The 57671-nt window shown below is 67.1% G+C and carries 47 protein-coding genes, 1 tRNA gene and 2 riboswitches (1 of these 50 only partly in view); of the genes, 31 read left to right on the plus strand and 17 right to left on the minus strand.

Translation table 11 applies throughout. The features are described 5' to 3' along the window. The first annotated feature begins 92 nt into the window (after positions 1-92). The 19 genes from CXK94_RS09325 (at position 93) to CXK94_RS09415 (ending at position 21953) form a co-directional block, all read left to right on the plus strand. Complete coding sequence (locus CXK94_RS09325) at positions 93-1562, plus strand: methyl-accepting chemotaxis protein (protein WP_102894112.1); 1470 nt, start codon at positions 93-95, stop codon at positions 1560-1562. A gap of 359 nt (positions 1563-1921) precedes the next feature. Continuing rightward, positions 1922-2020: riboswitch (guanidine-I (ykkC/yxkD leader) on the plus strand. A 173-nt stretch (positions 2021-2193) separates the two neighbouring features. Next, positions 2194-3009 carry an ABC transporter permease gene (locus CXK94_RS09330; RefSeq protein WP_102894113.1) on the plus strand — a complete coding sequence of 272 codons (816 nt, stop codon included), beginning with the start codon at positions 2194-2196 and terminating at the stop codon, positions 3007-3009. Beyond that, a complete protein-coding gene (locus CXK94_RS09335; RefSeq protein WP_102894114.1) occupies positions 3006-3827 on the plus strand; it encodes an ABC transporter ATP-binding protein in 822 nt (273 codons plus the stop codon). Before CXK94_RS09330 ends, CXK94_RS09335 begins: the two co-directional genes overlap by 4 nt. A gap of 1 nt (position 3828) precedes the next feature. Next, positions 3829-4557, plus strand: coding sequence for an urea amidolyase associated protein UAAP1 (locus CXK94_RS09340; protein ID WP_102894115.1), 729 nt, complete (start codon positions 3829-3831; stop codon positions 4555-4557). Between the two features lie 10 nt (positions 4558-4567). Continuing rightward, complete coding sequence (locus CXK94_RS09345; RefSeq protein ID WP_037039330.1) at positions 4568-5203, plus strand: urea amidolyase associated protein UAAP2; 636 nt, start codon at positions 4568-4570, stop codon at positions 5201-5203. A gap of 103 nt (positions 5204-5306) precedes the next feature. After that, positions 5307-8906 carry an urea carboxylase gene (gene uca, locus CXK94_RS09350; protein WP_102894116.1) on the plus strand — a complete coding sequence of 1200 codons (3600 nt, stop codon included), beginning with the start codon at positions 5307-5309 and terminating at the stop codon, positions 8904-8906. A 117-nt stretch (positions 8907-9023) separates the two neighbouring features. Then, positions 9024-10823 (plus strand): allophanate hydrolase, encoded by a 1800-nt coding sequence (atzF, locus tag CXK94_RS09355; protein WP_102894117.1) that lies wholly within the window; start codon positions 9024-9026, stop codon positions 10821-10823. Between the two features lie 226 nt (positions 10824-11049). Then, positions 11050-12021: an aldo/keto reductase gene (locus tag CXK94_RS09360; RefSeq protein WP_037039326.1), complete on the plus strand. Its 972-nt coding sequence runs from the start codon at positions 11050-11052 to the stop codon at positions 12019-12021. A gap of 575 nt (positions 12022-12596) precedes the next feature. Next, positions 12597-12699, plus strand: a riboswitch (guanidine-I (ykkC/yxkD leader). Between the two features lie 48 nt (positions 12700-12747). After that, entirely contained in the window at positions 12748-13749 is a 1002-nt protein-coding gene (locus tag CXK94_RS09365) for an ABC transporter substrate-binding protein (RefSeq protein WP_102894118.1), read from the plus strand. A 45-nt stretch (positions 13750-13794) separates the two neighbouring features. Continuing rightward, entirely contained in the window at positions 13795-14817 is a 1023-nt protein-coding gene (locus tag CXK94_RS09370; protein ID WP_102894119.1) for a fatty acid desaturase family protein, read from the plus strand. Between the two features lies 1 nt (position 14818). Next, positions 14819-15607 (plus strand): SDR family NAD(P)-dependent oxidoreductase, encoded by a 789-nt coding sequence (locus CXK94_RS09375; RefSeq protein WP_102894120.1) that lies wholly within the window; start codon positions 14819-14821, stop codon positions 15605-15607. After that, positions 15607-16362: an SDR family NAD(P)-dependent oxidoreductase gene (locus CXK94_RS09380; protein ID WP_102894121.1), complete on the plus strand. Its 756-nt coding sequence runs from the start codon at positions 15607-15609 to the stop codon at positions 16360-16362. Before CXK94_RS09375 ends, CXK94_RS09380 begins: the two co-directional genes overlap by 1 nt. Beyond that, positions 16359-17243, plus strand: a complete 885-nt coding sequence (locus tag CXK94_RS09385) for a DMT family transporter (RefSeq protein WP_102894122.1) — start codon at positions 16359-16361, stop codon at positions 17241-17243. The genes CXK94_RS09380 and CXK94_RS09385 overlap by 4 nt, the downstream gene beginning before the upstream one ends. Next, complete coding sequence (locus CXK94_RS09390) at positions 17240-18001, plus strand: creatininase (RefSeq protein WP_013982704.1); 762 nt, start codon at positions 17240-17242, stop codon at positions 17999-18001. The genes CXK94_RS09385 and CXK94_RS09390 overlap by 4 nt, the downstream gene beginning before the upstream one ends. Continuing rightward, positions 17998-18657, plus strand: coding sequence for a cysteine hydrolase family protein (locus CXK94_RS09395; protein ID WP_102894123.1), 660 nt, complete (start codon positions 17998-18000; stop codon positions 18655-18657). The genes CXK94_RS09390 and CXK94_RS09395 overlap by 4 nt, the downstream gene beginning before the upstream one ends. Beyond that, on the plus strand, positions 18654-19436 hold the full coding sequence (locus tag CXK94_RS09400) for an N-acyl homoserine lactonase family protein (RefSeq protein ID WP_102894124.1): 783 nt from the start codon (positions 18654-18656) through the stop codon (positions 19434-19436). The genes CXK94_RS09395 and CXK94_RS09400 overlap by 4 nt, the downstream gene beginning before the upstream one ends. Beyond that, positions 19433-20242 carry a hypothetical protein gene (locus tag CXK94_RS09405; protein WP_102894125.1) on the plus strand — a complete coding sequence of 270 codons (810 nt, stop codon included), beginning with the start codon at positions 19433-19435 and terminating at the stop codon, positions 20240-20242. The genes CXK94_RS09400 and CXK94_RS09405 overlap by 4 nt, the downstream gene beginning before the upstream one ends. Positions 20243-20316: 74 nt before the next feature. Then, positions 20317-21111: an ABC transporter permease gene (locus tag CXK94_RS09410; RefSeq protein ID WP_423835238.1), complete on the plus strand. Its 795-nt coding sequence runs from the start codon at positions 20317-20319 to the stop codon at positions 21109-21111. Between the two features lie 2 nt (positions 21112-21113). Continuing rightward, positions 21114-21953, plus strand: a complete 840-nt coding sequence (locus tag CXK94_RS09415) for an ABC transporter ATP-binding protein (protein ID WP_177325803.1) — start codon at positions 21114-21116, stop codon at positions 21951-21953. Positions 21954-21960: 7 nt separating this feature from the next. Here the strand turns inward: CXK94_RS09415 and amt are convergent, their stop codons facing one another. Both amt and CXK94_RS09425 read right to left on the minus strand, forming a co-directional pair. Further along, positions 21961-25359, minus strand: a complete 3399-nt coding sequence (gene amt / locus CXK94_RS09420) for an ammonium transporter (RefSeq protein WP_102894127.1) — start codon at positions 25357-25359, stop codon at positions 21961-21963. A 167-nt stretch (positions 25360-25526) separates the two neighbouring features. Then, complete coding sequence (locus CXK94_RS09425; RefSeq protein WP_102894128.1) at positions 25527-26558, minus strand: alpha/beta fold hydrolase; 1032 nt, start codon at positions 26556-26558, stop codon at positions 25527-25529. A 143-nt stretch (positions 26559-26701) separates the two neighbouring features. Here CXK94_RS09425 and glnT point away from each other — a divergent pair, with 143 nt between their 5' ends. The 3 genes from glnT to CXK94_RS09440 all read left to right on the plus strand — a co-directional run bounded on the left by glnT (position 26702) and on the right by CXK94_RS09440 (position 29841). Then, entirely contained in the window at positions 26702-28066 is a 1365-nt protein-coding gene (gene glnT / locus CXK94_RS09430; protein ID WP_102894129.1) for a type III glutamate--ammonia ligase, read from the plus strand. A 16-nt stretch (positions 28067-28082) separates the two neighbouring features. After that, complete coding sequence (locus tag CXK94_RS09435) at positions 28083-29150, plus strand: putative urea ABC transporter substrate-binding protein (RefSeq protein ID WP_102894130.1); 1068 nt, start codon at positions 28083-28085, stop codon at positions 29148-29150. 64 nt (positions 29151-29214) lie between these two features. Beyond that, positions 29215-29841 (plus strand): TetR family transcriptional regulator, encoded by a 627-nt coding sequence (locus CXK94_RS09440; RefSeq protein ID WP_102894131.1) that lies wholly within the window; start codon positions 29215-29217, stop codon positions 29839-29841. Between the two features lie 61 nt (positions 29842-29902). Here the strand turns inward: CXK94_RS09440 and CXK94_RS09445 are convergent. Further along, positions 29903-29992: transfer RNA gene (locus CXK94_RS09445), tRNA-Ser, on the minus strand. Positions 29993-30117: 125 nt separating this feature from the next. Here CXK94_RS09445 and CXK94_RS09450 point away from each other — a divergent pair. The 7 genes from CXK94_RS09450 to CXK94_RS09480 all read left to right on the plus strand — a co-directional run bounded on the left by CXK94_RS09450 (position 30118) and on the right by CXK94_RS09480 (position 34443). After that, a complete protein-coding gene (locus CXK94_RS09450) occupies positions 30118-30786 on the plus strand; it encodes a Bax inhibitor-1/YccA family protein (RefSeq protein WP_102894132.1) in 669 nt (222 codons plus the stop codon). Positions 30787-30991: 205 nt separating this feature from the next. Beyond that, on the plus strand, positions 30992-31384 hold the full coding sequence (gene tusD, locus CXK94_RS09455; protein WP_102894133.1) for a sulfurtransferase complex subunit TusD: 393 nt from the start codon (positions 30992-30994) through the stop codon (positions 31382-31384). Beyond that, positions 31384-31743: a sulfurtransferase complex subunit TusC gene (gene tusC, locus CXK94_RS09460; protein ID WP_102894134.1), complete on the plus strand. Its 360-nt coding sequence runs from the start codon at positions 31384-31386 to the stop codon at positions 31741-31743. The genes tusD and tusC overlap by 1 nt, the downstream gene beginning before the upstream one ends. Then, positions 31743-32045, plus strand: coding sequence for a sulfurtransferase complex subunit TusB (gene tusB / locus CXK94_RS09465; protein WP_102894135.1), 303 nt, complete (start codon positions 31743-31745; stop codon positions 32043-32045). The genes tusC and tusB overlap by 1 nt, the downstream gene beginning before the upstream one ends. Then, complete coding sequence (locus CXK94_RS09470; protein WP_102894136.1) at positions 32042-32377, plus strand: TusE/DsrC/DsvC family sulfur relay protein; 336 nt, start codon at positions 32042-32044, stop codon at positions 32375-32377. Before tusB ends, CXK94_RS09470 begins: the two co-directional genes overlap by 4 nt. Further along, positions 32374-33357 (plus strand): glycosyl transferase family protein, encoded by a 984-nt coding sequence (locus tag CXK94_RS09475; protein WP_102894137.1) that lies wholly within the window; start codon positions 32374-32376, stop codon positions 33355-33357. The genes CXK94_RS09470 and CXK94_RS09475 overlap by 4 nt, the downstream gene beginning before the upstream one ends. 84 nt (positions 33358-33441) lie before the next feature. Next, the gene (locus CXK94_RS09480; RefSeq protein WP_102894138.1) at positions 33442-34443 is read left to right on the plus strand and encodes a glutathione S-transferase family protein; all 1002 of its coding nucleotides are present in this window, start codon (positions 33442-33444) and stop codon (positions 34441-34443) included. 150 nt (positions 34444-34593) lie between these two features. Here the strand turns inward: CXK94_RS09480 and nahK are convergent, their stop codons facing one another. From nahK to pqqF, 4 genes are all read right to left on the minus strand, one after another. Continuing rightward, positions 34594-37233 carry a hybrid sensor histidine kinase/response regulator NahK/ErcS' gene (nahK, locus tag CXK94_RS09485; RefSeq protein WP_102894139.1) on the minus strand — a complete coding sequence of 880 codons (2640 nt, stop codon included), beginning with the start codon at positions 37231-37233 and terminating at the stop codon, positions 34594-34596. After that, the gene (gene nosP, locus CXK94_RS09490; protein ID WP_102894140.1) at positions 37163-38326 is read right to left on the minus strand and encodes a nitric oxide-sensing protein NosP; all 1164 of its coding nucleotides are present in this window, start codon (positions 38324-38326) and stop codon (positions 37163-37165) included. Before nosP ends, nahK begins: the two co-directional genes overlap by 71 nt. 400 nt (positions 38327-38726) lie before the next feature. After that, positions 38727-39914 carry a porin gene (locus tag CXK94_RS09495; RefSeq protein WP_037039277.1) on the minus strand — a complete coding sequence of 396 codons (1188 nt, stop codon included), beginning with the start codon at positions 39912-39914 and terminating at the stop codon, positions 38727-38729. 226 nt (positions 39915-40140) lie between these two features. Next, a complete protein-coding gene (pqqF, locus tag CXK94_RS09500) occupies positions 40141-42666 on the minus strand; it encodes a pyrroloquinoline quinone biosynthesis protein PqqF (RefSeq protein ID WP_102894141.1) in 2526 nt (841 codons plus the stop codon). Between the two features lie 451 nt (positions 42667-43117). Here pqqF and CXK94_RS09505 point away from each other — a divergent pair, with 451 nt between their 5' ends. Further along, a complete protein-coding gene (locus tag CXK94_RS09505) occupies positions 43118-45739 on the plus strand; it encodes an EAL domain-containing protein (RefSeq protein WP_423835239.1) in 2622 nt (873 codons plus the stop codon). A gap of 32 nt (positions 45740-45771) precedes the next feature. Here CXK94_RS09505 and hemH read toward each other — a convergent pair whose 3' ends face one another. The 4 genes from hemH to CXK94_RS09525 form a co-directional block, all read right to left on the minus strand. Next, the gene (gene hemH, locus CXK94_RS09510) at positions 45772-46797 is read right to left on the minus strand and encodes a ferrochelatase (RefSeq protein WP_102894143.1); all 1026 of its coding nucleotides are present in this window, start codon (positions 46795-46797) and stop codon (positions 45772-45774) included. Positions 46798-46911: 114 nt separating this feature from the next. Beyond that, positions 46912-47829, minus strand: a complete 918-nt coding sequence (locus CXK94_RS09515) for a TIGR01777 family oxidoreductase (RefSeq protein WP_102894144.1) — start codon at positions 47827-47829, stop codon at positions 46912-46914. A 123-nt stretch (positions 47830-47952) separates the two neighbouring features. After that, entirely contained in the window at positions 47953-49368 is a 1416-nt protein-coding gene (locus CXK94_RS09520; protein WP_146032308.1) for a coproporphyrinogen III oxidase, read from the minus strand. Between the two features lie 203 nt (positions 49369-49571). Then, positions 49572-49886, minus strand: a complete 315-nt coding sequence (locus CXK94_RS09525) for a c-type cytochrome (RefSeq protein WP_037039266.1) — start codon at positions 49884-49886, stop codon at positions 49572-49574. A 330-nt stretch (positions 49887-50216) separates the two neighbouring features. Here CXK94_RS09525 and CXK94_RS09530 point away from each other — a divergent pair, with 330 nt between their 5' ends. Beyond that, positions 50217-50975, plus strand: a complete 759-nt coding sequence (locus CXK94_RS09530) for an SIR2 family NAD-dependent protein deacylase (protein WP_102894145.1) — start codon at positions 50217-50219, stop codon at positions 50973-50975. Positions 50976-51020: 45 nt separating this feature from the next. Here the strand turns inward: CXK94_RS09530 and CXK94_RS09535 are convergent, their stop codons facing one another. The 6 genes from CXK94_RS09535 to CXK94_RS09560 form a co-directional block, all read right to left on the minus strand. Then, entirely contained in the window at positions 51021-52973 is a 1953-nt protein-coding gene (locus CXK94_RS09535; RefSeq protein ID WP_102894146.1) for a UvrD-helicase domain-containing protein, read from the minus strand. Between the two features lie 428 nt (positions 52974-53401). Next, positions 53402-55363, minus strand: a complete 1962-nt coding sequence (locus CXK94_RS09540) for a PhoX family protein (RefSeq protein ID WP_102894147.1) — start codon at positions 55361-55363, stop codon at positions 53402-53404. An 11-nt stretch (positions 55364-55374) separates the two neighbouring features. Further along, positions 55375-56163 carry an energy transducer TonB gene (locus CXK94_RS09545; protein ID WP_102894148.1) on the minus strand — a complete coding sequence of 263 codons (789 nt, stop codon included), beginning with the start codon at positions 56161-56163 and terminating at the stop codon, positions 55375-55377. Positions 56164-56165: 2 nt separating this feature from the next. After that, positions 56166-56627: a protein TolR gene (tolR, locus tag CXK94_RS09550; RefSeq protein ID WP_102894149.1), complete on the minus strand. Its 462-nt coding sequence runs from the start codon at positions 56625-56627 to the stop codon at positions 56166-56168. A gap of 11 nt (positions 56628-56638) precedes the next feature. Then, positions 56639-57352 (minus strand): protein TolQ, encoded by a 714-nt coding sequence (tolQ, locus tag CXK94_RS09555; RefSeq protein ID WP_102894150.1) that lies wholly within the window; start codon positions 57350-57352, stop codon positions 56639-56641. Positions 57353-57419: 67 nt separating this feature from the next. Further along, positions 57420-57671, minus strand: partial view of a phytase gene (locus CXK94_RS09560; protein WP_102894151.1) — the final stretch only. Its footprint extends 1665 nt past the window's final position; the window shows 252 of its 1917 coding nt (coding positions 1666-1917); its start codon lies beyond the right edge, outside the window — the gene reads right to left on this strand; it ends in the stop codon at positions 57420-57422.

A 57671-nucleotide genomic window follows, 5' to 3' on the forward strand; every position in this document is an offset into this window, starting at 1 on the left:
TCCATTCAAGCTCCGCGCGCAGCGGCCGTTAAGCCTTGAGTCCACCGGAGCGTCCGCGGCGCTCCGGCAATCACCACAGAAGAAGAGCAGTCATGGCAGTCTGGATTCGCGATCTCTCGCTGAAGTACAAGTTCTGGGCCCTCAACATGGTGACCTTCGTCATTACGCTGTTACTGGTGCTCTACGCCATCCAGCTGGAACAGGGTGCCCGCAGCGACGACGCACGAGTCGCCGCCCAGGCCCGCGCCACCCTGCTGGCCGCCTGGCCGGAGGCGGCAGCGTTGCCGCAGAGCCAGGATCTGCTCGTCTTCCAGGCCGGCCAGCGGGCCGTGGTCGATGGCCGGCCCGTCGCCGACAGCGGCTGGACGCCGCTGCCCCATGACCGCCTGTTCGCCCGCCAGCCGCTGATCGGCGTGCAGACGGTCTCCCGCCCCGGCGGCCAGACGCTCGCCGTGCTGGCCCACGCACCCGGTACCCGGGAGGTCCTCGGCCAGCACTTCTTCAGCTATGCCGGTGCGGTCGCCGTGCTCATGCTCGGCCTGCTCGCCGCCTCGCAATTGCTGATCCGCTTCCTGCTCAGCCATCTCAACACACTCAAGGACGTCATGCTGCACGTCGAGCGCAGCGGCGACCTGCAGGCGCGCGTGCCGCTGGACAGCCGCGACGAGGTCGGCCAGATGGCCGGTGCCTTCAACGCCATGCAGAGCGGTTACCAGCGTATCGTCGGCACCGTCGCCCAGGCTGCCGCGCGCCTCGACGAAGGCGCCAGCCGCCTGGCCGCGAGCATGAATGACGTACGCCAGGGCATGCTTGGCCAACAGGGCGAAACCGACCAGGCCGCCACCGCCATCAACGAAATGAGTGCCACCGTCTACCACATCGCCGAGCATGCCGGCGATACCCGCGACCAGTCGCAGAACGCCGATCGACTGGCCGGGGAAGGCCATCGCGTGGTGGGGCGCGTGGAGAAATCCATCTCCAGCCTGTCGCAAGGCGTACAGCAGACCGGCGAGATGATCGAGCAACTGGCCGCCGACAGCCAGAAGATCAACGGCGTGGTCAACGTCATCCACAGCATCGCCGAACAGACCAACCTGCTCGCGCTCAATGCCGCCATCGAGGCGGCACGTGCCGGCGAGATGGGCCGCGGCTTCGCCGTGGTCGCCGACGAGGTGCGCAACCTGGCCAGGCGGGTGCAGGACTCGACCGACGAGATCACCCAGATGATCACCAACCTGCAGGCCATGACTCGCGATGCCGTGGAGTTCATGCAGGAAAGCTCGCTCAAGGCCGACGACTGCGTGCGCGAAGCGGGTGAAGCCGCGCTGGCGCTGGAAGCCATCACCGGCGCGGTGGCGCAGATGCGCGAGAGCAATACCCAGATTGCCGTCGCCGCCGAGCAGCAGAGCCAGGTCGCCGAGGAACTCAGCCGCTCGGTCACCGGCATCCGCGACGTCACCGAGCGGACCGTGGAGCAGACCGTCAACTCGGCCACTACCAGCGCAGAGCTGACGGCGCTGTCGGCGGAACTGAGCCGGGCCATCCGCCAGTTGAAGCTGTAACCGCAATACGTAGCGCGTAGGTTGTGTCGGGGCGCGCAGCCTGAGGAGCATAGCGACGAAGCCCAACATACCCGCCCTATCCCTGTTGGGCTTCGCTACGCTCAGCGCCAACCTACCGCGTGTGTGCCAACCGCCCGAATCCGGCCTTTTCGTAACAATCCCCTGCTACATAGCAGGACCAGCGTCCCCGCCCTCCGTGCAAGAAAAGCACGCACCTCTTTCGAGCAACGCACCACTACGGTGCAATCAGAATCCCTCGGCAAGCCGGCAACGCCCGGAAATGCGGCATTCATGTCTTGGCACCGCTCTTGCTATGACCAGGGTGCAGGAAGCTGCAACTCATGGAATGAGAACAATCTGAAATAGCCGACTAGGGTTCCGACTCGCTCGACGAGTGGCTGGTCCGAGAGTTGGCGACCTCCGGTGAGGTTACACGGCGGGACAAAAGCCCGGGAGAAGAGCGTCATGCCGCGCAGCTCCTGCCGCTATTCCCACACACTGGAGGGTTTGCCATGTGCCCGTACGAATCGGCTCTGCCGGTCATCTCCCTGCCGCATACCGGCACCTTAGCCGCCCCTCGATCTCCCAGCTGTTCGCTCGGGCCAGCCACGCCCGCCCGGGGTGCATGCCTATGCGCCTGATCAATCGCTCGCCCAGCCGCAGCGGCTGGCTGGCATTGGCCATCCTGCCCTTCGCCCTGCTGCTGGCGCTCTACCTGACCCACTCGGCGCAGCGCCTGGAACTCAACCCCAACGACAAGCTGCTGCCCAGCTTCGCCCAGATGAGCGCGGCCGTGGAACGCCTCGCCTTCACCCCCGACAAACGTTCCGGCGACTACCTGTTCTGGCAGGACACCGCCTCCAGCCTGAAACGCCTCGGCACAGGCCTGGCCATCGCCGCCGTCGCCGGCCTCTGCCTGGGGGTCGCCGCCGGCACCCTGCCGCTGTTCGGCGCGCCGCTGTCGCCCTTGCTCACCGTGCTCTCGATGGTGCCGCCGCTGGCGATCCTGCCGATCCTGTTCATCGTCTTCGGCCTCGGCGAGCTGTCCAAGGTGATGCTGATCGTCATCGGCATCACCCCGATCCTCGCCCGCGACCTCGAGCAGCGTGCTCGCGAGATCCCCCGCGAACTGCTGATCAAGGCGCAGACCCTCGGCGCCAACACCTGGACGCTGATCCTGCGCCTGGTCCTGCCGCAGTTGATGCCACGCCTGCTGATCAGCCTGCGCCTGGTGCTGGGCTCGGCCTGGCTGTTCCTCATCGCCGCCGAGGCCATCGCCTCCACCGACGGCCTGGGTTACCGCATCTTCCTCGTGCGCCGCTACATGGCGATGGACGTGATCCTGCCCTACGTCGCCTGGATCACGCTGCTGGCCTGGGCCATGGACTACCTGCTGCGGCGCCTCACGCGCCTGCTGTTCCCCTGGTACGAAGGAGCCAAGGCATGAGCGACAAGAAGAGCGAAACCGGCGCGTTCATCCAGGTGAAGAACGTCTGGCAGCAGTACGGCGAGCAAGTGGTGCTGGAGCGCCTGAACCTGAGCATCGCCGAAGGCGAATTCTGCACCCTGGTCGGCGCCTCCGGCTGCGGCAAATCCACCTTCCTGCGCCTGCTGCTCGGCCAGGAAGCGCCCAGCCGTGGTGAAATCCTGCTCGACGGCCAGCCGCTGGCCGACGAACCGGACGCCAGCCGTGGCGTGGTGTTCCAGCGCTACTCGGTATTTCCGCACCTGACCGTACTGGACAATGTCGCTCTCGGCCTGGAACTGCCGCGCGCCCCGCTGCTGGGCCGGCTGTTCGGCCGCGACAAGCGCGACGCCCGCGAACAGGCGGCGCAGATGCTGCACAGGGTCGGCCTCGGCCATGCACTGGACAAGTATCCGGCGCAGTTGTCCGGCGGCATGCAACAACGCCTGGCCATCGCCCAGGCGCTGGTGATGAAGCCCCGCGTGCTGCTGCTCGACGAACCCTTCGGCGCGCTCGACCCGGGCATCCGCAAGGACATGCACGCGCTGTTGCTGGAACTCTGGCGGGAAACCCGGCTGACGGTGTTCATGGTCACCCACGACCTCTCGGAAGGCTTCACCCTCGGCAGCCGCATCCTGGTCTTCGACAAGCCGCGCATCGATCCCCACGCACCGGGCGCCTATGGCGCGCGGGTGACCTACGACATTCCGCTGCATGCCGACCGCCACGCGGCCGCCGCGGCCGACAGCCTGCCGGCCGGCCTCGCCGGCCCTTTTCGAACTGCCTACCAAGGAGCCTGACATGAGCGCTTCCCTCAGCCTGCGCCCGACCCTCTACGAGGAAACCGTCCCCGGCGGCGGCCATACCTCCTTCGTGCTCAAGCGCGGCCAGCTGCTGCGCATCGCCGACATCCACGGCGGCGCCAACGTCAGCCTGTTGCTGTTCAACGCCATGGAGAAGAGCGAACGGCTGAACCTGCCGGACACCCTCAAGTGCCAGCACACCGCCAAGCTCACCGCCGGCCACTGCCTGTACTCGGACATGGGCCGCGTGCTCGCCGCGATCACCGCCGACACCTGCGGCTGGCACGACAGCTTCGGCGGCGTGCTGAATGCCGAGGAGGTACGGGAAAAGTACGGCGAAGGCCGCTACCAGGAACTGCGCAACGGTTTCTTCCGCAACGGCAGCGACAACCTGCTGGTGGAAATGGGCAAGTGGAACCTCGACCTGCAGGACCTGCTGATGACCCTCAACCTGTTCAGCAAGGTCGGCGTGGATGCCGATGGCAGCTTCATCTTCCAGCCCGGCAACAGCAAGGCCGGCGACTACATCGAGCTGTACGCACCGATGGACACCCTGGTGGTGCTCACCGCCCTGCAGCACCCGCTGGACCCCAACCCCGAATACGCCCCCAAGCCGGTACGGCTCAGCTGGCACAAGGTCGAGAGCGACGGCATCAGCGTGCTCTGCCGCACCTCGCGCCCGGAGAACGGCCGCGGCTTCCATAACACCGAACGGCTTTATCTGTAAGGACGGCGCCATGAACCTGATCGAAAGTGAACTGCACCCCGACACCGCCGTCTTCCGCCACCTGATCCCGGCCGGCGAGCCCTACTTGTTCGAAGTCAAGGCCGGCCAGACCCTGCGCCTGCTGGACGTCGAGGGCAACCAGGCCATCGACACGCTGTTCTTCGCCGCGAACAACCCGCGCGAGCGCTTCGACCCGCAGCGCACCCTGCGCCGGCAGAACAAGGTCTACCTCACCACCGGCACGGTGCTCTATTCCAACCTCGGCAAGCCGCTGTTGACCATCGTCGCCGACACCTGCGGCCGCCACGACACCCTCGGCGGCGCCTGCGCCCAGGAGAGCAACAGCGTGCGCTACGCGCTGGACAAGCGCTACATGCACAGCTGCCGCGACAACTTCCTGCGCGCCAGCCTGCACGACGGCCGCCTGGGCAAGCGCGACATCGGCGCCAACATCAACTTCTTCATGAACGTACCGGTCACGCCCGAGGGCGGGCTGACCTTCGAGGACGGCCTCTCCGCGCCGGGCAAGTACGTCGAGCTGCGCGCGGAGACGGACGTGATCGTGCTGATCTCCAACTGCCCGCAGCTGAACAACCCGTGCAACGGCTGGAACCCGACCCCGGCCGAGGTGCTGGTGTGGGAATGAAAGAGCAGCTTCCAGCTTCCAGCTAAGAGCCAACCACGGACGACCGTGGCTTCGAACGAATAAAGGCGGGACGGCCCGCCCAGCCCTTTGAGGGTCGTAGAACATGTTCGACAAACTGCTGATCGCCAACCGCGGCGCCATCGCCTGCCGCATCCTGCGAACCTTGCGTACCCTGGACGTGAAAGGCGTGGCCGTCTACTCCGAAGCCGATATCGCCAGCCTGCACATCCAGCAGGCCGACGAGGCGTACTCGCTGGGTGACGGCCCCGCCGCGCAGACCTACCTGGTGGTGAACAAGATCCTCGACGCCGCCCGCGAGAGCGGCGCCAAGGCCATCCACCCCGGCTACGGCTTCCTTTCCGAGAACGCCGCCTTCGCCGAAGCCTGCGAAGCCGCCGGCATCGCCTTCGTCGGGCCGACGCCCGAGCAACTGCGGGTGTTCGGCCTCAAGCACACCGCCCGTGCGCTGGCCAGGCAGCATGGCGTGCCGCTGCTCGAAGGCACCGAACTGCTGGAAAACCTCGACGCCGCCCTGGCCGCCGGCGAACGGGTCGGCTATCCGGTGATGCTGAAGAGCACCGCCGGCGGCGGCGGCATCGGCATGCGCGTCTGCCGTTCGGCGGCTGAACTGAACGAGGCCTTCGAGGCGGTCAAGCGCCTCGGACAGAACAACTTCAGCGATGCCGGCGTGTTCATCGAGAAGTACATCGAACGCGCGCGCCACCTGGAAGTGCAGGTGTTCGGCGATGGCCAGGGCGAAGTCATCGCCCTCGGCGTGCGCGACTGCTCGGTGCAGCGGCGCAACCAGAAGGTGCTGGAGGAAACCCCGGCGCCGAACCTGCCGGCCGGCATGGCCGAGGCACTGTGCGCCGCGGCGGTCACGCTGGCCAAGGCGGTCAGCTACCGCAGCGCCGGCACCGTGGAGTTCGTCTATGACGCCGAGGCCCGGCGCTTCTACTTCCTCGAGGTGAACACCCGCCTGCAGGTCGAGCACGGCGTCACCGAGCAGGTCTGGGGCATCGACCTGGTGCGCTGGATGATCGAACTGGCCGCCGGCGACCTGCCGCCACTGGCCGAACTGGCCCGGACGCTCGAACCCAACGGCCATGCCATCCAGGCGCGCCTCTATGCCGAGGACCCGGGCCGCGACTTCCAGCCCAGCCCCGGCCTGCTCACTGCCGTGGCCTTCCCGGCAGCTGACGGCAAGGCCCTGCGCATCGACACCTGGGTCGAGGCCGGCTGCGAAATCCCGCCCTACTTCGACCCGATGATCGCCAAGCTCATCGCCTGGGCGCCGGACCGCGAGCAGGCGCGCGCCGGGCTGGATGCCGCGCTGGGCGACTCGCTGCTCTACGGTGTGGAGACCAACCGCGACTACCTGCGGCAGATCCTCGCCCACGCGCCCTTCGCCGAAGGCTCGCCCTGGACCCGCTGCCTGGAAGGCCTGCGCTACCGCGCCAGCACCTTCGAGGTGCTCGCCGCCGGCACCCAGACCAGCGTGCAGGACTTCCCCGGTCGCCTCGGCTACTGGGCGGTGGGCGTACCGCCGTCCGGGCCGATGGACAGCCGCGCGCTGCGCCTGGGCAACCGCCTGCTGGGCAACCCCGAAGGCGCCGCCGCGCTGGAAATCACCATGAGCGGGCCAACCCTGCGCTTCAACTGCGACGCCGTGGTGGCGGTGACCGGCGCGGCGATCCCGCTGGAACTGAATGGCGCCTCGCAGCCGATGCACACCGCGCTGTTCGTCCCGGCCGGCAGCACCCTGGCCATCGGCACCATCGCCGGGGTTGGCGCACGCAGCTATCTCTGCCTGCGTGGCGGCCTGCAGGTGCCGGATTACCTGGGCAGCAAGAGCACCTTCACCCTCGGTCAGTTCGGCGGTCATGGCGGTCGCGCCCTGCGCGCCGGCGACGTGCTGCACCTGGCGCCGCTGACCGCGCGCGATGCCGGCGCCAGTCTGCCGGCCGAACTGTGCAGCGCCCTGCCGACGGTGCGCGAGCTGCGCGTGATCTACGGCCCGCACGGTGCACCGGAATACTTCAGCGAGGGCTATATCGAGACCTTCTTCGCCACCGCCTGGGAGGTGCACTTCAATTCCAGCCGCACCGGCGTGCGGCTGATCGGCCCGAAACCCGAATGGGTGCGCGAGAGCGGCGGCGAAGCCGGCCTGCATCCGTCGAACATCCACGACAACCCCTACGCCATCGGCGCGGTGGATTTCACCGGCGACATGCCGGTGATCCTCGGCCCGGACGGCCCGAGCCTGGGCGGCTTCGTCTGCCCGGTGACCATCATCGAGGCCGACCTGTGGCAGCTCGGCCAGCTCAAGGCCGGCGACAAGGTGCGCTTCGTGCCGGTGAATATCGGCACCGCCCGCCAGCTGGCCAAAGCCCGCCAGGCGGAAGTCGCCGGGCTGCAAGTCGTGCCCGTCGACTGGCAGCCGATCCCGCTGGAGCCGCCGGTGGTGCTGGACATCGGCAGCCTCGACAAGCGCCTGGTCGCCCGCCTCTCCGGCGACACCCATTTGCTGCTTGAGATCGGCCAGCCGGAACTGGACCTCGTCCTGCGTTTCCGTGGCCATGCGCTGATGCAGGCGCTGGAGGCGAAGAACCTCGATGGAGTTATCGATCTCACCCCCGGCATCCGCTCGCTGCAGGTGCACTACCAGCCGGAAACCCTGCCCTTGGCCAGTCTGCTGGCGGTGGTGATCGGCGAGTGGGACTCGGTGTGCAACGCCCAGGACCTCAAGGTGCCGTCGCGCATCGTCCACCTGCCGCTGTCCTGGGACGACCCGGCCTGCCAGCTGGCGATCGACAAGTACATGACCACGGTGCGCAAGGACGCGCCCTGGTGCCCGAGCAACCTGGAGTTCATCCGCCGCATCAACGACCTGCCGAACCTCGACGCGGTGCATCGCACGGTGTTCGACGCCAGCTACCTGGTGATGGGCCTGGGCGACGTCTACCTCGGCGCGCCGGTGGCCACCCCGCTGGACCCGCGTCACCGTCTGGTCACCACCAAGTACAACCCGGCGCGCACCTGGACCGCGGAGAACTCGGTGGGCATCGGCGGTGCCTACATGTGCGTCTACGGCATGGAAGGCCCCGGCGGCTACCAGTTCGTCGGCCGCACCCTGCAGATGTGGAACCGCTACCGCGCCGTGGAGGCGTTCGCTGGCAAACCCTGGTTGCTGCGCTTCTTCGACCAGATCCGCTTCTATCCGGTATCCGCCGACGAGCTGCTGCGCATCCGCCGCGACTTCCCTCTCGGCCGTTTCGAGCTGCGCATCGAGGACAGCGAGCTGCGCCTGGCCGACTACCAGGCATTCCTCGCCGAGGAAGCCGAAGGTATCGGCGCCTTCCGTGGGCAGCAGCGCGCCGCTTTCGACGCCGAACGCCAGCGCTGGATCGAATCCGGCCAGGCGCACTTCGACAGCGAGGAGGTCGCCGCCGACCTCGGTGAGGACGCCCCGCTCGGGCAGGGCCAGCATGGCATCGAAAGCCATATCGCCGGCAACCTCTGGCAGGTGTCGGTGAGCGAAGGCGAGACGGTCAGCGCCGGCGACGTGCTGGTGATCCTCGAGTCGATGAAGATGGAAATCCCGCTCATCGCACCGGTCGGCGGCGTGGTCAGGGAAGTCCGCGCCCAACCCGGCTCGCCGGTGCGCGCCGGCCAGCGCGTGGTGGTGATCGAGCAAGCCTGACGCCGAACAACGTAGGGTGGATCACGCTTCACCGATCCACCAACCGGCCCACCGGGCCGGCCCAAACGACACGGTGGAAAAGGCTGCGCCGTTTTCCACCCTACGAAGGAAACGAGCATGAACGATACATTCGACCTGCGCCTCGATACCCTGCGCGGCGCCTATGCCGCCGGTGAAACCACCCCGCGCCGGCTGATCGTCGAACTGCGCGACAAGGCCGCCGCATTGAACGGCGAATTCAACGCATTCATCCACCTGCTGAGCGCCGAGGAACTTGAGCCCTACCTCGCCGCGCTGGACGGCAAGTCGCCCGCCGAGCTGCCGCTCTACGGCATTCCCTTCGCCATCAAGGACAATATCGACCTGGCCGGCATCCCCACCACCGCCGCCTGCCCGGCCTTCGCCTACACACCGGATACCAGCGCCACCATCGTCGATCAGTTGATCGCCCTGGGCGCGGTGCCGCTGGGCAAGACCAACCTGGACCAGTTCGCCACCGGCCTCAACGGCACCCGCTCGCCCTATGGCGAATGCCGCAACAGTGTGCATCCGGACTATCCCTCCGGCGGTTCCAGCGCCGGCTCCTCGCTGGCGGTGGCGCTGGGCCTGGCCAGCTTCGCCCTGGGCACCGACACCGCCGGCTCCGGCCGGGTGCCGGCGGCGCTGAACAATCTGGTCGGGCTCAAGGCCAGCAAGGGCCTGATCTCCACCGCCGGGGTGGTGCCGGCCTGCCGCACGCTGGACTGCGTGACCTTCTTCACCGCCACAGCGGCCGAAGCCAGCCAGCTGCTGGCGCTCACCGCCCGGCTCGATCCGCGCGACGAGTACAGCCGCGTCAATCCGCTATGGAACGACGGTTCGGCCTTCGGCCGGATCGGATCGTTCCGCTTCGGCGTGCCGAAAAACCTGGAATTTCTCGGCTGCGCGGAAAGCCCGGCGCTGTTCGCCGCCACCATCGAGCATCTGAAAGCCCTCGGCGGCGAGCCGGTGGAGATCGATTTTTCGCCCTTTCTCGAAGCCGCGCGCCTGCTTTATGAAGGCCCCTGGGTCGCCGAGCGCTACAGCGTCGCTGGCGAACTGATCGAACGGCAGCCGGATGCCGTGCTGCCGGTGATCAAGGCCGTGCTGGAAAAGGCACCCGGCGCCACTGCGGTGGAGCTGTTCCGCGCCCAGTACCGCCTGCAGCAACTCAAGGCCATCTGCGACCGGATCATGGCCGAGGTCGATTGCGTGCTGACGCCAGCCTACCCGCGCCCGGTGACCCTCGCCGAGCTGCATGCCGAGCCGGTCAAGCGCAACTCGGACCTGGGCTGGTACACCAACTTCATGAACATGCTGGACTACGCCGCGGTGGCGGTGCCGGCCAGCGTCATGGACAACGGCCTGCCCTGGGGCGTGACGCTGTTCGGCCGGGTGTTCACCGACCAGTACCTGCTGAGCCTGGCCGGCGCCCTGCAGCGCCAGACCGCGCTGAAGCTGATCGGCGGCAACGCCCTCGACACGCCGGCACCCCGGAACCCGGCGCGCAACGACCGCGCCCGTATCGTCGTCTGCGGCGCGCACCTGGACGGCCTGCCGCTGAACGGGCAGCTCAGGCAGCGCGGCGCACGCCTGCTCGAAGCCACCCGCAGCGCGCCGGACTACCAGCTCTACGCCCTGGCCGGCGGCCCGCCGCTGCGCCCGGGCATGGTTCGCGTCACCGAAGGCGGAGTGGCCATCGAGGTGGAAGTCTGGGAGCTGCCGAGCGCGGAGCTGGGCTCCTTTCTCACCGGCATCCCCGCGCCGCTCGGCCTGGGCAAGGTGCAGCTCGAAGATGGCCGCTGGGAAACCGGCTTCATCTGCGAACCCTACGGCCTGGAAGGCGCGCAGGACATCACCGGCTTCGGCGGCTGGCGCGCCTACCTGCAGAGCCAATAGCCGACGCCGTATGTTGGTCGAGGAGTGTAGGTTGGGTTGAGGAGCGCAGCGACGAAGCCCAACATGGTCATATCCCCATCCCAGTTGGGCTTCGCTGCGCTCAGCACCAACCTACCCGTGAGCGGCCGAACGTTCGCTCTTCACGGTCCGGAACATCCGTTCGGCGTTGTCCTCCCATGCAATACCCGGCCGATCTCGGCCTCGGCTGCATCGAAGGAGGACCGTCATGCGTATCACCCTGCCACGCATCGGCCTCGGCGGCGCGCCGCTGGGCAACATGTTCCACCCGATCAGCGAGGAAACCGCCGACGCCACGCTCAACGCCGCGTGGGACGCCGGTTTCCGCTACTACGACGTATCCCCGCATTACGGCGCCGGCCTCGCCGAAGCGCGCTTCGGTCGCCTGCTCAGCCACAAGCCGCGCGACGAATTCGTGCTGAGCAGCAAGGTCGGCCGCCTGCTACGGCCAGCCGAGCAGCCGGAAAACGCCAAGCCCTTCGTCGACGAACTGCCCAACCGGCGCGTGCCGGACTATTCCGCCGACGGCGCACGCCGCTCCATCGAGGACAGCCTCAAGCGCATGGGCGTCGAGCGCCTCGACATGGTGTTCATCCATGACGTCTCCGAGGACCAGTGGGGCCCGCAGTGGCGCGACTACTTCCAGCAGGCCATGGACGGTGCGGCCAAGGCGCTCACGCAACTGCGTGACGAGGGCGAGATTCGCGGCTGGGGGCTGGGAGTCAACCGGGTCGAACCCTGCCACATGGCCCTGGAACAGAGCGATCCCGACGTATTCCTGCTGGCGGGGCGCTATTCGCTGCTCGAGCATGACGAAGCGCTGGATACGCTGTTCCCGAGCTGTCGCGAACGCGGGGTCGGCATCGTCGTCGGCGGGCCGTTCAACTCCGGCGTGCTGGCCGGCGGCAGCCATTACGAATACGACAGGATTCCGCCTGACGTCGACGAGCGCCGGCAGCGGCTGGAGGCCATCGCCGAGCGCTGCGGCGTCGACCTGCGCGCCGCCGCCCTGCACTTCTGCCTGGCCAATCCGGTGGTGGTTTCGGTCATCCCCGGCACGGCGAACCCCAAGCGGCCGCAGCAGTACATGGATTATCTCGATAGCCATGTGCCCGGCGAATTCTGGCGGGTGCTGGTCGACGAAGGCCTGTTGCGCGCGGACGTACCGCTGCCCGCCTGAAGCCCGACGCCGGGCCGCGGCGCCCCGAGAGCCTGTTCACGATCTAGCGAGCGAGGGTCCTGCAAGGCGCAACGACCAACGGGAGTAACAGCCGAAGGCTGGCCCGAAGGATGAGCGCCAGCGAATCAAACAGATGAGGAAGCGGAAGCAGGGCCGACGTGCAGCAGAGCGTGAACAGGCGCTCTGAGTCGCGACCCGGCTGGCAAAACCAGCACCATCGCAGCGCACCCCTCCCCATTTGTGCGCACGCGCCACGCGTCACGGCTGCGCGAAAAAATCCCCCCATCGCGCCCAAGCACCTGAATCCAAACGACAAATACCGAAAATGAAAAAATGGCACGCAACCTGCTCTGCTACAGGTGAACGGGATGAGTCGCCTCCGGCACTCATGACGCTAGTGGCCTGTGCGGTGAGTTGGTTGAGGCAAGTTCGGATGACCATGGTTCCGAGACAAGGCGCTGCGACGAGTCATAGCGGGCTATGGCGAGGAGCAGCAACACAGTCGCGGGGTCATGGGCGCCGAAATTGACCAGCTGAACTTGCCAAACAGGCCACTGGGCACAATCAGGAGCAACTTCAAGGAGAACTAGGGTTCCGGCTCACAGGGAGTGGGCGCTGGTCCGAGAGTTCTCCGGTCCCAGGGACGGGACTACACGGAGGGATAAAAGCCCGGGAGACGCGATGTCATCCCGTGCCTGTCATTCCAATGTGTAGGGAAATCACGCCATGTCCACACTGCGCTCGCTGAACAAGACCCTCCTCGCCGCCGGCCTGGCCGTCGCGACGTTGTTTTCACCGCTGGCCAGCCAGGCCGCCGAGAAGCTGAAGATCGGCACCGTGGTCTGGGCCGGCTATGGCCCCTTCTACGTCGCCGACAAGCTCGACCTGTTCAAGCCCCACGGCCTGGACGTGGACCTGCAGTTCTTCAACGACCCGGCGCTGATTCCCACCGCCATGGTCAGCCGCGCGCTGGACGGCGGCATGCTCACCTACGACCAGGTGGTGGCCTCGGTCGCCAAGGGCTTGAAGCACCGGGTGGTGATGCCCATCGACTTCTCCAACGGCGGTGACGCCATCGTCGCCGACGCGTCGATCCAGTCCATCGCCGACTTCAAGGGCAAGAAGGTCGGCTTCAATCCGCTGTCGCCCTCGGACTTCCTGCTGGCCTACGCGCTGCAGCAGAACGGCATGAGCGACAAGGACATCGACGCCGTCAACATGACCCCGGAAGGCATCCCCGGCGCCATGGCCTCGGGCAACCTGCCGGTCGGCGTGACCTACGAGCCCAACGTCTCGCAGATCCTCTCCATGGGCGGCGGCGACAAGTTCAAGGTGGTCTATTCGTCCAAGGACGCACCGGGGCTGATCACCGATGTACTGGTGTTCGACGAGGCGGTGATCGCCAAGAAGCCCGCCGCCATCAAGGCAATGATCCAGGGCTATCTCGACGGCCTGGCCTACATGCAGGCGCACCCCGAGGAGTCGGCGAAGATCATCGGCGAGGTGCTGGGCGTCAGCGCCGAAGAAGCCGTCGAGCAGATGGCCGGCGCCTACAACATCCCCCTTGCGGAGATGGGCAAGAGCTTCACCCCAGGCGACGACACCCACTCCTTCCATGGCAGCGGCGCGATCATCGCCAAGCTGCTCAAGGACAACGGGCAGATCCCGACCATCCCGGATTTCAGCCAGACCTACGACGCCCAATTCACCGAAGCGCTCGCCCAGTAAGCCGACGCCGGGCGGGCCCTCGCCCGCCTGTGCTGGAGAAAAACCATGACTGCCAAACCTCTGTACCGTTACGCCGATGGCCGCCTGCCCAACACGCTGGCGATCCTCTATACCGCGCTCGCCTACGGCGGCGGCCTGGCTCTGCTGTTCGCCGGTAACGGCTGGCTGAACGCACTGGGCACGTTGCTGCTGGCCCACGGCATGATCATCGCCGCCTACCTGATCCACGAATTCGCCCACGGCGCCATCTTCAGCGTGCCCAAGCACAACGAATGGGCCGGCAATGTCTGCAGCTGGCTGTGCGGCAGCTGCTACGCCGAGTTCCAGGACCTGCGCAAGAAGCACATGCGCCACCACGTCGACCGCGCCGACGTGATCACCTTCGACAGCAAGGCCTTCCTCAAGGCACGCCCGCTGTGGTTGCAGAAGCTGGTGCTGGCGCTGGAATGGGCCTATGTGCCGGCGGTGGAGCTGATCATGCATTTCTATGTGATCGCCCTTCCCTTCATCACCGACAACGACAAGCACCGCGCCCGGCGCGGCAAGGTCGCCGCGGTGCTGGCCATTCGCACACTGCTTTTTGTCGGGCTCGCGGTGCTCTCGCCGAAGGCCGTGCTGCTCTACGCCGTGGCCTGGATGATCATGCTCGGCGTGCTGCGTTTCGCCGATGCCTATCAGCACACCTACGAGGCCTTCGCCGTGCTGGAAGATGGTGGCAAGCTGCCGGAGGACAAGCGCCGCGACCGTAGCTACGAGCAGCAGAACACCTACAGCAACGTGGTTTCCGAGCGCTGGCCGGCGCTGAACCTGCTGCTGCTCAACTTCTCCTTCCACAACGCCCACCACGAGAAGCCGGTGGCGCCCTGGTATCGCCTGCCCAAGCTGCACGCCGAGCTGTACGGCAGCACCTACAACCAGGTCATCCCGATGCGCAAGCTGCTCGGCAGCTTCCACCGCTACCGCGTGCGCCGCGTGCTGGACGATGACTACGGCGTGGTCAGCGAAGGGCCGAACAAGGCCGACAACTTCTACGGCGCCGTGGGCGTCTCGTTCCTGACGGCGGTGTGACATGCACAAGGCACTGGATTACCGAGGCCGTTGCGTGGTCATCACCGGCGCCGCCGGGGGCATCGGCCGGGGCCTGGCGCAGAGCTTCGCCGCCGCCGGCGCCACCCTGGAGCTGCTGGACCGTGACGCCGAGGCGCTCGCCCGGCTCGCCGATGAGCTCGGCGCCGATACACCATTGCACTGTACGGCGCTGGACCTCGGCGACCATCAGGCGGTACGCCAATACGCCGACGATCTCGCCTGCCGCGGGCTGCATGCCGACGTGGTGGTCAACAACGCCGGCGTCGAATTCGCCACGCCGCTGGGCGAGTGCAGCGTCGAGGCCGACCAGCGCTGGTCGGCCCTGCTGGAGAACAACGTCGGTTCCATGCAGCGCCTGACCCGCGCATTGCTGCCACGCCTGCGCGCCGGCGCCAGCGTGATCAACCAGGCCTCCATCTGGGGTCTGAAAGGCGTGCCGGGCTTTTCCGCCTATGTCGCCAGCAAGCACGCGGTGGTCGGCCTGACCCGCTCGCTGGCCTGGGAGCTGGGCCCGCGGCGCATCCGGGTGAACGCGGTGTGCCCCGGCTGGATCGGCACCGATGCGGCCATGCGCTCGCTGCAGGTGATGGCGGACGCCAACGGCCGCAGCGACAGCGCCGAGCTGGCGGCGATACTCGCCAACCAGGCCATTCCGGAGCTGCTGACACCGGCCGATCTGGGCGGCACCTTCCTGTTCCTCGGCTCACCGCTGGCCGCCGCCCTGACCGGCCAGGCGCTGTCGGTCAGCCACGGCGAGGTGATGCACTGATGGCTGCCATCCTTACCGGGCAGACCGCTCTGGTCACCGGCGCAGCGACCGGCATCGGCCGTGTCACCGCACTCGCGCTGGCCGCCGAAGGCGCGCGGGTCTGGATCAACCATCGCGATCAACACGACCTGGCGGAACGAGTGGTCGAACAGATCATCGCCAGCGGCGGCTGCGCCTGCGCCATCGAGGCCGATGTCAGCGATCCGGCCGCGGTCGCGGCAATGTTCGAGACCATCGAGGCGCAGGGACCGCTGGATCTGCTGGTCAACAACGCCGGGGTGATCCTGGAAAAGCCCTTTCTCGAAACCAGCGAGGCCGACTGGGCAAGGGTGCTGGGCGTCGATCTCGCCGGCGTCTACCGCTGTTGCCGCCATGCACTGGCACACATGCAGCCGCGGCGCAGCGGCGCCATCGTCAATGTCGCCTCGGACCTCGGATTTCTCGGCCGCGAACAGTACGTCGCCTACTGCACGGCCAAGGCCGGGGTGATCGGCCTGACCCGCTCACTGGCCCGCGAATTCGCTGCAGACGGCATCCGCATCAATGGCGTCGCACCCGGCCCCATCGCCACGGCGATGGTCAGCCCGGAGCACATGAGCGACGAGTGGATGGCCAAGGAGCTGGCGATCCCCATGGCGCGCCTGGGCACGCCGGAGGAAGTCGCGGCGGCCATCGTCTTCCTGCTTTCGCCGCAGGCGAGCTATTTCACCGGACAGCTGCTCGGGCCCAATGGCGGCTCCTGGATGGGCGCATGAACAGCCTGATGCCGCAGGGCATGCTGATCGGCGGCGCCATCATGTGGGGCCTGGGCTGGCTGCCGCTGCAGTTCTTCGCTGCCCGCGGTCTGGCCGGCATGCTGCTGGTGCTGTTGACCTATTCGCTGCTCAGCCTGCTGGCGCTACCGGTGCTCTGGCAGCAGCGCCGGCAGTGGGCGAGCCAGTATCGCCAGGTACTCACCATGGGCCTGTGCGGCGGCTGGGCCACCGCAGCACTGGTCACGGCCCTGGCTGACGGCAACGTGGTGCGGGTGATGCTGCTGTTCTACCTGGCGCCGGTGTGGGCGATGGTCGGCGGCTGGCTGCTGCTGGGCGAACGCCTCAGCGGCACGCGGCTGTTCGCCCTAGGGCTGGCGATGCTGGGCATCGGCCTGACCCTCGGCATCACGGGCGAAGCCCTGGACGCGCCGGGCGCGAACGACTGGCTGGCGCTATCCGCCGGCCTCGCCTTCAGCCTCAACAACCTCGCCACCCGCGCTGCTGACCGGGTGCCGCTGGCGAGCAAGGCGCTGGTCAGCTTCGTCGGCAGCGCGCTGCTCGGTGGGCTGTTCTGCCTGCTGCTGCGCCAGCCACTTCCGCCCCTTGATCTGACCCTGAGCTGGCAGATCGCCCTGCTCGCGCTCGGCTGGCTGGTCAGCATGGCCGCCGTGCAGTACGGCCTGACGCATCTGGAAGCCGGCCGCGCCGCGGTGCTGGTGGTGTTCGAGCTGATCGCCGCGGTGCTGTCGTCCGCCTGGTTCGGCAGCCACGTCATCGGCCCGAACGAATGGCTCGGCGCCGCCCTGATCACCACCGCCGCGCTGATCGCCGGCTGGCCGGAACGTCCCCTTTCAATCGCGACAAGGAGCACCTGCGCATGACCGTGCACATGGATCAACTGAGCTGGGTCGATTACGAACGCCGCGTGCGCGAAGGCGCCGTGGTCTTTCTGCCCTGCGGCGCCACCGAGCAGCATGGCCCGCACCTGCCGCTGGGCACCGACGCGCTGCTGGCCAGTGCCATCAGCGCCGATGTGGCAGCACGAGTCGGCGGGCTGGTGGCGCCGGCGCTGTCATACGGCTACAAGTCGCAGCCGAAATGCGGCGGCGGCCAGCACTTCTGCGGTACCACCAGCCTGGATGGCGCGACCTTGAGCGCCCTGGTGCGCGACGCCGTGCGTGAGTTCCATCGCCACGGTGTGCGCCGCCTGGTGCTGGTGCTCGGCCATTACGAGAACCAGTGGTTCGTCGCCGAGGGCATCCAGCTGGCGCTGCGCGACCTCGGGCCGGACGCTGGGCTGGAGGTGATGCGCCTGGAGCACTGGGATTTCTGCCACGAGCAGACCCTGACCGACATCTTCCCGGAAGGCTTTCCCGGTTTCGCGCTGGAGCATGCCGCGGTGATCGAGACCTCGCTGATGCTGCATTTCCATCCGCAACTGGTCGCGCTGGAGAAGATTCCCGACGACGCCCCGGCCGACTTTCCGCCCTACGACATGTACCCCACCCGTACCGAATGGGTGCCGCCCTCCGGGGTGCTGTCCTCGGCCAGAGGCTCCAGCGCGGCGAAAGGCCAGCGGCTGGCCCACGACATCGTCGAAGGCATCGCCGCCGCGGTGTGCAAGGAGTTCGCCCTGTGAGCCTGACGACGAACCCGCTGTTCCTCGAGCATACGGCGTTGCTGGTGATCGACATGCAGCGCGACTTCTGCGCGCTGGGCGGATACGCCGACCAGGCCGGCATGGACGTCAGCCGCCTGCGCGCGCCGATCCCGGCGATCCAGGCACTGCTGGATCGCGCGCGCGGCGTGGGCATGCTGGTGGTGCACACCCGTGAAGGCCATCGACCGGATCTTTCCGACCTGCCCGAGCCCAAACGCCGCCGTGCCCAGGCCACCGGCGCTGCCATCGGCAGCCCCGGCCCCCTCGGCCGCCTGCTGGTGCGCGGCGAATTCGGTCATGACCTGATCGACGAGCTGCAACCGCGCGCCGGCGAGCCGGTGATCGACAAGCCGGGCTACAGCGCCTTCGCCCATACCGATCTCGAACTGATCCTGCGCCGCCGCGGTATCGAGCGGCTGATCCTGACCGGCGTGACCACCGAGGTCTGCGTCGCCTCGACGCTGCGCCAGGCCATCGACCTTGGCTTCGACTGCCTGACCGTCCGCGACGCCTGCGCCTCGTCCGACCCGCAACTGCATGCGGCTGCGCTGGCGATGATCGAGGTGGAAGGCGGCCTGTTCGGCAGCGTGATCGACAGCGCCAGCCTGCTCCGGCGTCTGGAGAGTGCCGCATGACCGATGTACTGAAGCTCTGGCCGCTGCTGACTGCCACGCATCGCTACGACAAGTCGATCTCTACCCGTAATCGCGGCCAGGGCACGCTGATCGACGCGCCGATCCTCGCCTTTCTTATCGAAACCCGACAGGGTCGCGTGCTGTTCGATGTCGGCTGCGACTACGCCAAGCTCAGCGATCCGCAACTGCGTGCACGCTGGTTCGATCCGCTGGAGTTTCCCATGGGGCCGCCCGAGATGACCGAGGAGCAGCGGCTACCCGCTCACATCGCCCGGCACGGGCTGTCACCCGCCGATATCGATCTCGTGTTCCTCAGCCATCTGCATTTCGATCACGCCGGTGGCCTGTGCGAGTTGTGTGGCTGCGACGTGCATGTGCACGAAGCGGAACTCACCGCCGCCCGTGCCCAGGCGGACGACGCCTACTTCGCCGATGACTTTGCCGGCGAGCATCGCTGGAAATTACAGCGCGCCGAATACGAGCTGCTGCCCGGACTGCGCGCCATCAATACCCCCGGACACACCGCCGGCCACATGTCGCTGCTGATCGAGCTGCCACACGGCAAGCCGGTGATTCTCGCCGGGGATGCTGCGGACCTGCACGAGAACCTGATCGATGAAGTCGCGCCCGGGCTCTGCTGGCAGGACCGCGAAGACCTGGCGCTGGCCAGCATCCGCAAGCTCAAGGCGACCGCTGCCGAGACCGACGCCGAAATCTGGCCGAATCACGACATGGCCTTCTGGCGCACCCTCAGACGCTTCCCGGAGTACCACGCATGAAGAGCGTTCCCGATGGCTATCTCGGCGTCTGGCGCCGTCGCCTGCTGACCACCACGGCCGGCCTGCGCGACGAAACCAGCGAAGTCTACTGGCTGCAGACCGCCAGCCTGCACGCCGACCTGCGCCTGCCGCGGCCGCACCCCGTGGCACCGGCAGCCTCGCTGGAAACCTGCAGCCATGCCCAGCAGTTGGCGCTGAGCGAACAGGCTGGCTTCGCCGGCATCACCGAGGTCAACGGCGATATCTGCCAGTGGCATCGCCTGATCGACTTCCAGCCGCCGGGCGGCCCCGCGGATATCGGCCTGATGCGCTTCGAGACCCCGGAGCGACTGCTGGAAGACGGGCTGGACGGCAGCTATCACGAAATCTGGCAGCAGGTACCGGAATCGGATGGGGTCAACTGGGGGCTCTGGCTTGAAGCTGCCGGGCAGCCCTCGCGCCAGGCCTGCCTGCTGGTGGCGGGCGACTACTTCCTGTTCGCCGCCGATCGCCCGCTGCCGCTCTCGCCGGACGGCAGTCACCTGCGCGACCAGTTGGCCGCGGTCGGCCCCGCGCTGCGACCGCGGCTGCTGGCCTTCGAACTCTCCTTCGGCCGCCATCGCAACGGCGCCACGCCCTGGCAGATCACCCATTCGACACTGCCGGGGCGTGTCGGCGATGCGCTGCTGCCCAGCTACTGGCGCTTCGCCGATCCGGCCAGCCTGCCTGACGAAGACCTGGCGCGGCTGGGCCGCTATGTGCCGAGCGGCGGCTGGCAGCGCGCCGAGCTTCCCCTTTCCAGCACGCCCCTGGAGGTGCCCGCATGACCGCGCAGATCACCATTGCCACGCCCGGCGTCGAGCAAACGAGCCGGACCGCGCCCGCCGAACCGAGCGTATCGCTGGTACGCAAAAGCAGCTTCTGGCGCATTCGCGGCGACCTCTCGCGGCGCAGCGCCTGGCTGCTGACCGGCGCCGGGCTGAGCCTGCCCTTCGTCGTCTGGTGGCTGTGGACCGCGCTCGGCCTGGCCGACCCGATGTTCATGCCCAGCCCCGGCGCAGTGCTCGAGCGCATCGGCCGCTGGTGGACCAGCGAGGGGCTGCTGGGAGACATCGGCATCAGCGTCTGGCGGGTCATGGCGGGCTTCGGCGCCTCGGCGCTGATCGCCCTGCCACTGGGGCTGTACATCGGCACCTACCGGCCGGTGCAGGCTTTTCTCGAACCGCTCACCGACTTCATCCGCTACATGCCGGCGGTGGCGTTCATTCCGCTGGTGATGCTCTGGGTCGGCATCGACGAAGGCTCCAAGGTGTTGATCATCTTCATCGGCACCTTTTTCCAGATGGTGCTGATGGTCGCCGAGGATGTGCGCCGCGTACCCATGGCGCAGATCGAGGCGGCGCAGACCATGGGCGCCAACCGCAGCGAGATCGTCAAGCTGGTGATCCTGCCGTCGGCCAAGCCGGCGCTGCTCGACACCCTGCGCATCACCTGCGGCTGGGCCTGGACCTACCTGGTGGTGGCCGAACTGGTCGCGGCCAACTCCGGCCTCGGCTACGCCATCCTCAAGGCGCAGCGTTACATGCACACCGACAAGATCTTCGCCGGCATCCTGCTGATCGGTCTCATCGGCCTGCTCACCGACCAGGCTTTCCGCTGGTTGCACCGCCGCGCCTTTCCCTGGATGAGGAAATGACCATGTCCGATGCCAAGATTCGTGTACGCCAGGTCGGCAAGACCTTCGTCAGCGAGCGCCGCAAGGTGCAGGCGCTGCAGTCGATCGACCTGGATATCCAGCCCAATGAGTTCGTCACCTTCGTCGGCGCCTCGGGCTGCGGCAAGTCCACCCTGCTGCGCATCATCGCCGGGCTGGAGACGCTGAGCCGCGGCGAAATCCTGCTCGACGGCAGGCCCATCGACGGCCCCGGCGTCGACCGCGCCATGGTCTTCCAGCACTACAGCCTCTACCCCTGGCTGACGGTGATGCAGAACATCAAGTTCTGCCGCCAGCTCAAGGTGATCGGCGACACCGTGCGCCACGATGGAGACGTGGAGTCCGCCGCCGGCCGCGCCGATGCCCTGCTCAACCTGATGGGCCTGACGCGCTTCGCCGATGCCTACCCCAGCCAGCTCTCCGGCGGCATGCAGCAACGCGTCGCCATCGCCCGCGCGCTGCTGCCCAAGCCCGCGACACTGCTGATGGACGAGCCGTTCGGCGCGCTGGATGCGCAGACCCGCGAAGTCATGCACGACCTGATCCGTCACGTGCACCGGCTGGAGAAGAGCACCATCCTGTTCGTCACCCACGATGTCGAGGAGGCCATCTATCTGGGCAGCCGCATCGTGCTGATGGCGCCACGCCCCGGGCGCATCGATTCGATCTACGAGGTGCCGCTGCCGGCCCAGCGCCACCAGGACATGAAGCTTGCGCCGGAATTCACCGAGCTCAAGCGCGAGATCCTCGCCCGTATCCGCGAGACGTCGGGCATGCAGACCGATCTGGAACAGCTGGCCAAGCTCAGCGCCGTGGCCGGCTGAAGCCTGCTCAGCGCGGCATCATCCGCACCCCGGACAGCTCGGTCAGCGGTCGCGGCCGGCCCAGGTGATAGCCCTGCACGAAGTCCACGCCGATCTCCTGCAGGCGGTCGAGGATGGCCTGCGATTCGACGAACTCGGCCACCGTCTGCAACCCCATCTCGTGGCCGATGGCATTGATCGAGGCCACCATGGCGCGGGCGATGGGGTCGTGCTCGATGTCGCGGACGAACACGCCGTCGATCTTCAGGTAGTCCACCGGCAGCGTCTTCAGGTAGCCGAAGGACGACAGGCCGGAGCCGAAGTCGTCGAGGGCGAAGCTGCAGCCGGCCGCCTTGAGCTGCTCGATGAACTTCATCGCGCGGCTGAGATTGGCGATGGCCGCCGTTTCGGTCACCTCGAAGCACAGGCATTCGCTGGGTATCCGGTGGCGCTCGATAGCCGCCAGGATGAATTCGAGAAAGCTCTCCTCGCCCAGCGACATCGCCGAGAGATTGATCGAATAATGCCCGATCGCCTCCTTCTGCCGCCGGCACAGATCGCCGACCCAGGCGAGGAAGTTGCCCACCACCCAGCGGTCCACCGCCGGCGCCAGGTCGTAGCGCTCGGCCGCCGGCATGAAGGCCCCGGGCGGGATGATGCTGCCGTCCTCGCCAAGCATGCGCACCAGCACTTCGTAGCGCGGCAGGTCATCCGGTTGGCACGAGGAAACGATCGGCTGCACGTACAGCCGCAGACGGTCGCCGTCCAGCGCCTGGCGCAGACGATGGGTCCACTGCATCTCGCCGCGGCGTTCCAGCAGTTGCTGGTCGTCGGCCTGGTAGACATGCACCCGGTTGCGCCCGCCCTCCTTCGCCGCGTAGCAGGCGCTGTCCGCCGCGCCGAGCAGCGGGCCGAGGCTGCGCGCGTTGGCATCGATGCCAACCAGGCCGATGCTGGCGCCGATGGCGAAGCTCTTGCCCTCCCAGTTGAAGCGGAATTCGTCCACGGCGCGGCGAATGCCCTCGGCGATCAGCACCGCCTGCTGCAGCGGGCAATCGAGAAAGAGGATGCCGAACTCGTCGCCGCCCAGGCGCGCGAGCACGTCGGTGCTGCGCATGCGCGTCTTCAGCAGGCGTCCCAGCTGGCGCAGCAGCTCGTCGCCGGCGGCATGCCCGCAGGTGTCGTTGACCACCTTGAACTGGTCGAGGTCCATGTAGCAGAGCACGTGTTCGCGGCCGTCCTCCGGCTGTTCGCGCAGCAACCGTTCGAGCTGGCGTTCGAACGCCGAGCGGTTGACCAGGCCGGTGAGGTTGTCGTGGTTGGCCTGGAAGGTCAGCTTGCGCGCCAGCTGGCGGGTGACGGTGACGTCGCGAAAGGTCAGCACCAGGCCGATGACCGTGCCGTCCGAATCGCGGATCGGCGCCAGCGCGTCCTGGATCGCGATGCGGCTGTTGTCGCGCCGCTCGAGAATGCCCGGCGGTCGTTCGGCATGGCCGCTGGCATCGCTGCGCCGGCGCAGCGCCTCGCCGGCGGCCGTGGGCAGGCGCGCGCCGGAGGTCTCGTCGAATACCCGGTAGACCTCTTCCAGCGGCAGATCCCGCGCCTGCTCCTGCTGCCAGCCGGTCAGTTGTTCGGCGCTGGGGTTGAGATAGCGCACATGCCCTTCGCGGTCAGTGGTGATCACGCCGTCGCCGATGGACGCCAGCGTCACCTGGGCCAGGCGCTTTTCGGCGAACAGCTGCTCCTCGATGCGCCGCCGCTCGGTGATGTCGCGCACGGTGCACACATAGACTTCCTGGGCGTCGCCCTGGCTGGCGGTCAGTTCGGCCGCGAACGGCTGGCCGTCGCGGCCGTGCAGCAGCAGCTCGCAGGTGACCTCGCCGCCCATCGGCGGCAGCAACGCGCCGGACCAGGGCGAGCCACAGGCGATGAAGCGCTGCAGCGGCTGGCCGACGATATGTTCGGCGGGCAGGCCCAGCAGGCGCTCGGCGCCGGGGTTGCAGCTGGTCAGCACGCCGTCGCCGGTATAGGTGACGATGCCGTCGCGGATGTCGCGAACGATGCTCTGGGTCTTCGCCACCGCACTGCGCAGCGCGCGGATGACCTTGTTGTACTGCGCGGCGATCTGCCCCACCTCGGTGAACGGCTCGACCTCGACCTCACGGTGGAACTGGCCTTGGCGCTGGTGCTCGTCCATGGCGTCGAGCAGTTCGATCAGCTCGGTGCGCGCGCCGTGCTCGCTGACGTTCAGACCGATGCGCTCGTCTTCCGGATCGACCCGCAGCGGGTAATGGCGATCGATCAGCCGCAACAACAGGTAGGTCAGCCCGAAGGCCCAGAGGGCGCAGGCCAGCACCCCTTCGACCTGCACCAGCAACTGCTCGCCACGGCCGAGGCCGGTGCCCAGCAACAGCGGGTCGCCGAGCAGCGCCACGGCCAGGGTGCCCCAGACGCCGGCGGCCAGATGCACCGGCACCGCCCCCACCACATCGTCGATGCGCCAGTGCAGCAGCAGCCGCTCGGCCAGGCACATGGTCAGGCTACCGCCCAGGCCGATCAGGATCGCGGCCGGCACGCTGACGGCATGCGCGCCAGCAGTGATCGCCACCAGCCCGGCCAGCATGCCGTTGAGCGGCAGCACCGGTTCGACGTAGCCATGGCGCCACCAGGACACCGCCATTGCCGTCGCGATGCCAGCCATGGCGGCCAGCACCGTATTGACGATGATGCCGGGCACGCGCAGGTCGAATGCCAGCGTGCTGCCGCCATTGAAACCGAACCAGCCGAACAGCAGCAGCAGGCCGCCGAGCATCGCCAGCGGCAGGTTCGAACCGGGCATGCCGCGCCGCCGCCAGGCCGGATCGAAGCGCCCCGAACGCGGCCCGATGACCATCACCGTCGCCAGCGCGATCCAGCCGCCGACACCATGCACCACGGTGGAGCCGGCGAAATCCACGAAACCGCGCCCGGCCAGCCAACCCTGCCCTTCGCGGAAGGCGCCGCCCCAGGCCCAGTGGCCGAACAGCGGGTAGATCAACCCGGCCGACAACGCGGCGACGATCAGGTAGGCGTTGAAGCGCATCCGCTCCGCCGCGGCGCCGGAAACGATGGTCGCTGCCGTGGTGCAGAACATAGCCTGGAACAGGAAGAACGCCAGCGACCAGCTCTCGTCGATGGCGAAGGAAGTGAGGAACAGCCCGCTCCCGGCCAGGCCGTAGTGGCTGGCGCCGAACATCAGCGCGAAACCGAACAGCCAGTAGGCCATCAGCGCGATGCACAGGTCGACCATGTTCTTGGTCGCGACATTGATGGCGTTCTTGCTGCGGGTCAGCCCCGCTTCGAGGCAGAGGAAGCCGATCTGCATGTTGAACACCAGGCCGGCGCATAGCACTACCCAGAGGGTATCGATCGAGGCTGTTGGCATCATGTATCCGCACATGGAAGGAGGGATTGCCAAACTGCGCATCCGCCCGGAGGCGGAGATGGCACTAAGCCACTAGCCAGATTCATGCCATGGCAGAAGCCGATCGGACCGCAGGTTGGCGCTGAGCGCAGCGAAGCCCAACGCCCGGTGCGCGGTACCTCGGGACTCGATCACCCCCACGGCTGGCCAAGAAGCTCCCGCATCGCCGCGAAAACCTGCGCCATCGCCTGCGGCTCGCGCCCCGGCCCACCGGCGCAATGGCCCCAGTCCGATTCGAGCACCCGCAGCTCGGCACCCGGGATCAGCGAGGTCTCGTAGCGGGCGTCCTCGACGGTGAAATACAGGTCGCTGCTGCCGGGCATGAGGATCGCGCGCGCCTGGATGCGCCCCAGCGCCTCGGCCAGCGAAGCGACACCGAAGCTGCGCGCCGGGTCGGCCGACTGCCAGCTGTGCAGCACGCAGAGCAGGTCGTTGGCGTCCTGCTCCAGATGGTCGCGCTCCCAGTAGTCGAGCAGCGCCTCGAGGCTCTCGAAGCCGAGGTCACGCCACAGCTCGCGACGGAAGAACGCCTGGGAATAGGCCCAGCCGGCATAGGCCCGGCCGAAGGCGCGCAAGCCCCGCTCGGGCGGCGTGGTGTAGCGTCCGCCCAGCCAGGCAGCATCGGCGCAAAGCGCCGCCTTCACCCCTTCCAGGAACACCCGGTTGTGCGGCCAGCAGTGCGCCGTGCAGCAGAACGGCAGGATGGCGCGCATCCGCTCCGGATAGGCCATCGCCCAGAACAGCGTCTGCATGCCGCCCATGGACCAGCCGGTCACCAGGGCGAGCTGCCAGTCGTCACCGTACAGCCGGTCGAGCAGCGCCTTCTGCACTCGCACGTTGTCCAGCAGACTGAGCTGCGGAAAGCCTGCCGCCTCCTGTCCGGGCGCCGCGTTGCTCGGCGACGTCGACCAGCCGGCGCCCAGCAGATCGGTCAGCACCACGCAATAGTCGCCGGTTCCGAGCGGCCCGCCTGCACCAAGCAGGGGCAGGCTGCCCCAATGTGTACCACCGTAGTAGCTCGGAATCAGCACCAGATTGTCCCGCGCACGGTTCGGCGTGCCCACCACCTGATAGCAGAGCCGCGCGTTGCGCAGGCGCTCGCCGCTTTCCAGGCGCATTTCGCCCAGCGCGAAAAATTTCTTTTCCCTTTTTATTTCAAGCATCTGCGTGACTCCTGCATCGGTGCATCGGGGGCCAGGCGGCACCAGCGGTGGCCCATTTCTATACACGCTGGCATGTATATTGGATGAAGGAATCGTGCCAGCGGCCCCCGGCCGCCATTCATGACTCCAAGGAGCGCAAGCCGATGACCAGCTTTCCCCTCTCCTCCGTCGAGGAGTTGAAACAACAGTTGCAGGACAAGGGTGTGAAGTACGCGATGGCCAGCTACGTCGACATCCACGGCGTGATCAAGGGCAAGTTCGTCCCCATCGCCCATCTCGGCCAGATGCTCCGAGGCTCCGAGCTCTACACCGGTGCGGCGCTGGACGGCGTGCCGCAGGACATCAGCGACAACGAGGTGGCCGCGATGCCAGACCCGGCAACCGCCACCCAGTGCAGCTGGAACCGCGATCTCGCCTGGTTCGCCAGCGACCTCTACCTGGACGGCAAGCCCTTCGACGCCTGCTCGCGCGGCATCCTCAAGCGCCAGACCGAAGCCGCTGCGGCGCTGGGTTACACCTTCAACCTCGGCATCGAGACCGAATTCTTCCTGTTCAAGGACACCCCGGATGGCGGCTTCGCGCCGATTTCCGCGCGCGACGACATGGCCAAGCCCTGCTACGACCCGCGCCTGCTGATGGACAACCTGCCCATCGTCGACGAGCTGGTCGAGGCGATGAACGAGATGGGCTGGGGCGTCTACTCCTTCGACCACGAAGACGCCAACGGCCAGTTCGAAACCGACTTCAAGTACACCGACGCCCTCGGCATGGCCGACCGCTTCGTGTTCTTCCGCATGATGGCGGGCGAGATCGCCCGCAAGCACGGCGCCTTCGCCACCTTCATGCCCAAGCCCTCGGCCAACCGCACCGGCAGCGGCGCGCACTACAACATGTCGCTCGCCGACATCGAGACCGGCAAGAACCTGTTCGAGGTCGACGGCGAAGACCCCTACGGCTGCGGCGTGACCCCGCTGGCCTACCACTTCATCGCTGGGGTGCTGAAGCACGCCAAGGCGATCTGCGCGGTCATCGCGCCTACAGTCAACAGCTACAAGCGGCTGATCCGCAAGGGCGCCATGTCCGGCTCGACCTGGGCGCCGGTGTTCTGCTGCTACGGCAACAACAACCGCACCAACATGCTGCGCATCCCATCCCAGGGCGCACGGGTCGAATGCCGCGCCGCCGACATCGGCTGCAACCCCTATCTCGGCGCCGCGATGATCCTCGCCGCCGGCCTGGAGGGCATCCGCGACCGACTCGACCCCGGCCAGCCGCATCGCGAGAACATGTACCACTACAGCGAACGGGAAGTGGCGCAGATGGGCATCGAGACCCTGCCGCGCACCCTCAGCGAAGCCATCGACGCCTTCGAGGCCGACCCGCTGTCGCGCCAGGTGTTCGGCGACGCCATGTACCAGGCCTTCGTCGACTTCAAGCGCGACGAATGGAATGCCTACCACACCCACGTTTCCGACTGGGAAATCCAGCGCTACCTGAAGTTTTTCTGAAATAGGGAGTCTCACCATGCACGGCAAGATCATGAAGAAGCTGTTCTGCGCCGGGGCCATCGCCCTCGCCGCCCTCGCCCCGCTGGCCCAGGCCGAGGAGAAAAAGACCTTCAACCTGGCCTGGACCATCTACGTCGGCTGGATGCCCTGGAAGTACGCCGACGAGTCGGGAATCATGAAGAAGTGGGCCGACAAGTACGGGATCGAGGTGAACATCAGCCAGATCAATGACTACGTCGAGTCCATCAACCAGTACAGCGCCGGCCAGTTCGACGGCGTGGTCGCCACCAGCATGGATGCGCTGTCGATCCCGGCGGCCGGTGGCGTCGACACCACCGCGCTGATCGTCGGCAGCTACTCCAACGGCAACGATGGCCTGGTGATGAAGGGCACCGATGACCTCAAGCAGATCAAGGGCCAGCAGGTGCACCTGGTCGAGCTGTCGGTATCGCACTACATCCTGGCCAAGGCGCTGGACAGCGTCGGCCTGTCGGAGAAGGATGTACAGGTGGTCAACACCTCGGACGCCGACATCGTCGCCGCCTTCGGCACCGCCGACGTGCGTAACGTGGCGACCTGGAGCCCGCTGCTGCAGGAGGTCGCCGCCGCACCGGACGCGCACCAGGTGTTCGACTCGGCCAGCGTGCCGGGCCACGTCAAGGACCTGCTGATCGTCAACAGCGAGACCCTGGCCGACAACCCCGCCTTCGGCAAGGCGGTCACCGGCGCCTGGTACGAGGTGATGGCGATCATGGCCAGCGACACGCCGCAAGGCGCCGAGCTGCGCGCGCAACTGGGCGCAGCCTCCGGCACCGACCAGGCCGGCTACGAGGCGCAACTTAAAGGCACCCACATGTTCTACCAGCCGGCCGAAGCGGTCGCCTTCATCTCTGGCGAGCCGGCCTACGAGGCGATGGACAGCGTGCGCAAGTTCTCCTTCGACCACGGCCTGCTGGGCGACGGCGCCGATTCGGCGGATTTCGTCGGCATCGCCATGCCGGCCGGCGCGCTCGGTGAGCAGGGCAATCTCAAGCTGCGCTTCGACACCACCTACATGCAGCTGGCCGCCGACGGCGCGCTATGAAAGCTTGCCACGCAGCGCCCGCCAACGGCACGCTGCGTGGCCGCTGCGCATTTCGAGGAGCCCCATGCGCCGTACCAAAGAAGACGCCGAACAAACCCGCCGCAAGGTGATCGCCGCGGCGCTCGAGCTGTTCAGCCGCAACGGTTATTCGAACACCACGCTGGCGATGATCGCCCAGGCCGCCGGCTTCAGCCGCGGCCCTATCTACTGGCATTTCAAGAACAAGGACGAGTTGTACCAGGCGGTGCTGACCTTCTCCCAGGAACCGCTGGAACGGCTGATCGAACGCAGCCGGAAGCTGGGCGCGGACCCGCTCGCCGCCATCGGGCACTTCGTGCGCGAGTGGTTCCGCCTGCTGCTGGAAGACCGCTGGTATCGCCAGTCCTTCGAGATCCTGCTGAACAAGACCGAACTCACCGCGCAGATGGCCAGCACCCTCAAACGCGAGCGCAAGCTGACCCGCGACATGGTGCAGCTGCTCGAAGAGCTCATCGAACAGGCCCAGCGCGAACAACGCATCGGCGCGCAGCAACCTCCGCGCTCGCTGGCGGTGCTGCTCTATTCCAGCCTGATGGGCATCACCCACACCTGGCTGTTCTCGCCGAAGCTGTTTTCCTTGCGCGAACAGGCCGAGCAGCTGGGCGACGGCCTGATGGACCTGCTGGCGGCCAGGCCTCCCGGGCAATCCTGAGCCAGCTGCGGGCAGAAACGAAAAAGCCCCTGAATCTGGCTCAGGGGCTTTTCGCTGAATATGGCGGAAGCGCAGAGATTCGAACTCTGGGAAGGGTCTCCCCTTCGGCGGTTTTCAAGACCGCTGCCTTCAACCACTCGGCCACACTTCCATAAGGCGGCGCAATAGTACCGGATAGAAATACACTGTCAAACACTGATGCTGGGCATCGAACTTGCCTCTGCTATGATCCGGGACAAATCGTCCCAGGCTTGATTTCATCCAAGGAGTGTCGCCATGCACGAACACGAATACGCGCTTAGCCACGCGCAGGTCGAGCAGCGTGAGGTCAGCAAGGTCCTGCGCAACACCTATGGGCTGCTGGCCATGACGCTCGCCTTCAGTGGCCTGGTCGCCTACTTGGCCATGCAGGCCAACGCCGCCTACCCGAGCATCTTCGTGGTGCTGATCGGCTTCTACGGGCTGTTCTTCCTCACCGCGAAACTGCGCAACTCGGCGTGGGGCCTGCTTTCCACCTTCGCCCTGACCGGCTTCATGGGCTATACCCTCGGCCCGATCCTCAACATGTACCTGGGCCTGGCCAACGGTGGCGAGCTGATCAGCTCGGCGCTGTCGATGACCGCGCTGGTGTTCTTCGGTCTCTCGGCCTACGTACTGATCACCCGCAAGGACATGAGCTTCCTCAGCGGCTTCATCACCGCCGGCTTCTTCGTGCTGATCGGCGCCATGCTGGCCGGCTTCTTCTTCCAGATCACCGGCCTGCAGCTGGCGATCAGCGCCGGCTTCGTGCTGTTCTCCTCGGCGTGCATCCTGTTCCAGACCAGCGCCATCATCCATGGCGGCGAACGCAACTACATCATGGCGACCATCAGCCTGTTCGTCTCGCTGTACAACCTGTTCCTCAGCCTGCTGCAACTGCTGGGCATCTTCGGCGGCGACGACTGATCCGCCACGGCCTGCAACGAGCCCGCTTCGGCGGGCTTTTTTCATGCTCGCAGGCAGGTTGGCGCTGAGCGCAGTGAAGTCCAACGGGGATCGGCATGAAACTTGTTGGGCTTCGTCGCTTCGCTGCTCAGCGGAACGCAGCCCGACCCAACCTACGCGCCCCGCAGCTGGCGTATCATGTCGGCTGTTTCGCAATGGTGCCCCGATGAAATTCACGATCGCCCTGTTCGCCCCACCCCACTCGCCGGCCGCGCGCCGGGCGCTGCGCTTCGCCGAAGCGGTGCTCGCCGGCGGGCACCAGATCGTCCGCCTGTTCTTCTATCAGGACGGCGTGCACACGGCCTCGGCGAATGTCGTGGCGGCACAGGATGAACTGGATGTGGCGGCCGAGTGGAGCCGCTTCGTCACCACCCACCAGCTCGACGGCGTGGTCTGCATCGCCGCCGGGCTGCGCCGCGGCGTGCTGGATGAGAGCGAAGCGCAACGCTACCAGCGTCCGGCCGCGAACCTGGCGGAAGGCTGGGAGCTGTCCGGCCTCGGCCAGCTGCATGAAGCAGCGCAGCAGGCCGACCGCCTGGTCTGCTTCGGAGGTCACTGATGGCCCGCTCGATGCTCATCATCAGCCGCCAGGCGCCCTGGTCCGGGCCGTCGGCCCGTGAGGCGCTGGACGTCGTGCTGGCCGGCGGCGCCTTCGAACTGCCGTTGGGGCTGCTGTTCCTCGATGACGGCGTGTTCCAGCTCGCCGCCGCCCAGCAACCGGCGCAACTCGAGCAGAAGGACCTGACCGCCAACCTGCAGGCGCTGCCGCTGTTCGGTATCGAATCGCTCTACGTCGCACGCCACAGCCTTGCCGAGCGCGGCCTCGACGAACAGGCGCTGCCCTTGCCCGTCGAAGTCCTCGACGAGGCCGGCCTGCGCGCCCTCATCAACCGCTACGACCATGTGATCACGATCTGATGGCGACCCTGCACCTGCTTTCCCATTCGCCGTTCGCCGACAGCCGGCTGACGAGCTGCCTGCAACTGCTGGCCGGCGACGACGCCCTGCTGCTGACTGGCGACGCCACCTATGCCCTGCGCGCCGGTAGCGGTCCTTGCGAGGCGCTGCAGCGGCTGCCCGCAGGCGTCGCCGTGTTCGCCCTGGAGGAGGATGTCCAGGCCCGCGCACTCGGCGCGCTGCCGGCGCGCGTGGGCCTGCTGGATTACCCCGGCTTCGTCGAGCTGACCTGCCGCTATCCGCGAACCAACAGCTGGTTATGAACAGCCTGCACGTGGAGGGGCGCCAGATCGCCCTGGACAAGGACGGTTTCCTGCTCGACCTGCAGGACTGGAGCGAAGCCGTGGCCCAGGCGCTGGCCGAACGGGAGGAACTGCCGCTGGAAGCCGGGCACTGGGAGATCCTCCGCCTGTTGCGCGAGTTCTACGCCGAATTCCAGCTTTCGCCGGCGACGCGAGCGCTGATCAAATACACCGCCTTGAAGCTGGGGCCGGACAAGGGCAACAGCCTTTACCTCAATCGTCTATTCAAGGGCACCCCCGCCAAGCTGGCCGCCAAGCTGGCCGGGCTGCCGAAGCCGAGCAATTGCCTATGAGCCTCGAAACCCCAGCAGAACACCCTTTCGCCCCCTTCGTGCGCATTCTCGGCAAGGGCAAGCGCGGCGCGCGCGACCTGACCCGTGAAGAAGCCCGCGAGGCCATGGGCATGCTGCTCGACGGCAAGGTCGAGGACGCCCAGCTGGGCGCCTTCCTGATGCTGCTGCGGCACAAGGAAGAGTGCGCCGAAGAGCTGGCCGGCTTCACCGACGCCGTGCGCGAGCGCCTGCCCATCCCCGCCGTCGAGGTCGACCTGGACTGGCCGAGCTATGCCGGCAAGAAGCGCCACCTGCCCTGGTATCTGCTGGCGGCCAAGTGCCTGGCCGCCAACGGTATGCGTATCTTGCTGCACGGCGGCGGCGCGCACACCGCCGGGCGCATCTACACCGAACAGCAGCTGCAGCTGCTCGGCATCCGCCACTGCGAGGGCTGGGAACAGGTCGCGGCGACAATCGAGCGCGAGCACATCGCCTTCATTCCCCTCGGCGCCTGGATGCCGGTCTTGCAGCGCATGATCGACATGCGCAACCTGCTCGGGCTGCGTTCGCCGATCCACTCGCTGGCGCGCCTCCTCAACCCGCTGGGCGCCCGCTGCGGCCTGCAGAGCATCTTCCACCCCGGCTACCAGGACACCCACCGCCAGGCCAGCACGCTGCTGGGCGACAACGCCATCGTCATCAAGGGCGAAGGCGGCGAAGTCGAAATGAATCCGGACAACCTCTCCCACCTCTACGGCACCCGCGCCGGTATCGCCTGGGACGAGGAATGGCCGCCACTGTCCGAACGCCGCCACGTGAAACCGGAGCGCCTGGAGCCACAGCATCTGCTCGCGGTCTGGAACGGCAGCGAAGAAGACGCTTACGGCGAACTGGCGGTAATCGCCACCATGGCCCTGGCATTGCGCGGGCTGGGGCAGACGCGCGAAGCGGCATTCGAGCAGGCGCGGCGCTATTGGCAGCAGCGCCATTTATCCAACTAGACGATAGAACCAACCGACTTTTCGGGCACATCGATCGAACCATCGTCCCTAGACTGCCTCCTAATTCGTATACGGGAGGAACATATGGGTCTGCTCATCGACGGCCAGTGGCATGATCGCTGGTATGAAAGCACCGACGGAAAATTCGAGCGCGAACAGGCCAAGCGCCGCCACTGGGTGACGGCCGACGGAACCCCTGGCCCCGACGGCCTGGAGGGGTTCAAGGCCGAAGCCGGGCGTTATCACCTGTACGTATCACTGGCCTGCCCCTGGGCGCACCGCACGCTGATCTACCGCAAGCTGAAGGGGCTCGAGCCCTTGATCGGCGTCTCGGTGGTCAGTTGGCTGATGGCCGAACACGGCTGGACCTTCGACCCGGCGACCGGCTCCAGCGGCGACGCCCTGGACGGCCTCGAGTACCTGCACCAGCGCTACACCCGCGACACCCCGGACTATTCGGGCCGGGTCACGGTGCCGGTGCTCTGGGACCGCGAACGCCAGTGCATCGTCAACAACGAGTCCTCCGAAATCATCCGCATGTTCAACGGTGCGTTCGACGAGCTCACCGGCTCACGACTGGATTTCTATCCCGAGATCCTGCGCGACGAGATCGATGCGCTCAATGCGCGGATTTACCCCGCCATCAACAACGGTGTCTATCGCGCCGGTTTTGCCACCACACAGGCAGCCTACGAAGAGGCCTTCGACGAGCTGTTCGACGAACTGGAGCGCATCGAGAGCCGCCTGGGCAAGCAACGCTACCTGGCCGGCGAATACCTGACCGAGGCCGACTGGCGTCTGTTCACCACCATGGTTCGCTTCGACGCCGTCTATTTCGGGCACTTCAAGTGCAATCTGCGACGCATCGCAGACTACCCGAACCTGTCCAACTGGCTGCGCGAGCTGTACCAGTGGCCGGGCGTGGCCGAGACGGTGGATTTCACGCATATCAAGGGGCACTACTACGCCAGCCACCGGCAGATCAATGCCAACGGCATCATCCCGAAAGGCCCGCGGCTGGAACTCGACCGCCCGCATGACCGCGAACGCCTGCCGGGCCGTGGGATCTGGATGCGCTCGCCTTAAGCTTGAAAAGCATCGCCCCGAGGTCGGGCCTCCCACAAAAGCAGACGGTGCACACTGCACCAGTGGGAGGCGCGCCCTCGCGGCGATGCAGGCCGCAGGCCTGCCCCATCCTTCACATGGCTACAGGGCTACAGTGCCCACCGGCTTCAGTCACCCGGCCATACCGTGCTCGAGCATATGGCACATGGCGGTCTTCAGCTTCATCGGCCGCACCGGCTTGTGCATCAGCATGTGCCCCAGCTCGCGCACCTGCTGCTTGAGCTCGTTACTGTAGTTGGCGGTGATCATCAGCGCCGGCAGCGGGCTGGCGCGCCGCGCGTTGACCGTGGCGACCACATCGATGCCGGTGTGGCCGTTGTCCAGGTGGTAGTCGGCGATCAGCAGATCGGCCTCGGCATGGAAGTTGTCCACCTGGCGCGCCAGGTCCTCCTCGGACAGCGCCGTCACCACCACGCAGCCCCACCCTTCCAGCAGGGTGCGCATGCCGGCGCAGATCGCCGTGTCGTTGTCCAGCACCCAGACGCGCGCGCCCTGTAGCCGTTGCAACAGCAGTTCGGTGGTGTTCGGTTCGGCGCGGGCCTTGGGTGCGCGCTTCGCCAGTGGCACTTCGATGGCGAAGCGCGAACCGCGCCCCGGCCGCGAGGTGACCTGGATGCGGTGGCCGAGCATGCGCGCGATCTTCTCGACGATGGCCAGCCCCAGACCCAGCCCGCGATCCTGATTCGGCCGTACGCCCTCGCCACGCTTGAACTCCTGGAAAATCTCCTCGAGCTTGTCGTCGGCGATGCCGACGCCGGTATCCCAGACCTCGATGGACAGGCTCTGCCGGCGCCGCCGGCAGCCCAGCAGCACGCGGCCCTGCGGCGTGTAGCGGATGGCATTGGTCAGCAGGTTGCGCAGGATGCGCGCGAGCAGCTGGATGTCGCTGCGCACCAGCGCCGAACAGGGGATGAAATCCAGCTGCAGCTGCTCGGTGGCAGCGATCTGGTGGAACTCCGTGGAAAGGTTCTCGAGCAGCTCGCTGACGGCGAACGGGGCGATGTCCGGCTTGATCACGCCGGCGTCCAGTTTGGAGATGTCGACCAGCGTGCCGAGCAGGTTCTCCACGTCCTCCAGCGAATTGCTGATGTTGCGGATCAACCCGCCGTTGGGCGTCGCCGGTTGCTCCAGCAGCGCACTGGTGAACAGCCGCGCGGCATTCAGCGGCTGCAGCAGGTCGTGGCTGACCGCGGCGAGGAACTTGGTCTTCGACAGGTTGGCCAGTTCCGCTTCGCGCTTGGCCTCGCGCAGCCGTGCCTCGACGTGGCTGCGTTCGTCGATCTCGCGCAGCAGTTGGTCGTTGAGGCTGGTCAGCTCGGCGGTGCGCTCGCGCACCCGCTGTTCCAGGTTCTGATAGGCCTGGTGCAGCGCCTCGGCGGTGCGCCGACGGTCGGTGATGTCCTGGATCAGCACGAAGATGCCCGCCACTTCGCCATTGGCCTGGCGGTTCGGCACGTAGGAACGCAGCATGTAGCGCTGCTGGCCGGCATGGTTGCGCTCGGCCATCTCGAAGCTGACGCTCTCGCCGGACAGCGCGCGGTCGATGTAGGGTTCCAGCTGCCGCCAGTGCTCGCCGCTGTGCACCTCGCGCAGGGACTGGCCGAGCATGCCGTCGCTGGGCCAGCGGTACCATTCCTCGTAGACCTTGTTGGTGAACTCGTAGGTCAGGTCGGCGGACACGTAGGCGATCAATGCCGGCACATGGTCGGTGATCAGGCGGATCCAGCACTCGCTCTCGCGCAGCGCCTCGGCGTGGCGGTAACGCTCGGTGATGTCGGTGAAGGTGTTGACGAAGCCGCCGGTGGGCAGCGCGTGGGTGCGGATCTCCAGCATGCGGCCGTCGAACAGGCGCTGCTCCAGTTCGCGCACCGGCCGACCCTTGGCGTCGCGCGTGCCGGGTGTCAGCAGTTTCAGTTCGCTGTCGGCCATGACCTCGGCGAACGGCCGGTGCGCCTCGATCGGCGCCAGCCCGCAGAGTTCGAGGAAGCGCCGGTTCCACAGTTCCAGCGCGCCCTCCGCGCTGACCATCGCCACGCCCTGGGACAGGTTGTCCACCGCCCGCTGCAGCAGCCGCGACTTCTGCGCCAGCGCCTGCTCGCGGCGCATGGTTTCGCTGACCTTCACCTCGGTGATGTCGGTGTAGAGGATGACCAGCCCGCCCTCGCGGGTCGGGCGCTCGCTGACCTGCACCCAGCGCCCGTTGTTCAGCCGGTAGACCGTCGGCTCGTCGCCCTTGCCACGGTGCTCCTCGACGATCAGCCCGGTGCTTTCGGCCAGGCGCCGCACCTCCGCCAGCCGGGTACCGGCGTTGATGCGCGCGCGCGTGCGCGTCCACAGCGACTTGAAGCGGCGGTTGAACAGCACGATGCGCTGGTCCCGGTCGAACAGCACGAAGGCATCGGAGATGCTCTCGATGGCATCGACCAGGTGCTGGTGGGCGGTCTCCGCGCGCAGCCGCGCGTCGCTGAGCAACTGGTTGCTGCCCTTGAGTTCGGCCATCGCCTGGTTCAGCGCGTCGGTACGCTCGCGCACCTGTTCGGCCAGTTCCACCGAATGCTGGAAGGCCGCGTAGGAGGCATCGCGCCCTGCACCGCTGGATTCGACCCGTTCGATCAGCGCGGCATTGATGCGCTTGAGCTTGAGGTTCTCGCGCTCGAGTTCGGCCTGGCGGGCCAGCAGCTCAGCGACCACCCCGCCCTCCGGGCCGGCCAATGGCGACGCCGGTGAAGGTCTGGTTGATGTGCATGCCATTGAACTGCTCTCCGTAGGTGTTGAAGCCAATCACCTGCTGGCGCCTCAGAAAGGCCGATGTCTGCTCGCTGGTGCCGTTGGCCTCGATCTCCAGGCGGCGCAGGAAACAGTCGCAACCGATGGTCAGCAACGGTGGCCCGAGGCGCTGCTCCAGGCGCTCGAACAGCGCTTCGAGGTTGGGCATCAGCGGCCCCGGCTGCATGGCGGTGAGCACGATGCCGTTCTCCACCGCGCAATAGAAGGTCAGGCTGAGGTCCTCGTTGACCTTCTGGATCGAGCGCACGTAGTAGTGCTCGTTGATGCGCACCGCCAGGGGGTGGGCGGCGAACAGGCGATGGTCGAGCTCGTCGACGCGCACCCCGATCAGCCGGGCGTACTCTTCGGCCGCCGGCTCGGCGTTCAGCTCGTAGACCCGGCGGCTGTTGCTGTCGGCATGGGTCACCACCAGCTTCTCGCCGCGCGGCAGGATGTGGTGGGTGGTGAACACCTCGAAATCCAGCCAGGTGTTGACCAGCACCACGATGGCCGCCCCGCTGTGGAATTGGCCGTCGTAATACACGTGGGTGTCGGTCAGGTGATTGTCGTCGCCGGCCGAACCACCGAAATGCGGAATGCTGCCGAACGCCGCGCTGAGCGCGGCCAGCACCACCTCCTCGCGGCTGGACAGACCATCGAGCAGGGTCAACGCGAAACTGTGGTCCTTGATCGGCGCCAGCGAGTTGCTGCGACAGTCGCTGCCCAGGCGCTCGACCAGCTGCTGGGCCTCGATCAGGCTGAAGCGCTCCATCTCGTCGATCAGCTCGCAGGCGATCGAGAAGCTGCGGTGGTCGAAGCCGATGGCGGTGACGCAGCTGCGTCCATAGCCCTTCGCGGTGATCTCGCCGGCAGAGGTGCAGCCGACCAGCCGGACCCCGCCGAAATACTGGCGTAGCGCATCACCCAGCGCCGGCAGATCGTATTCGGCCGAGCAGAAGAACAGCACGAAGCCCAGATGTGGATGCATCAACTGGCGTGCCAGATCCTGCGCCACCGTCTCGGCCAGGCGCGCCTCGGACATTGCCGTGCGGATTACCTCGCTCTGTTGTTCGCCCACACACCGCACTCCCGCACTGCCGAATAGGATCGACCCCATTCTTGGTCAGGGCATATGGCACGAAAATGCTACTTGAGTACCGGAAAAGGCCTGCCTAGGTAGCATCGCGACGAAACAACGCAGGGCAGGCGGCGGATTCCCCATCGCGGCGCGGGCCTCCCGATCCGGGCGGCTGGCGCCGCACCTGCGCCAGGGCGCCGAAAACGGCAAAGGCGGACACCTTTGCAGATGTCCGCCTCCGGCTGGTTAGCAGCGTGACGCACCACGGCGTTCACGCTGCGGTCCAGCCCTTTTCCAGCGGCGGGCGGTGCTCACCCACGGTGGCCCGCGTCGCCGGTCCCGCCTGAGCCCGACCGTCGGTCCGCACGCGCCGATCGCCCCGGCGCGCGCGGAGGGCGGCTTAGAAGCTCAGCGCTGCCCCCACCGCGAAGGTGCGGGTGTCTTCGTCGAGAGTCGAATCGTCGCGACCGGAGATTTCGAACTGATTCAGCTCGGCAACCAGGGTGAGGTTGTCGTTGATGCTGTGGAACAGCGCCACACCGCGGGTTTCGTAGTCGGCTGCACTACCCAGGCCGTTGCCGTCGTCCTTGGTCTTGCCGTAGGACAACGCCAGGCGGTTCTTGCCGAAGCGGTAGGAACCCTGCAGCAGGTAGCCGTCGCTGTCGACCTCACGCAGCAGCGCCTCGCCGGCGTTGTTGGTGAAGAACGGGTTGATGCCCTCGGCCTGGAAACCCGAGGCGGTCAGCGACAGATTGCCCATCTTCGCCTGCACACCGTAGCCGAGGCCCTTGGACGTGACCTTATCGATGCTGCTGTCGGTATTGTCCGAGCTCTGCTGCATGCCGTTGATCCAGGTGTAGAACTGGGTGCCGCCGAGATCGAACTGGTAGGTCACTTCGGCTTCGAAGCGCGGGGCCTCCTGGTAGGCCTTGTCCAGCGTGGAGCTGGTGTCCTCGGTGGTGTCCACCGGGTCCATGATGCCGGCGGCGATGCGCAGGCCGCTCATCTCGGGCGAGCGGTAGGTGATCTGCGAGGTCGGGAACGGGTACGGGTAGCCGGTACCGATGTTGCCGAAGGACACGCCACCGCCATCCACCAGGCCCAGGGTATCGCTCACCTGGCCATAACCGCTGAGCATCTCGTCGAGCAGGATGTTGGAGCGGGCGAACAAGCCGAAGTCCTTACCGAACAGCACTTCACCCCATTGCTCGTTGCCGGCAGTGGCGTAGAACTGACGGACGTCGATGCCGGTCTCGGTGCCGTTGGTATCGCTGTCGTTGATCGTCACCCAGAACGAGGAGCGGCCGCCGAGCTTGAGGTCGCCGACCTGCTTGGTGAAATTGAAGCCGATCCAGTTGGGCAGAAAGCCCATCTTGACCCGCGACTGCCGGCGATCGAACTGCTCGCCGTCGCGGTCCACGTCGCTGTTCACGTAGAAGGTATTGAAATACCCGTCGGTGGAGAAAGTGGTGTCACCCTCGTCGTAGAGCACGATTTCGGCGACTGCCGATTGGCTCACGGTCATGGCGACGGCACTGGCCAGGGCCAGTGGCAGCAGGGTTGAAACGGCTTTCTTGTTGTTGTGCATGGCGCTCTCCGCTGTATTGACGACAGACAGTCGTGACGGGAGCGATTATCGAAAGACGACCACGCTGCACATACGCTGCGATAGCGGCGAAAGGCTAGCACTTTGGCCGCGGAGGCCGTCTTGCGCTGGAAGCATTCATCCGCCGACCGCAGGAGCGGCGCTTAGGTCGTACATCCAAAGCATTGCGCAGCACCCCGATCGCCTGGGACGGGGCGGTGGATTTCGCCTAACGCCCTAGCCAGCGGGCATCCGGGGCGGCGGCATTGGCGACCACGCACCAACCGCCCTTGGCCTCGCGCAGGGCCTGCAGCTGATGCTGGAGATCTTCGGGCCGCAACGCCGCCATGGCCCGCTCGACCTGGGCAGGATAGTCGCTATCGCGCCCCGCCAGCCGGGCCTGCCAGATCTGTTCGGCGCGACGCCGCAGGTCGCCGCCGCGGGCGAAGTCGGCCCCCGCGGCCGAGGCATCCGGCCGGGCATCGAGCTCGCGGGCGAACCCAGCGAGGAAGGTCTCGACATGCCCGAGGATTTCACCGGCCGAGGCACTGGGCGATTGCACGGCGAAGAACATGCCGGCCCGCTCGCCGAACTGGCGAAAGCCGCAGAACACCGCATAGCCGAGCTGCAACTCGCTGCGCAGACGACGGAAGAATGCCCCCTCCATCAACCGCGATAGCTGGCGCCAGGCCGCCTCCACCGGCGCTGTGCGCAGGGGCAGTGGGCAGAACAGCAACAGGGCGGTCTCCGCCGCCGGCTCGCCGAAACCACACCACACGTAAGGATGGGCGACGGCAGCGGCTGGGGCCGGCAAGGCCTGCGTTTCCGGCATCCCGGGCATCGCGCGCAAGGCATCCTGCAGCGGCCCGCTCAGCGATGCCGCCAGCCCCACGGCCAGGACATCCCAGCGGGCATGCCGCCAGGCGCGGGTCAAGGCGGTCTGGTCCAGAAGCGGCAGGCCCGCGGCGGGCGGAATGGGATCGAGCAGCAGCGGCAACTGCCGCATCAGTTGGCGTAGAAGTAACTCGTCGGCGCCAGGCCGCTGCGCCTCGACCGCCAGCCGTTGGCCTTCGCCGAACACCGAGGCCGGTGGCTTGGCCAGCACGTCGAGCAGATCCCGCAATACCACCGGCAGCGCTTCGGCATAGCCGAACAGCGTCAGGCACCAGCCATGCCCATGGTTCTCGAAGCGCAGCTCGACGCCAGCCTGCGCAGCCGCCGGGATATAGCGCCGCAATGCCGCCTGCAGCACATGCCAGAGGCCTGCCGGCGGCTGCCCGTCGTCGAAGCGCCAGCGCACATAAAGCGCACCCTCCCCGCTCACGGCATTCGTCTGCACCCAGCACGGCATCGCTGCCAGCGGCGCTACACGTGGCTGCGGCCGGGTATCCAGCCAGCGGTTGCGTTCGGGCAGGCGCCAGTGCCATTGACGTGGGGCAGCATCCGGCAAGCGATCCGTTGCCAGCTGCAGGGGGAACCCGGCCCCCGTGGTGGCGATCCGTGCGCCCGTGCCGGCTGCCCGGCCGACACTGAGCACGATCGGCGCCCTGCCGCGCAGCTGTGCGCCAAGCGCCTGCAATGCCTGCTGTACCCGATACGCATCGGTCGAGGGCTGCCAGGCAGCGGGCTCCACCCAATAACGCAGGCAGGCCAGCGGCTCCTTGCCGAGCAGGCTGCGCTGGCGAATCCGCACGTACTCGTGCCAGAGCTCGGCCCAGGGAGCCTGCCGGGTGAGGAAGCCCAGCCAGTCGCGCACCGCCGCGACGATCTGCGCGCGGGCCGGCATGCCCTGTTCGCTCAATTGCAGCTCGACGATGATCACGCCCTGCCCGGCATGCCAATACGGCACGCGCAGCGCCACGGCCTCGCACCATCCTTCGCCACGCAGGGCTGCGAACAGGCTGCCGGGTGCCTGCGACCCGAGCCAGGTGGCCAGCACATCCAGCGCGACGGCGATGCCATCCGGCAGGCCATCCAGGACGAACGCCAGGTCGAGGTAAGTCCGGGAGCCCTCGATCTGCAAGTACAGCGGCGCGGCATCGACTGTCGGCAGCGGGATGAGCGGCCGGCAAACCTCCGGCGCGGCCGGCAGTCGGCATTCGTCGCTGCGCAGCAACGCCTGCAGCTGCTCGAGGCTGCAGGGCGCGGCGACCAGCAATTCCAGCTGTCCCGCATGGTAGAAGCGCTGGTGGTAGCCCAGCAGCGCCTGCTGGAATTCGGCGCTTTCGACAGGCAGGGTGTCACGGTGGCCGGCATGGAAGCCGGCGAAGGGATGCGGCGCGGCCAGGACGGTGCCGATCGCGGCATCGCAGAGGGTTTCGCGGTCCTTGGCGCGGGCCAGGAACTCCGCCTGCAGCACCTCGCGCTCGCGCCGTTGTGCCGCAGGGTCGAGCAACGGCCGGGCAAGCATGTCGAGCAGCCGCTTGAGCGCTTCGGCAAACGCCTCGGCCGGCACCTGAAAGAAATAGTCGGTGTGCCGCTCGCGGGTCGAGGCGTTCAGCTGGCCAGCACATCCCTGCACGAAGGGCATCAGGCCCTGTGCCGGCGGATAGGCCGCGCTGCCCAGGAACAGCAGGTGCTCGAGGAAATGCGCCAGGCCAGGATAGGCAGCCGGAGCGTCGTGCGAACCGGCATGCACCCGCACCAGCGCCGCAGCCTGCCCCCCCGGCGGCTGCGAGAGGAATCCCAGCCGCAGGCCATCGGGCAATACCAGGCGCTGCGGAGGCGAACAGAACTCGAAGCTGGCTGAAGACATGGAAAGCACTCGTGATTGCGGACCCGCAGGTTGCACCGCTTGGCTATCGAGCCGGCCGACAAGGAACGACCGCCCATGGGGCCGGCCGATTCGTCCTGGTACAGCGACAGCCGCTGCCATACAGGCCCGGGTATCTTCCGGATACACGACGATGTCGCCGGCCCTGCTCACCGCTACGCCGCGTTCGATCCAGGCCGGGAAAGATGGTGACAGTGTAACCCAGCGTTTCAAGCGGCCTCTACCAACCCTGTACAGCTACGAAAGAGCTGGAGCGGGGACATCGCTGACCTGCCTGAAGCCATACCTACCCAGCCTTCCCGACCAAGGGCATATACCCCCCGGTATTGACGATATGGAATAATGGCAAACAGCCATACCCTCTCCCGCAGTCGGCGCCGCTGCGCCTTGGAAGAAGCTCTTGACTACCTACGCCCTTGCAGAAAACGCGGTCATGTTGCTCGCGTTGTGCTGGTTGCTGGCCTTCAATACCCGCGACTGGAACCAGAACCCGAAGCTCTCCGCAAAATTCCTCGCCGGCCTGTGGTTCGGTAGCGCCTGCATCTTCGGCATGGCCCTCCCCGGCGCCATCGAGGCCGGCATCGTGTTCGATGCCCGGACCGTGGTGCTGAGCATGGCCGGCTTGTTTGGCGGGCCCCTGGTTGCCGGCGTGGCCGGCACGATGGCCGCCGGCTATCGCCTCTGGCTGGGCGGCATCGGGGCGCTACCGGGGCTCATCAACATCCTGCTGGCAGTCCTGCTCGGCCTCGCCTACCGGCAAGCCTATCGCCGTGGCCTGCTGGGCTTCGGATTCTGGCAACTGTTCGGGTTCGGCCTGGTGCTGCATCTCGGCGTGCTGGCGGTACTCATGCTGTTGCCGCAATCGCTGGCATGGGAAACGATACGGGAAGTCGCCCTGCCGGTGCTGCTGGCATTGCCGCTGGCCACCGCTGCGCTCGGCCTGCTGCTCAATGACCTGCTCGAACGCAACCAGACCGAACAGGCGCTGAAATTCAGCGAGGCACGTCTGCGGGCCATCACTCAGGCCATCCCGGACCTGTTGCTGGTCATCGACGAGGACGGCCGCTACGAGGAAGTCATCTGCTCTCGGCACAGCCCGCTTTATGACGACGCCGCCCGACTGGTGGGCCGACACCTGCGCGACGTGATGCCGGCCATCGAGGAACAGCGCCTGCTCGCCTTCATCCAGCAGACGCTGCGCAACAACGCGCCCCAGCTGATCGAATATTCGAAGCAGACCCTGAACGGTCCGCGGGTCTTCGAAGGCCGCGCCCTGCCGCTGGAGATGTACGCCGGCAGCAAACGTGCCGTGGTCTGGCTCAGCCGCGATATCACCGAACGCGTCCAGTCCGAACTGGAACGGCGGATCGCCGCCATCGCCTTCGAATCGCAGCAGGGCATGCTGATCGCCGATGCCCAGAACCGCATCATCCGCGTCAACCGTGCCTTCAGCCAGATCAGTGGCTTCAGCGCCGAGGAAGCCGTGGGCCAGACAACCCGCCTGCTGGCCTCCGGCAAGCACGGCCCGGAGTTCTACCATGCGATGTGGGCCGACATCATGAACACCGGCGCCTGGGAGGGCGAGGTCTGGAACCGGCGCAAGAGCGGCGAAATCTACCCCGAGTGGCTGACGATCAGCACGGTCCGCAACGCCCAGGGCGAGATCAGCCATTACGTCGCCGCCTTCACCGACATTACCGAGCGCAAGGCCGCCGAAGAACATATCCATCAACTGGCGTTCTATGACCCGTTGACCGGGCTGCCCAACCGGCGCCTGCTACTCGACCGCCTGCAGCAGGCCATGGCCGCCAGCAAGCGCAGCGGCCAGATCGGCGCACTGATGTTCATCGATCTGGATAACTTCAAGAACATCAATGACCTGCACGGCCACCAGACCGGCGACCAGATGCTCTGCCTGACGGCCGAGCGGCTGAGCCACGAAGTTCGCGCCAGCGATACCGTGGCTCGCCTGGGTGGCGACGAATTCGTGGTAATGCTCGGCAGGCTCGGTGTCGATCCCGAGCACGCCGCCAGCCAGGCCGAACACGTCGGCATGAAGCTGCTCGCCTCGCTGGACAAGCCCTACCGCCTGGGCGAGCTGGGCCTGCACAGCAGCGCCAGCATCGGCGTGGTGCTGTTCGGCGAAGACGACAGCAGCCGCGAAGAGCTGATGAAGCGTGCCGACATGTCCATGTACGAGGCCAAGGTGTCGGGCAAGAACGCCCTGCGCTTCTTCGACCCGCACATGCAGCAGGCAGTGCAGGAACGGCTGCGCCTGGAGGAGCAGATTCGCGAAGGTCTCAGGGCCGGTGAGTTCGTACTGCATTTCCAGCCGCAGCTCGAACAGGCCGGAGGCGTGGTCGGAGCCGAGGCGCTGGTGCGCTGGCGGCATCCGCAGCGGGGCCTGCTGGCTCCGGCCGCCTTCATCAGCCAGGCGGAACGCGCCGGGCTGATCCAGGAACTGGATATCGTGGTGCTCAAGCAGGCCTGCGAGCAGCTTGCACGCTGGGCCAGGATGCCGCATTTCGCCGACCTGACCCTGGCCGTCAACCTCAGCGCCCACCTGCTCTACCAGGAGCATTTCGTCGCCCGCGTGCTCGAGCTGCTGGAACGCACCGGCGCCAACCCCACCCGGCTCAAGCTCGAACTGACCGAAACCCTGCTGCTGGACAACATGCCCGAAGCCATCGCCAGGATGAACCAGCTCAAGCAGCATGGCATTCGCTTCTCCATCGACGACTTCGGCACCGGCTATTCGTCGATGAGCTACTTGCAGCAGCTGCCGCTGGACCAGTTGAAGATCGACCAGGCCTTCGTGCGCGGCCTGCCGGACGATACCAGCAGCCTGACCATCGTTCGCGCCACCTGCGCACTGGCCGCCGGGCTCGGCCTGGAAGTCATTGCCGAAGGGGTCGAGCAGGAGTCACAACGCAGCCTGCTGCTCGCCAATGGCTGCCACCGTTTCCAGGGCTACCTGTTCGGCAAACCCCTGCCGGTGGAGGAATTCGAGCGCCTGGCCAACGAGTATGCGGAAGGGGAAGCAGTTCCCGGCTGACCCCGTGACGTGCCGAAAAAGACAGGTAGCCGTCAAAGCACCTGCGGTGCGCGGCTGCAGAGTTTGGCCAGCGCCTGCACCCATTCTTCGTGGCTATTCAGGCACGGCACCAGCAGCAGCTCCTCGCCGCCGGCAGCGACGAACTGCTCGCGTCCGCGATCACCGATTTCCTCGAGGGTCTCGATACAGTCGGAAACGAACGCCGGGCACATCACCAGCAGCTTCTTCACGCCCTGCCCGGCCAGTTCATCCAGCCGCGTTTCGGTGTAGGGCTCGATCCACTTCGCCCGCCCCAGGCGCGACTGGAATGAAACCGACCACTGATCGTCCCGCAGCCCGGCACGCGCCGCAAAGCCGGCAGCGCTGCGCAGGCATTGCGCGCGGTAGCAGCTGGCGAGCACCTCGCCCTCGGCCCGCTGGCAGCAATCGGCGCCTTTCAGGCAATGCGCGCCGGTCGGATCGCTCTTGTGCAGATGGCGCTCGGGCAGGCCGTGGAAACTCAGCAGCAGATGGTCGAAGTCCTGCTCCAGATACGGCCTGGCGCTGGCCACCAGCGCATCGAGGTATTCCGGCTGGTCGTAGAACGGTTGCAGGATCGACAGTTGCAGCGCCAGGCCGCGTTCGCGGATGACCCGCCGTGCTTCCTGGATGACGGTGGTGGCGGTGCTGTCGGCGAACTGCGGGTAGAGCGGTGCCAGGGTCACCTGGCTGATGCCTTGCCCGGCCAGCTTGACCAGCGCACCTTCGATGGAGGGTTCGCCGTAACGCATCGCCAGTTCCACCGGCCCCTGCGGCCAGTGCGGGAGCAGTGCATCCTGCAGGCGGCGGCTGAGCACGATCAGCGGCGAGCCTTCCGGCCACCAGATCGAGGCATAGGCATGTGCCGATTGCGCCGGGCGCTTGATCAGGATCAGCGAAACCAGCAGGCGCCGCAGCGGCCACGGCAGATCGACCACATAGGGGTCCATGAGGAACTGGTCGAGGTAGCGGCGTACATCGGCTACTTCGGTGGAGGCCGGCGAGCCCAGATTGACCAACAACAACGCCTGCTCTGTCATGCACGTTTCCTGACTACGGTTTGAAGGTGATGCCCGGCTCCAAGCGGCAGGCGCGGCTATTCTCACACAGGAAAGCACTTCCGGGCGCCGTTCCCGTTTCGCTCGCGACCGCGCCTACCCGTTGGGCTTGGCGGCCTGATCCAGCAGATCGGCCAGCGCCGCATCCAGATCGCCGAAACGAAAGCGAAAGCCCTCGTCCTGCAGGCGTGCCGGTTGCCCATGCTGGCCACCGAGCAGCAACCCGGCGAGCTCGCCGAGCGTCGCCTTCATGACTACGGCCGGCACCGGCAGCAGCAACGGACGATGCAGGCAATGCGCGAGGCTGCGGGCGAAATCGGCATTGCGTACCGGTGCGGGCGCGCAGGCATTGTAAGGGCCGCTGGCACCAGGGTGGTGCAGGAGAAAATCGATCAGGCCGATTTGATCTTCGATATGGACCCAGGACATCCATTGCCGGCCAGTGCCCAGGCGGCCGCCCAGACCGAGACGGAACAGCGGCAGCAGCCGCTGGAGGAAGCCGCCGTCGCGCGCCAGCACCAGCGCGGTACGCACCAGCACCACGCGCATCCCCAGGGCCGTCGCCTCGCTGGCGCGCTCCTCCCAGGCGTTGCACAGCTGGCTGGCGAAATCGCTGGTGACGACCGGGTCCGCCTCGGTCAGGCGGTGTTCGCCAGCATCGCCGTACCAGCCCATCGCCGAACCGGAAATCAGTAGCGCCGGCCTTTGCTCGCGCCGTGCGAACCACTCGAGCAAATGCTCGGTGAGCTTCACCCGGCTGTCCCACAGCAGCGTCTTGCGGGCCTTGGTCCAGGGGCGATCGGCGATCGGCGCACCGGCCAGGTTGATGACCGCATCCAGCGGCACCGTGGTGATCTGCTGCAGCTCGCCAACGCCTTGCACCTGCGGCCCGCATACCTGTGCGACCCGCTCCGGCGCCCGGCTCCAGACCCACAACCGGTGCCCTTCGGCGATCCAGCGACGGCACAGGGCACGACCGATCAGCCCGGTACCGCCAGTCAGCAATATGTTCATGGTGAACCTCGCGTCCTGTCGCTCTGCCCGATCATTCGAAAGCGCATGGAGGCCGCCCAATACCCTGCGAAGGTAAGGGGATCTCAACGGCCCCTATCAATCAGCATAGCGACAACCCGCCGTTCACCAATCCACTCCGTATGAATTCTGCGGTCCGCGCGCTCCACGACGCAGCGAATGGCCCCCGCCATCGAGCGCCGTACGCCTGCGGGGAACCCCGCGGCCGCTCGCAGCGTCTGCCACGGCGTCGGTTGGCAGGTTGAAGATGGCGCATATCGGCGCGAGCAGCAGGCAGCCACGCGGTAGGATCTCGAGCCGATCCTCCTCCAGCAGCACGAGGCCATCGCGGTGCAGTTGCTGCAGTGCCGGCCAGTGCTGGGCATAGCGCTGGCGCACGCCCACCCCGGTTCGGGCGGCGAGCGCGGCGAAGTCCAGCTGGAATTCGCACAGCAGACTGTCGAAGAGTGCCAGGCGGAGCCTGTCGATGCTCGCCGGACGCACACCGCGGTCGCTCGGCAGCAGGCCCCGGTCGAGCGCCTGCTGGTAGGCCCGGGCGTCAACCAGGTTGCGGGAAAACAGCTCCCCCACCCGGCTGATTGCGCCAACGCCCAGGCCGAGATGATCGCAGTCGCCGTGCGCCGTATAGCCCATGACACCGTGATTGAGCGTACCGGTCTCTTGGGCCATCGCCAGGTCGTCGTGCGGCAGCACGAACCTGCCCAGGCCGATATGGCGATAGCCCGCAGCGCCGAGTTGCTCGATGCCATGCCGATGCATGGCCAGGGTATCCGCGGGCGATGCCAGGCCGAGCCTGGCGTTTCCTTGCGCCGCCTGCAGCGAATCGCGGTAGTCGAACAGGCTCACCCGGTCGGGCGCCAGTTCGATGATCGCCGCCAGCTTGCGGGCGAACGTGGCCGGCGTCTGCCAGGCCCTGCCGTAGCCGAGGTCGACGTTCACCGAGCGGTAATGCAGCGTATGCGCCGCCTCGACGACCGCACGGATGCGCGTCGAGCTGCGAAACCATTCCACCGTCCCGCCCTCGTCCGCACCCAGGTCGGGAACGCTCACGCTCAGGTGGTCGAAGCCCAGCTCGTGCAGCGCACCGACCAGCGACCAGTCGGCGTGGGCCAGTTCGACCTCGGCGGTGAAACTGGCGACAGCGGGTTCGGCGAAGCGAAAGCGGGATTCGAGCAGGGCAACCAGGCTGCGCAACTCGGTGATGCCCAGGGCGCCGACATGCAACCACAATTGCTCGACCTGCTGCGCGGGCCCGACGTGGCAGCTGAGCTGTTCGATTTCTCGCTGCAGCTGCCGCAGGTAGGTCGTCAGGTCGTCGTGTTGCAGCGCGGCATTGGCGGGTAGATGAATGGCAATCGAAAGCGGGCGCTGGGCCTTGCGGCTCTCGCGTAATGCGCGCAGCAGGTCGAGGGGCGCGATCCGCTCGTTGAAATCGTCGGCCGCCGGATAGCCGCACTGCGGTTGTCGGACCTGTCCGTAGCGTTGTACCAGGCTGTCGTCCCAGATAACTGAGCCAAGCATAAGGAGCCTCCCGGCATCGATTATCGCTTCACGTTGGCATCATCCGGTTGCGCTGATGGACGGCGTTGACCCCCGTCAAGTACGGGACGAATGGAGCGCGGGAACAGCCGAACGGTTCTAAAACGAGGCTTGCGCTTGGGTTCGGGAAAGAAAAAACGGTCCCGTCCTGCCTACGCAAGCGGGACCGTTGCATGCCGCTGGCCTTACTTGTGGCTCAGCACCCACTCGGCGAGGATCTTCGCCTCTTCGTCGGTCACTGCGTTTGGCGGCATGGGGATCGGGCCCCAGACACCCTGGCTGCCATTCTTGATGTGCCCCGACAGCAGCTCCACCGCATCCGCCTGACCGGCGTACTTGGCCGCGACATCCTTGTAGGCCGGGCCGACAAGCTTGGTATCGATGGCATGGCAGGCCGCGCAGGCCTTGCTCTTGAAGAGCGACTCGCCATCTGCGGCCAGGGCCGGCTGCAAGGCCAGAAGCCCGCTACCCGCCAGCAATGCAATCACGATTTTTTTCATGCGAAGTTCCTTGAGGCGTTACGGCAGCCGCACAAGACATTCCTCAGAGCCCAGAGGAGCGCGGTTGCCATCGGCCTGATATGGTTTTAGAGCTCTGTATCCGGAGCGGAAGGCGACTGGCACCTGGGCAGTATCGTTCCAGCTTCCCTTCCAGCTCCATCCGGAAGCTCAGACATTGTCCGCGCGGCAATTGCTCGACTCCAATGAATAACATTGCTGCTTGGCAACAACTTTTTTGAATCGACCGGCATGCACGCCAACGCGGCCGTTCGGAAAGCGTGGCGTCACCCTGCTGCCGGTAGTCGCAACCCTGCTTAGAGGACCCCGACCGTGCTCCCATCCCCGCTGCTTACCGCCCTGCGCTCGGCACGCCATCTGGTGGTTTTCACCGGAGCCGGGGTTTCCGCCGAAAGCGGCATCCCGACCTTCCGTGATGCGCTGAGTGGCCTCTGGCAACGCTTCGACCCCGCTGCGCTGGCCACGCCGCAAGCCTTCCGCCGGGACCCGGCGCTGGTCTGGGGCTGGTACGAATGGCGCCGCATGAAAGTGCTGCAAGCGCAGCCGAACCCGGCACACCGGGCCATCGCCGAACTGGCCCGGCACGTTCCCGAATTCACCCTGATCACGCAGAACGTCGATGACCTGCACGAGCGCGCCGGCAGCGACGCAGCGATCCATCTGCACGGCAGCCTGCATCAGCCGCGCTGCTTCGCCTGTGCCCGTTCACCCGCCGCACCGCTCGCACCCGCGGACGAGCCCGAAGACGGTCGCCGCCTGGAACCACCGCGCTGCACGCATTGCGGCGGGCGCCTGCGACCCGGCGTGGTGTGGTTCGGCGAAAGCCTGCCGGCCGCGGCGCTGAACGCCGCGTTCGACGCCGCCCGGCGATGCGACCTGCTGATCTCGGTGGGTACCTCGGGCGTGGTCTATCCGGCGGCGGAGGTCCCGCGAGTCGCCCTGGATGCGGGGGCCGTGGTGCTGCACGTCAACCCGCAGGCGGTCGCGCAACCGGGGGAACGGGAGTTCGTCCTGCGCGGCCCGGCCGGCGAAGAACTGCCGGAGCTGCTGCGCCAGGCCTTCGGAGCGTAGGTTGGCGCTGAGCGCAGCGAAGCCCGACAGGCACGTGGAGCGGCGTCAACCGCGCGCCGCCAGCACTCGTGCCGCGCCCTGGGGCTTGCGGCTGTACCACAGCACCCGGCTGACGCCACGGGTGATCGCCACATAGGCCAGGCGCAGGCTCTCGTCGGCCATCGCCTGGTCGTAGCTGTTGCGGAAGAATCCCGAATAGGCATACAGCGCATTGCGCAGCGGATGCGGCTCCGGCGGCAGGATATCGTCGACGATGATCGCCACTTCCGCCTGCAAGCCCTTGGCGCGGTGGATGGTATAGGCCTTGACCGGCAACTTGCGCTCCAGCTGCGCCTGGATCATGCGCAGCGGCTCGTTGCGCCGGCTGAGCAGCAGCACCGCGGTCCGCTCGCGACTGCCGCGCTGGGCCGCCTGTGCGCATTGCGCGCGGATCGCGTCGGCCAGTTCCGGCAGGCGGTTTTGCAGGTCGAAGCCAGTCACCAGCTTCACCCCGTGGTCGCCCGGCTGCATCGGCCGGCAGGCCCGGCTGGTCTTGGCCTGCTTGAAGGCGACGCCGGCCAGCACCGCCTCGCCGTCGCGGATCACCGGCTCGATGGAGCGGTAATTGGCCTCCAGCATCAGCACCGCGCTGTTCTTCGCCGAGCCCTTGCGCGGGAAGTAGCGGTCGAAGTCCATGAACAGCTCCGGCGAACTGCCGCGCCAGCCGTAGATCGACTGCCAGTCGTCGCCGATGGCCATCAGGCTCGGCGCAGTGCCCTGGCGCGCCAGCTGTCGGTGCAGCGCCTGCAGCCACTGGACGATCTGCGGGGAGATGTCCTGGAACTCGTCGATCAGCAGATGGCTGAACGGCAGCAGGCTCTCCCTGGCGATACCCTGCGCGCCGTCGGCCAGGCGCTTGCCGAGCTGCTGGAAGGCGCCATTGAAAGTGACCAGGCCCTGCGCGCGCAGATCGTCCTCGAAGCAGCGCTGGAACAGGACCAGCGCCTCGACGAACTGTCGCTCCCGCGCCGAACACTGCAGCGCCGCGGGCTCGATCCGGTCGATGCGGATGCCGATGCTCTCGACGAAGCCGGCCTGGACATGAAAGGCCTCGTAGAGCGGCAACGCGTTCAGTTCGCCGGCCAGCCTGAAGCCATCCAGCGGCGCTTTCACGGCACCGCGCCGGCCCTTCGGTTCGTCGGCCGGCGACGGCAATCCCAGCAGCTCGTGCACCAGCCGGCGAAAATCCGCCTGCTCGGCATAGCAGCGCTGGTAAGCCTGCTTGAGCAGGCGCTGCTGGGCGGGACGCAGGCGCGTGGCGGCCAGCGCATTGTCCGGTTCGTCGTCCGTGGCGGTCTTGTCGGCCAGTTGCTCGAACCAGACCGGCTTGCCCAGTACGTCTCGGGCCAGCATGGCCATGGCGGAATGAAAGGTGCGCACGCATTGGCGCGCCTGCGCCGTGTCGAACGGGTAGTTCCAGAAGGCCAGTACCGCGATCAGCTGTTCGCGCAGTTGCGCGCAGGAGGCATTGGTGAAGGAAATCACCGTCAGCCGCCCGGGCTCGATGCCCAGGTGGCAGAGCATGAACACCACGCGCAGCAGCAAGGTGGTCGACTTGCCCGATCCCGCGCCGGCGAAGACCCGCGTCACCGGACTGCGGCCGAGGATCATTGCCCACTGCTCTTGCGATGGGGGATTGACGACCCCGGCCGTCACCGCCCGCGCGACCTGCGCGCGCATGGCCTGGACCTGCGCCTCGTCGATCGGCAGCTGCGCCGCCGCGTAGATACCCTCGGCGGCGGGTTTGCGCGGCTTGGCGGCAGGCTTGCGCGCCGGCTTCTTCGCCTTCGCCTTGCCCTTCGCCTTGGCTGTTCGACCCCCCACTTGCTGCGGTCGCGCATCGGGCCAGCGGCGGAACACCCGCTCGTCCTCGTCACGCAGATAGGCCGTGGTACGGGGAAAACAACGCGCCAGCGCTCCGGTGACGAGGGATTTGTAGCGCTTGACGGCAGAGAGCATGCAACGACCCAGGGCTTCAGGTATGTCGTTGATATGGTAAATGTTTTTCCCAGGGCGCTGGTGGCGGTACGAGGAACGGTGCCGAGGTTGTGGCACAAGGGCATGACGCGGTGGCTTTCTTTTGTCGGAGGCCCTGGCAAGCTTTGGGCAGGCCTATGGCCTGCTATCGCCGCGAGGGCGCGCCACAGGGTTTGTGTGGTACCTGCTGCTTTGGTGGGAGGCCCGCCCCCGGGGCGACGCTTTTGAGCTTCGGGCAGGCCTGCGGCCTGCATCGCCGCGAGGGCGCGCCTCCCGCAGGGTTCGGTGTGCACCGGCTGCTTTTGTGGAAGGCGGCCGACGGGCTTGCGGCATTCACCACGTCCCTATGGATTGTCCGACCTCGGGGCGATGCGCTGTAAGCTTCAAGCGCCAGGCTTTGGGCAACGACATCAGGTACCGATCACCCCGCCATCGTCCTTGGTGATCAACAGCGTGGACGAGCGCGGGCGGGTCTTGCCGTCGCTGGCGGGGAAGCTCAGTTCCGGGTGCTGCACGTTGATCCACATGGCGCGGTAGTCCGGACTCCAGGTGATGCCGGTGATCTCGCAGCCACGCGGGCCGACCAGGAAGCGGCGCACCTCGCGAGTGACGGGATCGGCGCAGAGCAACTGGTTGGTGCCCATCGCCTGCATCACCGGTTCGTCGTCGCCATAGTCGGTCTCGATCCACAGCCGCCCTTCGCCATCGAAGGCCAGGCCGTCCGGCGAGGAAAAACGGTCGCCCTCGATGGTACCGATCAGGTTCGCCGCCAGCGGCCGGCCGGCGGCGTCGCGCACGCCCTGCGGCTCGCCGGCGAGCAGGAAGATGTCCCACTGGAAGCGCGTGGCCGTGGGGTCGCCGCCCTCTTCCCGCCAGCGCACGATCTGCCCGTGCAGGTTGTGCGGGCGCGGATTGGCCTTGTCCAGCGGCTGCCTGCCGCCGCGCTCGTCGTTGTTGGTCAAGGTGACGTAGACCTCGCGGCTGTGCGGATGCACCGCGACCCATTCGGGGCGATCCATCGGCGTCGCACCGGCGCGGTCCGCCGCGACGCGGGCATTGAGCAGCACCTCGGCCTGGCCGGGGAAACCGTTCTCGGCGGTCAGGCCGTTGCGCCCGTGCTCCAGCGCCAGCCACTCGCCGCTGCCATCGGCGTCGAAACGCGCAACGTAGAGCGTGCCACTGTCGAGCAGGCGGCGATTGGACTGGTCCGCACCGGGCACGTAGCGGCCGGCGGGCACGAACTTGTAGACGTACTCGCCCTTGGTGTCGTCGCCGGAATAGAAGGCCATGCGCCCGTCCTCACCCAGCGACAGCACCGAGCATTCGCGGCAGTAGCGGCCGAACGCGGTGCGCTTGACCGGCGTGCTCGCCGGGTCGAAGGGATCGATTTCCACCACCCAGCCGAAACGGTGCGGCTCGTGCACGTGGCCGCCATGCGGCTGCCGCGGGTCCGGCGTGGCGTCGAAGCGCGGGTCGGCGGTCTCCCAGCCGTAGTTCTTGCTCAGGCCGCTGCCGGCGATGCCGTAGCGATTGTGAGAGGCGCGCGCGGTCAGGTCGTCGGGATCGTGGTTGACGAAGTAGTTGTGCCAGTTCTCCTCGCAGGCGAGGTAGGTGCCCCAGGGCGTGAAGCCGCTGGAGCAGTTGTTCAGCGTGCCGAGCACCTCGCGGCCGCTGGGGTCGGTGACGGTCTTCATCAGCGCATGGCCGGCCAGCGGCCCGGCCAGCGCCATCGGCGTCAGGGTCGAGATGCGCCGGTTGTAACGCGACGGCAGCACGCGCTGCCAGCGGCCCTGCACGTCCTTGCGGACCTCGATGACGCTCACGCCATGGGCCGCCTGCTCCTTGCGCACCTCGGCCAGCGGCCGCTTGCCGTCGACCAGGTTCATGCCGTGCGGATGCAGCGGCGGGTTGACGTATTCGTGGTTGATGACCAGCAGGCCATGGTCATCGGGCGCGTCCGGGAACGGGAAGAAATGCATGCCGTCGTGGTTGTCGCCGGCCTGCATCAGCTGCGCCTGCCAGTCGTCGCTGGCGTCCGCCTTCCAGGCCGGCGCATCGGCCAGCACCGGGTCGCCCCAGGAGAAGAACACCCGCGCGCTGTAGCCGGGCGCGACCTGCACGCTGTCGAACGCCGGGTCGAGCTGCGGCGGAATCGCCTCGAAGCCGAGCAGCGATTTACGCTGGGCCACGGCCTTGCAGGCCGACAGCCCGCCGCCGAGGAATGCCAGCCCGGCCAGGCCCAGGCTGCCCTTGAGCAGGCCGCGGCGGCGCGGGTCGATCAGTTCCCGCAGGGGGGCGTTGCCACTGGGGTTGATCGCCCGGTCGTCGTGGGCCGCGAGGCGGGCGTGAAAGTCGTTGAAATCCTGTTTCATGTGGGGCTCGTTCACTCGATACGGTAGTGGAAGGTGTTGCGCACGTCGGGTACCGCCACGGCGCGCCCGTCGACGATGCGCGGCTGGTAGCGGAAGGTCTTCGCGGCGGCCAGCGAGGGCCGGATGAACAGCGGATGGCAGTCGCCCACCACCTTCGGCGATTCGACGCGCCCCTGCCGATCGACCCTGTAGCTCACCGTGCACTCGCCCTGCAGGCCCATGTCCAGCGCCCGCTGCGGGTAGCTCGGCGGCTGCTTGGCGATCGGCAGGTACTGTCGGCTCGCCGCTTCGGCCGCCAGCCGGGCCCGCTCGGCCGCCTCGGCTTCGAGACGTGCGCGCTCGGCCTGCTGCCGCGCTTCGCGGACCTGTCGTTGCCGTTCACGCTCGGCTTCCTGGCGCTGGCGTTCCTCGCGCTGGCGTTGCTGCTCGCGCCGTCGCTGCTCGCTGCGCGCCTGCTCGGCACGCGCGAGGGCCAGCTCGGCCTGTTCCAGCCGGTGCTGTTCGATCCGTGGGTCGGGTGCGGGCTCTGCCGGTCGAACCTGCGCTGGCGCAGGCTCGACCGGCGATTCAGCCAGCGGCTCGACCACGGGTTCGGCCGGTGGCTGCGGCAGGCTGACCAGCTGGGTCGCGAGCACCTGGCTGGCGGCGGGCACCTTCAGTTCCGGCGTCCAGCCATGCAGCAGCAGGGCGAATAGGCCGGCATGCAGCCCCACGGCGAGCAGCGCGGCGGCGAGATCACCCGGCCAGCGGCGCTCGACGGCGCCGGCGTTGCGAACGGCATCCAGGGTCAGGCTGGCCATGTTCAAGGCCGCCCCACAGCAGTCGGCGCCTCGGTGATCAGCCCCAGGTTGACCACCCCGCCGCGCTGCAGCTCGGCGATACCGGCGACCACGCGGCCGTAGTCCGCCGCCTCGTCGGCACGGATATAGACCTGGGTGTCGCCCCGCGCGGCAATGACCGCGCCGACCTTGGCCTGCAGCTCGGCCAGGTCGACGGCGCTGTCGGTCTGGTTCTCGACGTCCAGCTCGCTGCCGAGGTTCCAGTAGAAGCCGCCGTCGGCCTTCACCGAAAGCGTCAGGATCTGCCGCTCGTTCTCCACCGGCAGCGCCTCGGCCGCCACCTTCGGCAGCTCGATCTTGACGCCCTGCACCAGCATCGGCGCGGTGACCATGAAGATCACCAGCAGCACCAGCATCACGTCGATATAGGGCACCACGTTCATTTCCGCCTTGGGCCCGTGTTTGCGCTGTGGCCTGACTAGCATCGCTGACCTCCTCAGGCGGCTGCGGCGACGCTGGGCGAAGCCGCGTGCAGGCGCCGGTGCAGGCGCGCCTGCAGCTCGTTGCCGAAGGCGTAGTAACGGCCGACCAGCGTCTGCCCGCGTGCGGCGAAGCGGTTGTAGGCCATCACCGCGGGAATCGCCGCGAACAGGCCGATGGCCGTGGCGATCAGCGCTTCGGCGATACCCGGGGCGACGGTGGAAAGCGTGGCCTGCTGTACCTGCGAAAGGCCGAGGAAGGAGTTCATGATCCCCCACACGGTGCCGAACAGGCCAATGTAGGGGCTCACCGAACCCACCGTGGCGAGGAACTGCAGGCCCTTCTCCAGGCGTTCCTCCTGCTCGGCAATGGCGACGTACAGGCTGCGCTCCACGCCCTCGGCGACCGCATCCGGGGCGATGCCCGCTTCACGCTGGAGTTGGGCGAACTCGCCGTAACCGGCGAGGAAGATGCGCTGCAACGCGGCCTCCTCGGGCAGCGGCTGCTGCTGCCCTTCGCGGTAGAGCTGGACGAGATCGCCGCCCTGGCGAAAGCGCTGCTGGAAGCTGCGCAGCAGGCGTTCGCTGCGGTGCAGCGCGGCGCTGCGACGGATGATCAGGTACCAGCTGGAGACCGAAGCCAGCACCAGGATCACCATCACCGCCTGCACCACCAGGCTGGCCTCGCTGATCAGGCCCCAGACGGACATGTGCTCGAGAGTCGTTTGCATGAATCGTTTCCTCCTGCCCGCATGGGCAGCTGCTATTGGATGGCGGGTCGGTTACCGGGCGATGACATCAATCCAGACCCAGCGCATCGGCGATGGCTGACCAGGGCAGGTATTTGTAGTTCTGCGTGCCTTCGGGCATGCGCTTGCGGCCGTCCTGCACCACCAGCATGCCGCGGCTCCAGATGCCGCCGAGGTTCGCCGAGGTGACCTCCAGCCCGTCGGTTTCCGAAGCGCCGTCGATACCGCGCTCGGCATTCAGGCCGATGCGGAACGCGCCGCGCACGGCATACGGCGCCTGGGTATCAAGCACCACGTAGCT

This window comes from Stutzerimonas stutzeri (assembly GCF_002890915.1).
Classification (GTDB): Bacteria; Pseudomonadota; Gammaproteobacteria; order Pseudomonadales; family Pseudomonadaceae; genus Stutzerimonas; species Stutzerimonas stutzeri_AF.

What these genes read in the sequence shown, in the direction of transcription:
- CXK94_RS09325 (WP_102894112.1), top strand. Translation starts at nt 93, where the DNA reads ATGGCAGTCTGGATTCGCGATCTCTCGCTGAAGTACAAGTTCTGGGCC.
- CXK94_RS09330 (WP_102894113.1), top strand. Translation starts at nt 2,194, where the DNA reads ATGCGCCTGATCAATCGCTCGCCCAGCCGCAGCGGCTGGCTGGCATTG.
- CXK94_RS09335 (WP_102894114.1), top strand. Translation starts at nt 3,006, where the DNA reads ATGAGCGACAAGAAGAGCGAAACCGGCGCGTTCATCCAGGTGAAGAAC.
- CXK94_RS09340 (WP_102894115.1), top strand. Translation starts at nt 3,829, where the DNA reads ATGAGCGCTTCCCTCAGCCTGCGCCCGACCCTCTACGAGGAAACCGTC.
- CXK94_RS09345 (WP_037039330.1), top strand. Translation starts at nt 4,568, where the DNA reads ATGAACCTGATCGAAAGTGAACTGCACCCCGACACCGCCGTCTTCCGC.
- uca (WP_102894116.1), top strand. Translation starts at nt 5,307, where the DNA reads ATGTTCGACAAACTGCTGATCGCCAACCGCGGCGCCATCGCCTGCCGC.
- atzF (WP_102894117.1), top strand. Translation starts at nt 9,024, where the DNA reads ATGAACGATACATTCGACCTGCGCCTCGATACCCTGCGCGGCGCCTAT.
- CXK94_RS09360 (WP_037039326.1), top strand. Translation starts at nt 11,050, where the DNA reads ATGCGTATCACCCTGCCACGCATCGGCCTCGGCGGCGCGCCGCTGGGC.
- CXK94_RS09365 (WP_102894118.1), top strand. Translation starts at nt 12,748, where the DNA reads ATGTCCACACTGCGCTCGCTGAACAAGACCCTCCTCGCCGCCGGCCTG.
- CXK94_RS09370 (WP_102894119.1), top strand. Translation starts at nt 13,795, where the DNA reads ATGACTGCCAAACCTCTGTACCGTTACGCCGATGGCCGCCTGCCCAAC.
- CXK94_RS09375 (WP_102894120.1), top strand. Translation starts at nt 14,819, where the DNA reads ATGCACAAGGCACTGGATTACCGAGGCCGTTGCGTGGTCATCACCGGC.
- CXK94_RS09380 (WP_102894121.1), top strand. Translation starts at nt 15,607, where the DNA reads ATGGCTGCCATCCTTACCGGGCAGACCGCTCTGGTCACCGGCGCAGCG.
- CXK94_RS09385 (WP_102894122.1), top strand. Translation starts at nt 16,359, where the DNA reads ATGAACAGCCTGATGCCGCAGGGCATGCTGATCGGCGGCGCCATCATG.
- CXK94_RS09390 (WP_013982704.1), top strand. Translation starts at nt 17,240, where the DNA reads ATGACCGTGCACATGGATCAACTGAGCTGGGTCGATTACGAACGCCGC.
- CXK94_RS09400 (WP_102894124.1), top strand. Translation starts at nt 18,654, where the DNA reads ATGACCGATGTACTGAAGCTCTGGCCGCTGCTGACTGCCACGCATCGC.
- CXK94_RS09405 (WP_102894125.1), top strand. Translation starts at nt 19,433, where the DNA reads ATGAAGAGCGTTCCCGATGGCTATCTCGGCGTCTGGCGCCGTCGCCTG.
- CXK94_RS09415 (WP_177325803.1), top strand. Translation starts at nt 21,114, where the DNA reads ATGTCCGATGCCAAGATTCGTGTACGCCAGGTCGGCAAGACCTTCGTC.
- amt (WP_102894127.1), bottom strand. Translation starts at nt 25,359, where the DNA reads ATGATGCCAACAGCCTCGATCGATACCCTCTGGGTAGTGCTATGCGCC.
- CXK94_RS09425 (WP_102894128.1), bottom strand. Translation starts at nt 26,558, where the DNA reads ATGCTTGAAATAAAAAGGGAAAAGAAATTTTTCGCGCTGGGCGAAATG.
- glnT (WP_102894129.1), top strand. Translation starts at nt 26,702, where the DNA reads ATGACCAGCTTTCCCCTCTCCTCCGTCGAGGAGTTGAAACAACAGTTG.
- CXK94_RS09435 (WP_102894130.1), top strand. Translation starts at nt 28,083, where the DNA reads ATGCACGGCAAGATCATGAAGAAGCTGTTCTGCGCCGGGGCCATCGCC.
- CXK94_RS09440 (WP_102894131.1), top strand. Translation starts at nt 29,215, where the DNA reads ATGCGCCGTACCAAAGAAGACGCCGAACAAACCCGCCGCAAGGTGATC.
- CXK94_RS09450 (WP_102894132.1), top strand. Translation starts at nt 30,118, where the DNA reads ATGCACGAACACGAATACGCGCTTAGCCACGCGCAGGTCGAGCAGCGT.
- tusD (WP_102894133.1), top strand. Translation starts at nt 30,992, where the DNA reads ATGAAATTCACGATCGCCCTGTTCGCCCCACCCCACTCGCCGGCCGCG.
- tusC (WP_102894134.1), top strand. Translation starts at nt 31,384, where the DNA reads ATGGCCCGCTCGATGCTCATCATCAGCCGCCAGGCGCCCTGGTCCGGG.
- tusB (WP_102894135.1), top strand. Translation starts at nt 31,743, where the DNA reads ATGGCGACCCTGCACCTGCTTTCCCATTCGCCGTTCGCCGACAGCCGG.
- CXK94_RS09470 (WP_102894136.1), top strand. Translation starts at nt 32,042, where the DNA reads ATGAACAGCCTGCACGTGGAGGGGCGCCAGATCGCCCTGGACAAGGAC.
- CXK94_RS09475 (WP_102894137.1), top strand. Translation starts at nt 32,374, where the DNA reads ATGAGCCTCGAAACCCCAGCAGAACACCCTTTCGCCCCCTTCGTGCGC.
- CXK94_RS09480 (WP_102894138.1), top strand. Translation starts at nt 33,442, where the DNA reads ATGGGTCTGCTCATCGACGGCCAGTGGCATGATCGCTGGTATGAAAGC.
- nahK (WP_102894139.1), bottom strand. Translation starts at nt 37,233, where the DNA reads ATGGCATGCACATCAACCAGACCTTCACCGGCGTCGCCATTGGCCGGC.
- CXK94_RS09495 (WP_037039277.1), bottom strand. Translation starts at nt 39,914, where the DNA reads ATGCACAACAACAAGAAAGCCGTTTCAACCCTGCTGCCACTGGCCCTG.
- pqqF (WP_102894141.1), bottom strand. Translation starts at nt 42,666, where the DNA reads ATGTCTTCAGCCAGCTTCGAGTTCTGTTCGCCTCCGCAGCGCCTGGTA.
- CXK94_RS09505 (WP_423835239.1), top strand. Translation starts at nt 43,118, where the DNA reads ATGTTGCTCGCGTTGTGCTGGTTGCTGGCCTTCAATACCCGCGACTGG.
- hemH (WP_102894143.1), bottom strand. Translation starts at nt 46,797, where the DNA reads ATGACAGAGCAGGCGTTGTTGTTGGTCAATCTGGGCTCGCCGGCCTCC.
- CXK94_RS09515 (WP_102894144.1), bottom strand. Translation starts at nt 47,829, where the DNA reads ATGAACATATTGCTGACTGGCGGTACCGGGCTGATCGGTCGTGCCCTG.
- CXK94_RS09520 (WP_146032308.1), bottom strand. Translation starts at nt 49,368, where the DNA reads ATGCTTGGCTCAGTTATCTGGGACGACAGCCTGGTACAACGCTACGGA.
- CXK94_RS09525 (WP_037039266.1), bottom strand. Translation starts at nt 49,886, where the DNA reads ATGAAAAAAATCGTGATTGCATTGCTGGCGGGTAGCGGGCTTCTGGCC.
- CXK94_RS09535 (WP_102894146.1), bottom strand. Translation starts at nt 52,973, where the DNA reads ATGCTCTCTGCCGTCAAGCGCTACAAATCCCTCGTCACCGGAGCGCTG.
- CXK94_RS09540 (WP_102894147.1), bottom strand. Translation starts at nt 55,363, where the DNA reads ATGAAACAGGATTTCAACGACTTTCACGCCCGCCTCGCGGCCCACGAC.
- CXK94_RS09545 (WP_102894148.1), bottom strand. Translation starts at nt 56,163, where the DNA reads ATGGCCAGCCTGACCCTGGATGCCGTTCGCAACGCCGGCGCCGTCGAG.
- tolR (WP_102894149.1), bottom strand. Translation starts at nt 56,627, where the DNA reads ATGCTAGTCAGGCCACAGCGCAAACACGGGCCCAAGGCGGAAATGAAC.
- tolQ (WP_102894150.1), bottom strand. Translation starts at nt 57,352, where the DNA reads ATGCAAACGACTCTCGAGCACATGTCCGTCTGGGGCCTGATCAGCGAG.